Annotated in this window: 40 protein-coding genes and 3 pseudogenes; 22 read left to right on the plus strand and 21 right to left on the minus strand. The window is 71.2% G+C overall.

Features of this window, described 5'->3' with window-relative positions; genetic code table 11:
- Positions 1-89 precede the first annotated feature (89 nt).
- Entirely contained in the window at positions 90-1,388 is a 1,299-nt protein-coding gene (locus EES42_RS18560; protein WP_124719301.1) for a DUF6986 family protein, read from the plus strand.
- A gap of 498 nt (positions 1,389-1,886) precedes the next feature.
- Here the strand turns inward: EES42_RS18560 and EES42_RS18570 are convergent, their stop codons facing one another.
- Complete coding sequence (locus EES42_RS18570) at positions 1,887-2,915, minus strand: LacI family DNA-binding transcriptional regulator (RefSeq protein ID WP_124719302.1); 1,029 nt, start codon at positions 2,913-2,915, stop codon at positions 1,887-1,889.
- A 180-nt stretch (positions 2,916-3,095) separates the two neighbouring features.
- Between EES42_RS18570 and EES42_RS18575 the strand changes: the two genes are divergently transcribed.
- Positions 3,096-4,052, plus strand: a complete 957-nt coding sequence (locus EES42_RS18575; protein ID WP_124719303.1) for an ROK family protein — start codon at positions 3,096-3,098, stop codon at positions 4,050-4,052.
- Between the two features lie 79 nt (positions 4,053-4,131).
- Here EES42_RS18575 and EES42_RS18580 read toward each other — a convergent pair whose 3' ends face one another.
- On the minus strand, positions 4,132-6,177 hold the full coding sequence (locus tag EES42_RS18580; RefSeq protein WP_124719304.1) for an NPCBM/NEW2 domain-containing protein: 2,046 nt from the start codon (positions 6,175-6,177) through the stop codon (positions 4,132-4,134).
- 267 nt (positions 6,178-6,444) lie between these two features.
- Between EES42_RS18580 and EES42_RS18585 the strand changes: the two genes are divergently transcribed.
- Genes EES42_RS18585 through EES42_RS18595 form a run of 3 tightly spaced genes read left to right on the plus strand, consistent with a single transcriptional unit; the run spans position 6,445 to position 9,588 of the window.
- Positions 6,445-7,734 carry an ABC transporter substrate-binding protein gene (locus tag EES42_RS18585; RefSeq protein ID WP_124719305.1) on the plus strand — a complete coding sequence of 430 codons (1,290 nt, stop codon included), beginning with the start codon at positions 6,445-6,447 and terminating at the stop codon, positions 7,732-7,734.
- A gap of 46 nt (positions 7,735-7,780) precedes the next feature.
- Positions 7,781-8,695: a carbohydrate ABC transporter permease gene (locus EES42_RS18590; RefSeq protein WP_124719306.1), complete on the plus strand. Its 915-nt coding sequence runs from the start codon at positions 7,781-7,783 to the stop codon at positions 8,693-8,695.
- Complete coding sequence (locus tag EES42_RS18595; RefSeq protein ID WP_124719307.1) at positions 8,692-9,588, plus strand: carbohydrate ABC transporter permease; 897 nt, start codon at positions 8,692-8,694, stop codon at positions 9,586-9,588. The genes EES42_RS18590 and EES42_RS18595 overlap by 4 nt, the downstream gene beginning before the upstream one ends.
- Positions 9,589-9,624: 36 nt before the next feature.
- On the opposite strand, the gene EES42_RS18600 is transcribed toward EES42_RS18595, so the two are convergent.
- Positions 9,625-10,146 carry an excalibur calcium-binding domain-containing protein gene (locus tag EES42_RS18600; RefSeq protein WP_124719308.1) on the minus strand — a complete coding sequence of 174 codons (522 nt, stop codon included), beginning with the start codon at positions 10,144-10,146 and terminating at the stop codon, positions 9,625-9,627.
- A gap of 267 nt (positions 10,147-10,413) precedes the next feature.
- On the opposite strand from EES42_RS18600, the gene EES42_RS18605 reads away from it, so the two are divergent.
- Entirely contained in the window at positions 10,414-11,451 is a 1,038-nt protein-coding gene (locus EES42_RS18605; RefSeq protein ID WP_124719309.1) for an NUDIX hydrolase, read from the plus strand.
- Here the strand turns inward: EES42_RS18605 and EES42_RS18610 are convergent.
- Both EES42_RS18610 and EES42_RS18615 read right to left on the minus strand, forming a co-directional pair.
- Positions 11,410-11,836 (minus strand): annotated as a pseudogene (locus tag EES42_RS18610) (MBL fold metallo-hydrolase); the annotation flags it as partial. The gene EES42_RS18605 and the pseudogene EES42_RS18610 sit on opposite strands and share 42 nt — an antisense overlap.
- Positions 11,837-11,982: 146 nt before the next feature.
- Complete coding sequence (locus EES42_RS18615; protein WP_124719310.1) at positions 11,983-13,347, minus strand: dipeptidase; 1,365 nt, start codon at positions 13,345-13,347, stop codon at positions 11,983-11,985.
- 183 nt (positions 13,348-13,530) lie between these two features.
- Here EES42_RS18615 and EES42_RS18620 point away from each other — a divergent pair, with 183 nt between their 5' ends.
- Positions 13,531-14,745 carry a geranylgeranyl reductase family protein gene (locus tag EES42_RS18620; protein ID WP_206433500.1) on the plus strand — a complete coding sequence of 405 codons (1,215 nt, stop codon included), beginning with the start codon at positions 13,531-13,533 and terminating at the stop codon, positions 14,743-14,745.
- A 74-nt stretch (positions 14,746-14,819) separates the two neighbouring features.
- Here EES42_RS18620 and EES42_RS18625 read toward each other — a convergent pair whose 3' ends face one another.
- Positions 14,820-15,272, minus strand: coding sequence for a nitroreductase family deazaflavin-dependent oxidoreductase (locus EES42_RS18625; protein ID WP_124719311.1), 453 nt, complete (start codon positions 15,270-15,272; stop codon positions 14,820-14,822).
- A 128-nt stretch (positions 15,273-15,400) separates the two neighbouring features.
- Here EES42_RS18625 and EES42_RS18630 point away from each other — a divergent pair, with 128 nt between their 5' ends.
- From EES42_RS18630 to EES42_RS18640, 3 genes are all read left to right on the plus strand, one after another.
- Positions 15,401-16,108 carry a TetR/AcrR family transcriptional regulator gene (locus tag EES42_RS18630; protein WP_124719312.1) on the plus strand — a complete coding sequence of 236 codons (708 nt, stop codon included), beginning with the start codon at positions 15,401-15,403 and terminating at the stop codon, positions 16,106-16,108.
- A gap of 85 nt (positions 16,109-16,193) precedes the next feature.
- Positions 16,194-17,465, plus strand: coding sequence for a sensor histidine kinase (locus EES42_RS18635; protein ID WP_241196446.1), 1,272 nt, complete (start codon positions 16,194-16,196; stop codon positions 17,463-17,465).
- Positions 17,462-18,127: a response regulator gene (locus EES42_RS18640; RefSeq protein WP_124719314.1), complete on the plus strand. Its 666-nt coding sequence runs from the start codon at positions 17,462-17,464 to the stop codon at positions 18,125-18,127. Before EES42_RS18635 ends, EES42_RS18640 begins: the two co-directional genes overlap by 4 nt.
- 99 nt (positions 18,128-18,226) lie before the next feature.
- Here EES42_RS18640 and EES42_RS18645 read toward each other — a convergent pair whose 3' ends face one another.
- The gene (locus tag EES42_RS18645) at positions 18,227-19,732 is read right to left on the minus strand and encodes an MFS transporter (protein ID WP_124719315.1); all 1,506 of its coding nucleotides are present in this window, start codon (positions 19,730-19,732) and stop codon (positions 18,227-18,229) included.
- An 87-nt stretch (positions 19,733-19,819) separates the two neighbouring features.
- Here EES42_RS18645 and EES42_RS18650 point away from each other — a divergent pair, with 87 nt between their 5' ends.
- Entirely contained in the window at positions 19,820-20,221 is a 402-nt protein-coding gene (locus tag EES42_RS18650; RefSeq protein WP_124719316.1) for a MarR family winged helix-turn-helix transcriptional regulator, read from the plus strand.
- Between the two features lie 48 nt (positions 20,222-20,269).
- On the opposite strand, the gene EES42_RS18655 is transcribed toward EES42_RS18650, so the two are convergent.
- Both EES42_RS18655 and EES42_RS18660 read right to left on the minus strand, forming a co-directional pair.
- Positions 20,270-21,025 (minus strand): maleylpyruvate isomerase family mycothiol-dependent enzyme, encoded by a 756-nt coding sequence (locus EES42_RS18655; protein ID WP_124719317.1) that lies wholly within the window; start codon positions 21,023-21,025, stop codon positions 20,270-20,272.
- Between the two features lie 43 nt (positions 21,026-21,068).
- Positions 21,069-22,298: an MFS transporter gene (locus EES42_RS18660; RefSeq protein WP_124719318.1), complete on the minus strand. Its 1,230-nt coding sequence runs from the start codon at positions 22,296-22,298 to the stop codon at positions 21,069-21,071.
- A 298-nt stretch (positions 22,299-22,596) separates the two neighbouring features.
- Here EES42_RS18660 and EES42_RS18665 point away from each other — a divergent pair, with 298 nt between their 5' ends.
- Complete coding sequence (locus EES42_RS18665) at positions 22,597-23,811, plus strand: ROK family protein (RefSeq protein ID WP_124719319.1); 1,215 nt, start codon at positions 22,597-22,599, stop codon at positions 23,809-23,811.
- Positions 23,812-23,954: 143 nt separating this feature from the next.
- Here the strand turns inward: EES42_RS18665 and EES42_RS18670 are convergent, their stop codons facing one another.
- Complete coding sequence (locus EES42_RS18670) at positions 23,955-24,344, minus strand: TIR domain-containing protein (RefSeq protein ID WP_164495263.1); 390 nt, start codon at positions 24,342-24,344, stop codon at positions 23,955-23,957.
- A 70-nt stretch (positions 24,345-24,414) separates the two neighbouring features.
- Between EES42_RS18670 and EES42_RS18675 the strand changes: the two are divergent.
- Positions 24,415-25,119: pseudogene (locus tag EES42_RS18675) on the plus strand (transposase).
- Between the two features lie 14 nt (positions 25,120-25,133).
- Here the strand turns inward: EES42_RS18675 and EES42_RS18680 are convergent.
- A complete protein-coding gene (locus EES42_RS18680; RefSeq protein WP_124719320.1) occupies positions 25,134-25,556 on the minus strand; it encodes a hypothetical protein in 423 nt (140 codons plus the stop codon).
- A gap of 286 nt (positions 25,557-25,842) precedes the next feature.
- On the opposite strand from EES42_RS18680, the pseudogene EES42_RS46195 reads away from it, so the two are divergent.
- From EES42_RS46195 to EES42_RS18695, 3 genes and pseudogenes are all read left to right on the plus strand, one after another.
- A pseudogene (locus tag EES42_RS46195) lies at positions 25,843-26,132 on the plus strand (SHOCT domain-containing protein).
- Positions 26,129-26,917 carry an ABC transporter ATP-binding protein gene (locus tag EES42_RS18690; RefSeq protein ID WP_124719321.1) on the plus strand — a complete coding sequence of 263 codons (789 nt, stop codon included), beginning with the start codon at positions 26,129-26,131 and terminating at the stop codon, positions 26,915-26,917. The pseudogene EES42_RS46195 and the gene EES42_RS18690 overlap by 4 nt, the downstream one beginning before the upstream one ends.
- A gap of 4 nt (positions 26,918-26,921) precedes the next feature.
- On the plus strand, positions 26,922-29,483 hold the full coding sequence (locus tag EES42_RS18695) for an ABC transporter permease (RefSeq protein WP_124719322.1): 2,562 nt from the start codon (positions 26,922-26,924) through the stop codon (positions 29,481-29,483).
- An 80-nt stretch (positions 29,484-29,563) separates the two neighbouring features.
- On the opposite strand, the gene EES42_RS18700 is transcribed toward EES42_RS18695, so the two are convergent.
- Both EES42_RS18700 and EES42_RS18705 read right to left on the minus strand, forming a co-directional pair.
- Positions 29,564-30,085, minus strand: a complete 522-nt coding sequence (locus EES42_RS18700) for an ATP-binding protein (protein WP_241196447.1) — start codon at positions 30,083-30,085, stop codon at positions 29,564-29,566.
- 187 nt (positions 30,086-30,272) lie between these two features.
- The gene (locus EES42_RS18705; RefSeq protein ID WP_124719323.1) at positions 30,273-30,590 is read right to left on the minus strand and encodes a hypothetical protein; all 318 of its coding nucleotides are present in this window, start codon (positions 30,588-30,590) and stop codon (positions 30,273-30,275) included.
- 205 nt (positions 30,591-30,795) lie between these two features.
- Here EES42_RS18705 and EES42_RS18710 point away from each other — a divergent pair, with 205 nt between their 5' ends.
- A complete protein-coding gene (locus tag EES42_RS18710; protein WP_124719324.1) occupies positions 30,796-31,926 on the plus strand; it encodes an L-cysteine desulfhydrase Cds1 in 1,131 nt (376 codons plus the stop codon).
- Between the two features lie 30 nt (positions 31,927-31,956).
- On the opposite strand, the gene EES42_RS18715 is transcribed toward EES42_RS18710, so the two are convergent.
- From EES42_RS18715 to EES42_RS18725, 3 genes are all read right to left on the minus strand, one after another.
- Entirely contained in the window at positions 31,957-32,436 is a 480-nt protein-coding gene (locus EES42_RS18715) for an SRPBCC family protein (RefSeq protein WP_124719325.1), read from the minus strand.
- Between the two features lie 127 nt (positions 32,437-32,563).
- A complete protein-coding gene (locus tag EES42_RS18720) occupies positions 32,564-33,016 on the minus strand; it encodes an SRPBCC family protein (RefSeq protein WP_124719326.1) in 453 nt (150 codons plus the stop codon).
- Between the two features lie 68 nt (positions 33,017-33,084).
- Positions 33,085-33,921: a DeoR/GlpR family DNA-binding transcription regulator gene (locus EES42_RS18725; RefSeq protein ID WP_124719327.1), complete on the minus strand. Its 837-nt coding sequence runs from the start codon at positions 33,919-33,921 to the stop codon at positions 33,085-33,087.
- A 185-nt stretch (positions 33,922-34,106) separates the two neighbouring features.
- Here EES42_RS18725 and EES42_RS18730 point away from each other — a divergent pair, with 185 nt between their 5' ends.
- Positions 34,107-36,500: a hypothetical protein gene (locus EES42_RS18730; protein WP_124719328.1), complete on the plus strand. Its 2,394-nt coding sequence runs from the start codon at positions 34,107-34,109 to the stop codon at positions 36,498-36,500.
- Here the strand turns inward: EES42_RS18730 and EES42_RS18735 are convergent.
- The 5 genes from EES42_RS18735 to EES42_RS18755 form a co-directional block, all read right to left on the minus strand.
- Positions 36,470-38,914 (minus strand): right-handed parallel beta-helix repeat-containing protein, encoded by a 2,445-nt coding sequence (locus EES42_RS18735; protein WP_124719329.1) that lies wholly within the window; start codon positions 38,912-38,914, stop codon positions 36,470-36,472. The genes EES42_RS18730 and EES42_RS18735 overlap by 31 nt on opposite strands.
- Before the next feature lie 152 nt (positions 38,915-39,066).
- On the minus strand, positions 39,067-39,600 hold the full coding sequence (locus tag EES42_RS18740; RefSeq protein ID WP_241196448.1) for an Rv1733c family protein: 534 nt from the start codon (positions 39,598-39,600) through the stop codon (positions 39,067-39,069).
- 298 nt (positions 39,601-39,898) lie between these two features.
- A complete protein-coding gene (locus EES42_RS18745; protein ID WP_124719331.1) occupies positions 39,899-40,405 on the minus strand; it encodes a DUF6643 family protein in 507 nt (168 codons plus the stop codon).
- A gap of 353 nt (positions 40,406-40,758) precedes the next feature.
- Positions 40,759-41,235 (minus strand): DUF6630 family protein, encoded by a 477-nt coding sequence (locus tag EES42_RS18750; RefSeq protein WP_241196449.1) that lies wholly within the window; start codon positions 41,233-41,235, stop codon positions 40,759-40,761.
- Positions 41,236-41,392: 157 nt separating this feature from the next.
- Positions 41,393-44,743: an AfsR/SARP family transcriptional regulator gene (locus EES42_RS18755; protein WP_241196450.1), complete on the minus strand. Its 3,351-nt coding sequence runs from the start codon at positions 44,741-44,743 to the stop codon at positions 41,393-41,395.
- 112 nt (positions 44,744-44,855) lie between these two features.
- Here EES42_RS18755 and EES42_RS18760 point away from each other — a divergent pair, with 112 nt between their 5' ends.
- The 4 genes from EES42_RS18760 to EES42_RS18775 all read left to right on the plus strand — a co-directional run.
- Positions 44,856-45,929: an ACP S-malonyltransferase gene (locus tag EES42_RS18760; protein ID WP_241196451.1), complete on the plus strand. Its 1,074-nt coding sequence runs from the start codon at positions 44,856-44,858 to the stop codon at positions 45,927-45,929.
- A 3-nt stretch (positions 45,930-45,932) separates the two neighbouring features.
- Positions 45,933-46,190, plus strand: coding sequence for an acyl carrier protein (locus EES42_RS18765; RefSeq protein ID WP_124719333.1), 258 nt, complete (start codon positions 45,933-45,935; stop codon positions 46,188-46,190).
- Between the two features lie 33 nt (positions 46,191-46,223).
- On the plus strand, positions 46,224-48,266 hold the full coding sequence (gene asnB / locus EES42_RS18770) for an asparagine synthase (glutamine-hydrolyzing) (RefSeq protein ID WP_124719334.1): 2,043 nt from the start codon (positions 46,224-46,226) through the stop codon (positions 48,264-48,266).
- Positions 48,266-52,744: SDR family NAD(P)-dependent oxidoreductase (locus EES42_RS18775; RefSeq protein ID WP_124719442.1), on the plus strand; the 4,479-nt coding region annotated here is incomplete at its 3' end. The genes asnB and EES42_RS18775, both read left to right, overlap by 1 nt.

Raw genomic sequence — 52,744 nt, forward strand, 5'->3', positions numbered from 1 at the left:
ATTGACGCAGGTTCGAGGGCCTTATAGCTTCACTATACGGATTGTTGATTCCGGGAAGCGGAAACAGCGTGACTGTGGAGGGTGTGGAAATGGGTCAGCAGGAGAAGGTGGCAACGAGCCTCGCCGGTGCGGTCAGCGAGGAGATCAGCGCCTCCCTCACCGCGGTCGACGCCGAGCTCGCACGCCGCTACCCGGGAGACCCGGGCACGCGCCAGCCGGTCCACACGGTCTACGTACCCGGCGACACGTTCGCCGAGGGGACCATTCGCTCCTGGGGTGACCAGGCCCTGAAGGCCCTCGACGAGCACGCTCCCGACGCCGCCTCGTTCGCCGCGGTCCTCGGCATCCCGGACGAGCTCGCAGGGCCCGTCCACGACCGGGTGCGCGCCAAGCTGGAGCGCGAGCCGGTCGAGGACCTCCGCATCGACTTCGAGGACGGCTACGGCCCGCGCCCCGACGCGGAGGAGGACGAGGCCGCCGCCCGCGCCGCCCGGCTGGTCTCACAGGCGTACGCGAACGGCACGGCGGCCCCGTACATGGGCATCCGGATGAAGTGCATGGAGGCTGCCGTACGCGACCGCGGCATCCGTACCACGGACATCTTCCTCACCGGCCTGATGCAGGCCGGGCGCCTGCCCGACGGGCTGGTCCTCACGCTGCCCAAGGTGACGTACCCGGAGCAGGTCACCGCCTTCGTCCGGCTGCTCGAAGCGTTCGAGGAGGCGCACGGGCTGCCCGCCGGGCGACTCGGCTTCGAGATCCAGATCGAGACGAGCCAGTCCATCCTCGCCGCCGACGGCACCGCCGCCGTCGCCCGCATGATCGACGCGGCGCGGGGCCGGGCCACCGGTCTGCACTACGGCACCTTCGACTACAGCGCCTGCGTCGGCGTCAGCGCCGCCTACCAGGCCAGCGACCATCCGGCCGCCGACCACGCCAAGGCCGTCATGCAGGTCGCCGCCGCCGGCACCGGCGTGCGGGTCTCGGACGGCTCCACCAACGTTCTCCCGGTCGGCCCCACGCCCCAGGTCCACGAGGCCTGGCGGCTCCACTACGGCCTCACCCGCCGCGCGCTGGCCCGCGCCTACTACCAGGGCTGGGACATGCACCCGGGCCACCTGCCGACCCGGTACGCGGCCGTCTACACCTTCTACCGCGAGGGCCTGGAGCAGGCCGCCGCCCGCCTCGCCGCGTACGTGGCCAAGGCCGGTGGCGATGTCATGGACGAGCCCGCCACCGCCAAGGCCCTCAGCGGCTACCTGCTGCGCGGCATCGACTGCGGCGCCCTGGACACCGCCGAGGTCGCCCGGCTGACCGGGCTGACGCGGGACGACCTGGACGCCTTCGCCTCGCCGCGGCGCGGGGGACTGACGGTGACGGCGCCGTAGGGCGCGGGCCCCGGCCCACGGGTCGCGGCAGGGTCGAAGAATCCGGGGGCCGCATAGCGGTCGGCGGCCCCGTAGTTGCTCTGTCCGGCGTCGGCCGCGGGGTGTGCCCGAGCGGCGCCGTCCCAACGGCCGTAGAAGAACGGCGCGACGGCGTCCCAGCCGTCGTCGGTGACCTCGCCGGTCCAGACGGCTTCGTAGGCCCTGTAGGCGGCCGGGAACCACGGTTCCCCCGCGCGCAGGGCCACGGCTTCGCGGTGGTGCTCCTCGGTGAGGTCGACACCCAGGGCGCGCGCACGGGCGGCGATCGGCGCGAGGCTGCGGACACGTCGCGGGTGCCGGGCCGCGTGGAGGAGTGCGAGATCGCCACCCGCCGAATGCGCGAGAGGGAGTTCGGTTCCGTCGGGTGCGGTGAAAGTGGGCACGGCGTCATCCCGGTGACCGGACGGCGGAGTCGGCAATCGCGTCACTTGCTGCCTCCGGGCCGTCGGCCCGCCCCGCTCAGGCGGGCGGCAGTTCGCCGGAGCCGCGGGGGATGAGGGACGTCGGCAGCTCCACCCGCACCGGGGCGTGGTCCGCGCCGTCCAGGCGGCGGAAGAGGTGCTCGGCCGCGGTCCGGCCCACCGCCGCGGCGTCCTGGGAGATGACGGTGATGCCGAGGAGATCGGCGAGCTCGATGTCGTCGAAGCCGACCAGGGCGACCCGGCGGTCCTGCTCGGCAAGCACGCGGACCACGGTGACCGTCACGCGGTTGTTCCCCGCGAAGAGGGCCGTCACCGGCTCCGGGCCCGTGAGCATCGCCTCGGCGGCCGCCCTGACCCGGGCGGGCTCGGTGGAGCCCAGCGAGACCCAGGAGTTCTCGACGCCGATCCCGGCGTCCGACATCGCCGCGTGATAGCCGCGCAGGCGCTCCGTCGCGGTGTGGATACGCGGCTGGTCACCGATGAAGCCGATCCGGCGATGGCCGTGCGCGATCAGATGGGCGACACCCTCGCGCGCGCCGCCGAAGCTGTCGGAGAGCACCATGTCGGCGTCGATCCGGCCCGCCGGGCGGTCCACGAAGACGGTGGCGACGCCCGCCTTTATCTCCGGCTCCAGATAGCGGTGGTCGTCGCCGGCGGGGATCACGATCAGCCCGTCCACCCGGCGCGCGCACAGCGCGAGCACCAGCTCCTGCTCGCGCTCCGGGTCCTCGGCGCTCGACCCGTTGATGAGCAGGGCGCCGTGCGCGCGGGCGACCTCCTCCACGGCGCGGCTCAGCGGCCCGTAGAACGGGTCCGCGAGATCCTCCAGGACCAGGCCGATCGAGGCAGTGCGGCCCTTGCGCAGGACGCGCGCGCTGTCGTTGCGCCGGAAGCCGAGCGCCTCGATCGCCTCCTGGACCCGGCGCTCGGTGTCGGGCGTGACCCCCGGTTCACTGTTCACCACGCGCGAGACCGTCTTGAGCCCGACTCCGGCGCGGGCGGCCACGTCCTTCATGGTCGGCCGGTTGCCGTAACGGGTCTCGGAGTGACGGGCGGTCTCGGCCACGGTGCGCTGTCCTGTCTTCGGGTGCGGGCGGGTCCGGCGGATCCGTGGGCGGTGCCACGGGGCGGCCGGAGGTCGTGCCGACGAGCATAGGCCCTGGACAACGTTGTCAGCTGAATGGAGACTGGGCAGACTGTTTCCTGAAGCCGCAGGTCCCCGCCCTCTACTCACGGAGCCACACCGATGCATACCGACCTCGTCGCCGCGCTGGACATCGGCGGCACCAAGATCGCCGCCGCGTTGGTGGACGGCGGCGGCTCGCTCCTCGTACGGGCGCAGCGGCCGACGCCCGCCCGCGAGGGTGCCGAGACGGTGATGGGTGCGGTGACGGAGGTGCTCGCCGAACTGTCCGGCTCTCCGCTGTGGGGGCGGGCGACGGCGGTCGGTATCGGCAGCGCGGGGCCGGTGGATGCCTCGGCCGGGACGGTGAGCCCGGTCAACGTTCCCGGCTGGCGGGACTTCCCGTTGGTGGAGAGGGTCGGCAAGGCGGTGGGCGGGCTGCCCGTCGAGCTGGTCGGCGACGGGGTCGCGATGACGGCCGCCGAGCACTGGCTGGGCGCCGCCCGCGGCTACGACAACGCACTCTGCATGGTGGTGTCGACCGGTGTCGGCGGCGGGCTCGTCCTCGGCGGCAAGCTCCACCCCGGCCCCACGGGCAACGCCGGGCACATCGGCCATGTCTGTGTGGACCTGGACGGCGACCCCTGCCCGTGCGGTTCGCGCGGCTGTGTCGAGCGCATCGCCAGCGGCCCGAACATCGCCCGCCGGGCGCTGGAGGCAGGCTGGCGGCCCGGACCGGACGGCGATGCCTCGGCCGCCGCGGTGGCCGCCGCGGCACGCGCCGGGGACCGGATCGCCGTCGCCTCGTTCGAACGCGCCGCTCAGGCGCTGGCCGCCGGGATCGCGGCCACCGCCACGCTCGTCGAGATCGACATCGCGGTGATCGGCGGGGGAGTGGCCGGTGCGGGCGACATCCTCTTCACGCCGCTGCGCCGGGCCCTGCGCCAGTACGCGACGCTCTCCTTCGTCCGGCGGATCGAGGTGGCCCCGGCGGTGATGGGCACCGACGCGGGACTGGTCGGCGCGGCCGCCGCGGCGGCGCGGGTGGGGCCGGGCGGAGTGGTGGCCGCGCAGGGCTGACCGGGCGCGGCCGGCGAATCGCGCGCCGGACGGGTTCCCGGGGGCAACGCCCCGGGAACCCGCCGCCGAGCTCTCCGCGTCAGCAGGTGATCCGCAGGTCCGCCCAGTCCGCGTGGTCGGAGTCGACGCCGTCCCCGCCGTCGCTGACCACCAGACGTACCACCTGCGCACCGCTCACATCGGCGGTGAGCGGCCGGGCGGGCATCGCGTTGGTCAGCACACCGGTCGACGCCGCCTTCGTACCGTCGGCCCAGACCTCGAAGGCGACCGTCCCCTTCGCGCCGCTCTCGTCGTCGACACCGACCTGCGCCGCAACGGCCTCGCATGCCCCGCCGGTGTAGAACTCGACGGTGCTGTCGGCGTGCACGCCGAGGCCCTTGGTGAACACCTCGCCGCCGATCGTCAGCGGATTCCCGTCGCCCGCGCCGCTCTCACCGTTGCTGGTGTCCTTCTCGACCGGGCCCCAGCCGTTGGCCGCCGAGAGCCGCGGCAGATCGCTCAGGTAGCCGCCGCCCGCCGGTGGCGCGACCACCACATGGGCCCGGAGCGGGACCGTGGAGCTCACCCGTGTCCCGGCCAGCGAGCGGTACCGGACGGCGAGTGTCAGGTCGGACGCACCGGTGGCGTCCGCGGGGGCCGTCACCTGCCAGCGGGTGGTGAGCGACCGGCCGGTCGGCAGGGCCGGCGAACCGGTCGGCGACAGCGCCTTCACCCGCCAGCCGGAGGGGCCGGTGAGCAGCGCCGAGACATTCCTGGCGGGGGTACGGCCCAGGCCGGTGACCTTCGTGGTCAGCGTGGCGGTGCGTCCCGCCTCGATCAACGGGCGGGCATCCAGGCCGAGTTCCACGGCGGGCGGCTGAGCGGCCCACTTGCCGTCGGCGGCGACCCGCAGCAGCACCGTTCCGTGCGCCGGGACGGTCGCCGCCAGGGTGCCCGCCGTGTTGTACGACCTGTGTTCCCACAGGTCGCGCATCGTGTACCCGTCGGCCTTCGGCAGCCCGACCTCCTCGGCTGTCGTCGCGATGCGCTGGGCGCTGCCGGTCTCGTTGAACAGGGCGACGGCGCGGCTGCCGTCCTCCATCTCCTTGGCGACCACCCAGCGTCCGCCGTCGGAGGAGAGCACGGTGCCCTGCTTGCCGAGCGGGTCCTGATCGACCGCGACGACCTCGTGGTTGGAGAGGATCTCGAAGGTCTCCGCGCTCGCCTTTCGCAGGTCGGATCCGATGAGCAGCGGTGCCGCCATCACGGACCACATGGAGAAGTGGGTGCGGTACTCCGTGTCCGTCATGCCGCCGTTGCCGACCTCCAGCATGTCGGGGTCGTTCCAGTGACCCGGCCCGGCAGCGGCCGCGAGCGGCAGGTTCTGCTTCATGATCGACAGCATGCTGCCCCAGCTGTCGTTGATGTCGCCGGTCGTGCGCCAGAGGTTGCCGAGCTCGCCGGCCCACTCCCAGGGCTTGTTCTCGCCCCATTCGCAGATGCTGTAGACGATCGGGCGGCCGGTCGCCGCCAGCGCGTCCCGCATCGTCGTATAGCGCTTCTTCGCGTCGACACCCTGGTTGTTGCAGTTGTCGTACTTCAGATAGTCGATGCCCCAGTCAGCGAACTGCTGCGCGTCGCTGAACTCATGGCCCAGCGCGCCCGGGAGGCCCACACTGTCGCAGGTCTTGGTGCCCGCACTGGTGTAGATGCCGATTTTGAGGCCCTTGGAGTGGACATAGTCCGCGACGGCCTTGATCCCGTTCGGGAAGCGCTTCGGATCGGCCTCCAGTTTTCCGTCCGCATCGCGCTGCGGTTTCGCCCAGCAGTCGTCGAGATTGACGTACCTGTAGCCCGCCTCCTTGAGGCCCTTCTCGACGAAGATGTCGGCGATCCCCTTGACCATCGACTCGTCGAACTCGGCTCGGCAGTGCGTCGAGTTCCAATTGTTGAACCCCATCGGCGGGGTGAGCGCAAGGCCGTTTCCGGACTGCGGATTCGCGGCGGGGGCGGATACCGGCGCGGGCACGGGCGAGTGCGCGACGGCGGGAACGGTCGTCCCCGCGGCGCACAACAGCCCGGCCGTCAGGGCTCCGACGACTCCACGACGGCTGGTTCGGGTTGTACGGGTTGGAAGATGACGCATCGTTACGTTCCTCCATACTCGTCCATGATCGGATGACTGCATGTGCACGCCAAGGCGTGCGATTACGTTAGGGCGTGTTGAAGTCTGTTGGAAGAGGAGTGGCGGCGGTTGCCCGACATCTCGTCAAAACCCTTGACGACGCCATCACTTGGGGGTGAGATCCAATCGCACGTTCGGTTGTGTTGGGTTGCATCTCCGGAGGAGTGGGGCATGACGCAGTCTGATTACGACAGGTCAGGTGTGCCGGGCAGTGTCGCAGGACATCGGATGTCCCGGCGAAGTCTGCTGCGTGGTGCGGCCGTCGGCGCCGGAGCGGTGGCGCTCCCCGCGCTGCTCACCGCCTGCGGGAGCGGCCCCGGCGGCGACGGGAAGACGATCACTCTGGGGTCCAATTCCTCCGACCCGGTTCCGAAGAAGGCCTTCGCCGACGCCTTCGCCGCGTACGAGGCGCAGTCGGACGGGCGGAAGGTGAAGGTCAACACCGTCGACCACAACACCTTTCAGGAGAACATCAACCGGTATCTGCAGGGCAAGCCCGACGACGTCTTCATGTGGTTCGCCGGCAACCGGATGCAATTCTTCGCGGAAAAGGGACTGCTGCACGACATCAGCGACAACTGGGAGGGCTACAAAGGCTTCTCGGCCGCGCTGAAGGCCCAGTCCACCGGAGCGGACGGCAAGCAGTACCTCACCCCGTACTACTACTATCCATGGGCCGTCTTCCACCGTAAGAGCCTGTTCACCGACCGCGGCTATCAGGCACCGAAGACGCTCGACGAATACGTGGCGCTCGCCAAGCGGATGAAGAAGGACAAGCTCGATCCCATCGCGTTCTGCGACAAGGACGGCTGGCCCGCCATGGGCACCTTCGACTACATCGACATGCGGACCAACGGCTACGAATTCCACAAGAGCCTGATGGCGGGCGAGGTGGCCTGGACCGACAAGCGGGTCAGGGAGGTGTTCGACACCTGGCGACGGCTCCTGCCGTACTGCCAGCAGGGGGCCAACGGCCGTACCTGGCAGGAGGCCGCCAACAGCCTTCAGAAGAAGGAGGCCGGCATGGCCGTCCTCGGGCTGCCGCATCCCGGCGCCCAGTTCCCCAAGGGCGAACAGGGCGACATCGACTTCTTCCCCTTCCCCGTGATCAACCCGGAGCACGGGCAGGACGCGGTCGAGGCCCCCATCGACGGCTTCCTGCTGGCCAAGAAGTCCAAGAACCTCAAGAACGCCAAGAGCCTGGAGAGCGCCAAGGACCTGCTCAAGTGGCTGGCCACCGGGAAGGCCGAGGACATCTACCTGAAGAGCGACCCGAACAACGTCGCGGTCAGCGACCAGGCCGACATCTCCGCGTACTCACCGCTCCAGAAGAAGGCCGTGGAACTGGTCTCCGGGGCGAAGCAGATCTCCCAGTTCCTGGACCGGGACACCAGGCCGGACTTCTCCTCCACGGTCATGATCCCCGCGATCCAGAAGTTCATCAGCGACCCGGACGACGTGGACGGCCTGGTCAACGACATCGAGCGGCAGAAGAAGACCATCTTCGCCGCCGACTGACCCCGGACGACCCGATGGCAATCCGACCGAACCTGGAGTACCGACCGTGTCGTTCATCCCGGCCCGGCGCACCGGACGGCGGGTCTCGCGGCGGTTCACCGGCCGCGACCTCGCCGTACTCGGTGTGCTGCTCGGCATACCCGTACTGCTCGACATCGCCATCGTCTGGGGACCGACCCTCGCCTCCGTGGTGCTCTCCTTCACCGGCTGGGACGGCATCGGTGACATCAAGTGGGTCGGTACGCAGAACTACGAGAACCTCTTCACCAACTACCCGCAGTTCTGGCCGGCGGCCCGGCACAATCTGCTCTGGCTCGCCTTCCTCGGCCTGGTCGCCACCCCCTTCGGACTGCTGCTGGCCGTACTGATCGACCGGGGAGTGCGCTTCAGCCGCTTCTACCAGTCGACGCTGTACATGCCCGTCGTACTGTCGCTCGCCGTGGTCGGATTCATCGCCCAGCTGGTCTTCTCCCGCGACCAGGGCGCCCTCAACGCGGTCATCGGCGACACGGCTTCACCGACGGACTGGCTCGGCGACCCGGACCTCAACATCTGGATGGTCCTGCTCGCCGCCGCCTGGCGGCACACCGGCTATGTGATGATCCTCTACCTCGCCGGGCTGAAGGCCGTCGACCCCTCGCTGAAGGAGGCCGCGGCGATCGACGGGGCGGGCGAGGCCCAGACCTTCTTCCGCATCGTCCTGCCCACCCTGCGGCCGGTCAACGTCATCGTCGGCGTCATCACCGTCATCGAGGCCCTGCGCGCGTTCGACATCGTGTACGCGGTCAACCACGGCCGCAACGGACTCGAACTGCTCTCGGTGCTCGTCACCGACAACATCATCGGCGAGGCCAGCCGGATCGGCTTCGGCTCCGCCATCGCCGTCGTCCTGCTGGTCGTCTCCCTGGGATTCGTCGTGACGTACCTGGTCCAGGAGCTCCGAGGGGAGAAAGACCGTTGACCGTGCAAGCCGCCCCCGCCCGCCGCACCGCCCGGCGCCGGATCCGTCCCGGCCGGATCGGCGTCCACGCCTTCCTGATGGCGGTCTCCCTCGCCTTCCTCGCCCCGCTCCTGCTCGCGGTGTACGCGTCGCTGCGGCCGTACGACGAGACCGCCGAGCACGGCTACTTCTCGCTGCCGCGCCATCTCTCCCTGGACTACTACCGCCAGGCGTTCTCCGACTCAGGCATGACGAAGTACTTCGTCAACACCATGATCATCGCGGTCCCGGGGGTGCTCGTCACCCTCTTCCTCGCCTCGTTCGTGGCCTTCGCGCTGGCGCGCCTGAAGATGCGCGGCGGGCTCGTCCTGCTGATGCTCTTCACCGCCGGGAACCTGCTGCCGCAGCAGGTGATCGTGACGCCCCTGTACGTGGTGTTCAACCGGATCCCGCTGCCCTACTGGATGTCCGACTCGATGACGATGTACGACTCGTACTGGGCCGTCGTCGCCGTCCAGGTCGGATTCCAGCTCGGCTTCTGCGTCTTCGTCCTGGCCAACTTCATGCGCACCCTGCCGCAGGAGATCCTGGAGGCGGCCGTCGTCGACGGCGCGGGCGTCTGGACCCGGTACTGGCGGATCACCCTGCCGCTGTGCCGACCGGCCCTGGCCGCGCTCGGCACGCTCCAGTTCACCTGGATGTACAACGACTTCCTGTGGGCGCTGGTCTTCATCTCCGACGGCGACAAGCTCCCCATCACCTCGGCGCTGAACAACCTCAGGGGCCAGTTCTTCACGGACTACAACCTGCTCGCCGCGGGCTCGGTGATCGTCGCCCTGCCCACGATCGTGGTCTTCCTGCTGCTCCAGCGCCACTTCATCGCGGGCCTCACCCTCGGGTCCAGCAAGGGGTAGCCGCCGGACCCGGGGGAGCGGGACCGCTTCGGGCGGCTATTCGCAGGCCACCCCGTCCCCGTCCCGGTCGAGGTGGCGACCGTAGCCGGGCTCGCCCGCGTGGATGGGCGCGGCGCCCGCCGCGCGCACGGCGGTGCAGTTGGCGTAGTACGTGCTGGAGCTGCCCCCGCCCGAACCGGATCCGCCGGAGGAGCCGTCGTCCTCGGCCGCGGGCGGGACGGTCACCCTGACGGTGCGGGTCTTCGTGACGGTCGGCGCCGGCTCCGGGCTCGCGGTCACCGTCTCGGTGACCGACGGCGCCGGGGTGGCCGTCACCGTGGCCGTCGCGGTCACCGTCGCGGACGGCGCGGCCTTCGCTGCCGCGGTCTTCTGTGTCGCGGCGGGATCGTCCGCGGCCCCGATGCCCACGCCCACGAGGAACAGGACGACTGCGGCCGGGATCACTATCCGCTTCCGCGCCCACTTCGGACGGCGGTCCGGCAGCGCGGGCGGTCCGTACGGGGTGCTGCCGGGCGGCGGTGGCGGCGGTCCCCACGGCGGTTGCTGGCTTTGAGACATATGTCCCCCTGGTGCGGCTCATGGAGAGATGACCGTAACGGGCCCGGCGAGTGCCCAGGATTCGAATATTCCGGTGGTGATGAAATTGTGATGGTGGGGTGGAAGGGCTGTGGCCGTCCGGCGGTCGTCCGGAGATCGCGGCAGCTCGCGGTGGCACCGGCGGCGCACGGCCGCCGGTTCCGCCCGGGAAGCAGGCATCGCCACAACCGGGTTTTCGCGGCAGGGTGTTGCGGGCAAGCCACAGGGGGCTACGGAAGAGGGGGAACCGTGATCGTCTGGATCAACGGTGCGTTCGGCGTGGGCAAGACGAGCGCCGCGCGTGAACTGATCGATCTGATCCCGAACAGCACCTTCTACGACCCCGAACTGATCGGCGCGGGGCTGCGGCAGCTGCTGCCCCAGAAGAGACTCGCCGAGGTGGCGGACTTCCAGGACCTGCCGATCTGGCGGCGGCTGGTGGTGGACACCGCGGCGGCCCTGCTCGCCGAGGTGTCCGGTGTGCTGGTGGTGCCGATGACTCTGCTGAGGCAGGAGTACCGCGACGAGATCTTCGGAGGGCTGGCCTCCCGGCGCATCGCGGTGCGTCATGTCCTGCTCTCGTCGGAGGAAACGATCCTGCGCAAACGGATCGCCGACCGCGTGGAGTATCCCGACGACCCGGCGCACAGCGACCGGGTACGGCAGTGGGCCCGCCAGCACATCGAGCCGTACCGCGCGGCCCTCGGCTGGCTCACCCGGGACGCCTACGCCATCGACACCGGCGCGCTCACCCCGTACGGGACGGCCGAGCGCATCGCCGAGGCGGTCGGCAGCGGCGCCGCCACCCCGTGCGAGATCGTGCAGACACCCGAGCCGACCGCGGAGACCGTGGCGGCCGGCGTCCTGCTCTTCGACGAGCACGACAGGGTGCTGCTCGTCGACCCGACGTACAAGCCCGGCTGGGAATTCCCCGGCGGAGTCGTCGAGTCCGGTGAGGCACCTGCCCAGGCCGGCATCCGTGAGGTGGCCGAGGAGATAGGCATCCGTCTCGACCGGGTGCCGAAGCTCCTCGTCGTCGACTGGGAGGCACCCCGGCCGCCCGGCTACGGAGGCCTGCGGCTGCTCTTCGACGGCGGCCTGCTGACCGGCGCGGACGCGCAGCGGCTGCTGCTGCCCGGCTCCGAACTGCGCGGCTGGCGGTTCGTCACCGAGGCGGAAGCGGCCACCCTGCTGCCTCCGACCCGGTACGAACGCCTTCGCTGGGCGCTGCGTGCCCGGGAGCGGTCAGCCGTGCTCAATCTGGAGGCGGGCGTCCCGGTCGGCTGAGGCGCGCATCAGCACGGCGGCGTCCGCGGTGAGCGGTTCGCCGTGCCCGAAGCAGACCGTGGCCGGCTCCAGCGCGGCCAGCCGCCGGAAGGAGGCCACGGTCTGTGGCCCGGTCGATGTTCAGGACGCCGAGCATCACCCGGTCGACCCTGGCCACGGTGTCCCCGGTGAACAGCACGCCGTGCCGGGAAGATGGATCCCGATGCGGGACAGGAGCGGCGACGGCCTCCTCGCCCCGGATCACCGCGGCGTCCAGGCCATGGGCGAGGATCTCGGCACCGTGCCGGTCGGCGAGCTCCTGCGCCGCGCCGTAGTGGTCGCAGTGCCCATGGGTGATCACGATCCGGCCGATGCGGGCCGGGTCCAGGCCGAGACCGCGCACCGCACGGCGAACGTACGGGGACGGGCCCGCCCGCCGGGCGGATCTACGCTCTGGGCGAGCTTCGCCGAGCGCGCAGCTGGCCCGTACCCGCCCCGGCACCCCGCGGACCGGAAGGCCGCGGGGCGCCCGGGGGAGCGGGTGACGCTCGGTCAGGCCCGCTTCGATTCCGCGTAGTTGCGCAGGAACAGGGCCTCGGCGATCGACAGCCGCTCCAGCTCCTGGGGCGACACGCTCTCGTTCACCGCGTGGATCTGCGCCTCCGGCTCGCTCAGGCCGATCAGCAGGATCTCGGCCTGCGGGTACAGCGCGGCGAGGGTGTTGCAGAGCGGGATCGAGCCACCCATGCCGGACGTCTGCATCTTCTCGCCCGGGTACGCGGCCTCCATCGCCCGTGCCATCGACGTGTACGCCGGGCTGGAGGTGTCCGCGCGGAACGGCTGGCCCTGGCCGACCTGTTCCACCGCGACCCTGGCGCCCCACGGGGCGTGCGCCTTCAGGTGGGTGGTCAGCAGCGCGGTCGCCTCGGCGGTGTCCTGGCCCGGCGGGACCCGAAGGCTGATCTGCGCCCGCGCGCTCGCCTGGAGCGACGGCGTCGCGCCGACCACCGGCGGGCAGTCGATGCCGATGACGGTGACCGCGGGCCGGGCCCAGATGCGGTCGGCGACCGTGCCCGAGCCGATCAGCCCGACACCGTCGAGGACCTTCGCGTCCTTGCGGAACTCGGCCTCCGGGTACTGCAGTCCGTCCCACTCGGTGTCCGTGGCGAGCCCGTCGACGGTCGTGGTGCCGTCCTCGGCGCGCAGCGACGCCAGCAGCTGGATCAGTGCGGCCAGCGCGTCCGGGGCGGCGCCGCCGAACTGCCCGGAGTGCAGGTTGCCTTCGAGGGTGTCCACGCGGACCCGCAGCATCGTCATGCCGCGCAGCGTCGCGGTGACCGTCGGCAGACCGACCCGGAAGTTGCCGGTGTCACCGATGACGATGGTGTCGGCCGCCAGCAGCTCGGGGTGCGCCTCCGCGTACCGCTCCAGACCGCCGGTGCCCTGCTCCTCGGAACCCTCGGCGATCACCTTCACGGAGACCGGGACGCCTCCGTCGGCCTTGAGGGCACGCAGGGCGAGCAGGTGCATGATGAACCCGCCCTTGCAGTCGGCCGAGCCGCGGCCGTACCAGCGGCCGTCCCGCTCCGTCAGCTCGAACGGGGGCGAGAGCCAGGCGGACTCGTCGAGCGGCGGCTGCACGTCGTAGTGCGCGTAGAGCAGTACGGTCGGGGCGCCGGCCGGGCCGGGCAGAAAGCCGTAGACCGACTGGGTGCCGTCGGGGGTGTCGAGAAGGGCGACATCCTGGAAGTCCTCGGCGCGCAGCGCGTCGGCGACCCAGCTGGCCGCCGCCTCGCACTCGCTCTTCGGGAACTGCGCGGGATCCGCCACCGACTGGAAGGCCACCAGCTCGGCCAGCTCCGCCTTGGCACGGGGCATCAGCGAGGCGATGGTCTCGGAAATCGGACGGGCGGTCATGGGCACGCTCCTCGTGGGTGCGACGTTATGTGTACGAATCCGGCCACATGTGCACCGAGTGTGCGGCATCGCATGCGGGACGAACGTACGGTCGATCCTCCCACAGCGGGGGCCGGGAGCAACGCGCCGTAGGATGCCGTGAGCAGCATGGGCCACTGGTGGGATCGGGAGCAGAAGCACATCGTGAGCAGCGAGAACGCAGACGCCGTACAGGAGCACGAAGAGTCGTCCGTGTGGGATGTCGTCGTAGTCGGCGGCGGACCGGCCGGAGCCTCGGCGGCATACGCGGCGGCGGTCGCCGGCCGACGGGTGCTGCTCCTTGAGAAGGCGGAGCTTCCCCGGTACAAGACATGCGGCGGCGGCATCATCGGGTTTTCACGTGATTCGCTGCCGCCCGGGTTCGAACTGCCGTTGCGGGACCGGATCCACGCGGTCACGTTCTCGCTCAACGGCAGGCTGGCACGGACCCGCCGCTCCAAGCGGATGCTCTTCGGGCTCATCAACCGCCCGGAGTTCGACGCGGGTCTGGTCGAGGAGGCGCAGAAGGCGGGCGCCGAACTGCGCACCGGTGCGACGGTGACGAGGGTTGAGCAGCACGGTGCCTCGGTGCCCGACCGGCGCACGGTCGCCGTGGTGCTCTCCGGCGGCGAGACGGTCCTGGCCCGCGCGGTCGTCGGTGCCGACGGCAGCGCGGGGCGCATAGGGGCTCATGTCGGGGTGAAGCTCGACCAGGTGGACCTCGGCCTGGAGGCGGAGATCCCGGTTCCGGCCACGGTCGCGGAGGACTGGGCGGGGCGGGTGCTGATCGACTGGGGCCCCATGCCCGGCAGTTACGGCTGGGTCTTCCCCAAGGGCGACGTCCTGACGGTCGGTGTGATCTCGGCGCGGGGCGACGGCGCGGGAACCAAGCGGTACCTGGAGGACTTCATCGCCCGGCTCGGCCTGGCGGGTTTCGAGCCGAAGATCTCCTCCGGCCATCTGACGCGCTGCCGCAGCGACGACTCGCCGCTGTCGCGCGGGCGGGTGCTGGTGTGCGGTGACGCGGCGGGCCTGCTGGAGCCGTGGACCCGCGAGGGGATCTCCTTCGCGCTGCGGTCGGGGCGGCTGGCCGGTGAGTGGGCGGTCCGGATCGCGGAGTCGCACGATGCGGTGGACGCCCGCCGTCAGGCGCTGAACTACGCGTTCGCCATCAAGGCGGGCCTCGGCGTCGAGATGGGTGTCGGACGGCGCATGCTGAAGCTGTTCGAGCGTCGGCCGGGGGTGCTGCACGCGGTGCTGACGGGATTCCGCCCGGCCTGGAACGCGTTCGCCGGAATCACCCGCGGCACGACCTCGCTCGGCGAACTGGTCCGTACGCATCCGCTGGCGCAGCGGGCACTCAACGCCATGGACCGCTAGTGCCGTGACCGGCGATGTTTGCCGGGAGGGGTACTGGAGGTTCCTGCCGGACCGTCGACTGCCGGGCCGCCCGGTCAGCTCTCCACGGAGATGCGGAAGACCGGGTGGTCCGGGCAGGCCGCCAGCAGTTCGGCGTCCGAGGACTCCGCGGTGACGCCCTGGAAGTAGTCGTTGACCTGCCAGCCCCACCGCTCCAGGTAGGCGCGGATGACCAGCGACTTCTGCTCGTCGTCCGGGATCTCCACGGCGATGAACTCGCGGACCTTGCGGCCCACCCGCAGCTCGCCGCCGCCTGCCGCCCGCATGTTGCGCACCCACTGGGAGTGGCCGCGGGCGGAGACGAGGTACTGCGCGCCCTCATGGGTGTGGGGGTTCACGGGCACCCGCTGCATCTGCCCGCTCTTGCGGCCGCGCACCGACATCTCGGCCGAGCCGAACATGCTGAGGCCATGACGGGCGAGGCGGCCGACGATGCCGTTCATCCGGACGTTGAGGGCGCTGCCGCGAAGGTAGTACGGCTGAGACATGGTGACTCCCCACGTTTTTGAGAGCGGTGCTCTCGCTTGAGATCAGTGTGCACGGGATGGGTGCTCAAAAGCAAGAGCACTGCTCTCGTTGTTGGTCGGTGCTCTGCTTTCGTGGCAGACTGCCGGCCATGAGCACTGTCCGAGGAGCCAGGGAACGGGCCCGTATCGAGGTCACCGCCGCCATCAAGGACGAGGCGAGGAAACAGCTCGCGGCCGAGGGCGCCGCGAAGCTGTCGCTGCGCGCCGTCGCCCGGGAGCTCGGCATGGCGTCCTCCGCCGTCTACCGCTACTTCCCCAGCCGGGACGAGCTGCTCACCGCTCTGATCGTCGACGCGTACGACTCCGTGGGCGAGGCCGCCGAGGCCGCCCACCGGGCCGCTGCGGCCGGGACCGCCGGCCACCTCGCCCGCTGGATCGCCGTCACCCGCGCCGTGCGCGACTGGGCCCTCGCCCGCCCCCACGAGTACGCTCTGATCTACGGCTCGCCGGTGCCCGGCTACACCGCGCCGCAGGCGACGGTCGGCCCCGCCTCCCGCGTCGGCCTCGTCCTGATCGCCGTGGTCGCGGACGCCCACCGCACGGACGGCCTGGCCCTGCCGCCGCTCGCCGACGATCTGCGCGCGGAGGCCGTGCGGATGGTCACCGAATTCGCCCCCGGCCTCCCGCCGGAGGCCGCCCCCCCGCTGATCGCCGCCTGGGCGAAGCTGTTCGGGCTGATCTCCTTCGAGATCTTCGGCCAGTTCCACCGGGTGGTGGAGGCCCGGGAGGCATTCTTCCGGGAGGCGGTCACCGAGATGGCCCGCACGGTCGGCCTGCCCGCCGACGAGAAGGGCTGAGGGCTCTCCCGTACGACGTACTCCCCAGGGAGTACGGGTGATGACCACGCCCGGCTGACGCCCGGGGCGCGGCCCGCGGTCTAGCGTGGCCGGCATGGAAGAGCAGCGCTCACACGGAAACGGCGGCGGTCCCCCCTGGGCGCACGGCGAGCCGCCGCGGTGGCTGACCGGGGCACCGGGACGGTTCGCCACCCGGCTGCCCTGGCCGTCGACGATCCTGATCGGCGCCGTCGTCATGATCGGCTCCACCATCGCGGCCCGGGGGCAGATGGACGAGCGGGCCCCGCTGGACCTGTTCGCGCGGCTGCTGCTCTTCCTGGCCGTCGCCGTGCTCCTGGTGCGTCACCGGCACCCCGTGGTGGCCGTCTTCGGCAGCTCGACCGCGGCGATGATCTATCTGGCGGCCGGCTATCCGTACGGTCCGGTCTTCCTGGCCGTCGCCGTGGGCTGCTTCAGCGCCGTCGTCGCCGGACACCGGCGGGCCGCCTGGTCGGCCGTGGGCATGGTGTGGCTGGGGCACGTCCTGGTGGCGCACTGGCTCTACCGGTGGCTGCCGCCCTCCGACGACCACCCCGCCGCCTGGGGGCAGGAACTGGGCATCGCCGCCTGGGTCGTCGCCATCATCGCGGCTGCCGAGCTCGTACGCGTACGCCGTGAGCAGTGGGCGGACCGGCGGGCGGAGCGGGAGGCCGCGGAGCAGCGCCGGGCCGACGAGGAAAGGCTGCGGATGGCGCGTGAACTCCATGACGTACTGGCCCACAGCATCTCCGTCATCAACGTCCAGTCGAGTGTGGGGCTGGCGCTGCTGGATTCCGACCCCGAGCAGGCGCGTGCGGCGCTGACCACCATCAAGGCCGCCAGCAAGGAGGCGCTGGGCGAGGTCCGCCAGGTCCTCGACACCCTGCGCACCCCCGGCGACGCCCCGAGGGCCCCGGCCCCGGGGCTCGGCCGGCTCCCCGAACTGGTCGAACAGGCGGCGCGCACCGGACTGACCGTCACCGTCGAGACCGAGGGCGAACGGCCGGCCGTGCCGCCCGGCGCGGATCTCGCCGCCTTCCGCATCGTGCAGGAGGCGCTGACCAATGTGGTCCGGCACTCCGGATCGCGTACCGCGCGGGTCCGGATCGGCTACGGGCCCGGCCGCATCCGGCTCCGTGTCGACGACGAAGGACCCGCCACCGACGGAGACGCCGGAGGCAGCGGCAACGGGCTGGCGGGGATGCGGGAGCGGGCCGCCGCGCTGGGTGGCACGATCGAGGCGGGCCCCCGGCCCGACGGCGGCTTCCGGGTGCGCGCCGAGCTTCCGCTGCCGTCCGGTTCGTCCGGCGCGGCGGCACACGAGGAGGAGACACCGTGATCCGCGTACTGCTCGCCGACGACCAGTCGCTGGTCCGGGCGGGCTTCCGGGCCCTGCTGGACGCCCAGCCCGACATCGAGGTGGCCGGGGAGGCCGCCGACGGCGCGGAGGCCGTGCGCCTGGTGGGTGAACTGCGGCCCGACATCGTGCTGATGGACATCCGGATGCCGCATCTCGACGGCCTCGCCGCCACCCGTGCCATCACCGAGGACGCCCGGCTGGACGACGTCAGGGTGGTCATGCTCACCACCTTCGAGCTCGACGAGTACGTCTTCGAGGCGATCCGCTCCGGGGCCTCCGGCTTCTTGGTCAAGGACACCGAACCCGATGAACTGCTGCGCGCCGTACGGGCGGTGGTGGGCGGTGACGCCCTGCTGTCGCCGGGGGTCACCCGGCGCCTGATCGCCGAGTTCGCGGCCCGCTCCAAGGAGCCTGCGGCGGCGACCGGGCTGCGCGAGCTGACCGAACGGGAGCGGGAGGTGATGGCGCTGGTGGGCATAGGGCTCTCCAACGAGGAGATCGCCCGGCGCCTCGTCGTCAGCCCGCTCACCGCCAAGACCCACGTCAGCCGCACCATGGTGAAGCTGGGCGCCCGCGACCGCGCCCAACTCGTCGTGCTGGCCTACGAGTCGGGGCTGGTGCGGCCCGGCTGGCTCGGCTGACCCGGGAGTCGGCGGAGCTCGCGGCAGCGTACCGGTGCGGTGTCCGGCCGATGGGCAAGTACCCCGGCCGGACACCGCACCGTCCCCCTCGCCCGTCGGTCAGTCCCGCACGGACACCTTCTGTGCGGTCGTCGTCGGCGCGGCCTCTGCCGCGCGGTCCGTCTCGGACGACGCGACCAGCACGGTGCGCTGGACGGGCCGGCGGGGCCGCAGCCCGGTGAGCGTGATCAGCAGTCCGGCGAACGCGACCACGGTCACCACGACCAGGCCGGGCCGGTAACTGTCCAGGACCGCCTGACGCGATCCGTCGCCGCTGCCGTGCGCGGTGATCACCGCGGTCACGACCGCCAGGAAGATCGCCCCGCCGACCTGGATCGAGGTGTTCAGCAGGCCCGAGACCATGCCCTGCTCGTCGTCGTCCACCCCGTTGGTGGCCTGGATGTTGAGCGAGGGGAAGGTCAGCGCGCAGGCCGCGCCGAGCAGCAGCATGGACGGCAGGATCACCACGGCGTACGAAGGCGTGAGGGTGATCCGCAGGAAGAGCGCGTAGCCGACGACGAGGGACGTGAACCCGGCCGCGATGACGCGCGGTGTCCCGAACCGGTCCACCACATCACCGATCTTCGTGGAGGACAGGGCGACCAGCACCCCCGCGGGCAGGAAGGCCAGCGCGGTCTCCAGCGCGGACCAGCCGAGCAGCGACTGCATGTACTGGGTGACCAGGAACTGGAAGCCCACATAGCTGCCGAAGAACGCCGCGGCCCCCAGCTGCGCCCTGACCTGGCTCCCGGAACGCAGCACACCGAGGCGGATCAGCGGGTTCGCGGTGCGCCGCTCGATGGTGACGAAGACGGTGAGCAGTACGGCGACGGCGAGGAACGACAGCAGCGTGCGGGCGGAGGTCCAGCCGGCCTCCGGCGCCTGCACGACCGTGAACACCAGCAGCAGCATGGCGCCCGTGCCGGTGACGGCGCCCGGCAGGTCGTAGCCGCGGTGGGTGTCCTCACGGTCGCTGTGCGGGATCAGCTTGAGGCCCGCGATCAGGGCGATCAGGGCGATCGGGGCGGGCAGCAGCATCGTCCACCGCCACGACAGCTGGGTGAGCAGGCCGGAGAGGACCAGGCCCATGGAGAAACCGGTGGCCGCGCAGGTGGTGTAGATGGACAGGGCGCGATTGCGCTGCGGGCCCTCCTTGAACGTGGTGGTGATGATCGAGAGCCCGGCGGGCGCGGTGAACGCCGCGCTCAGTCCCTTGATGAAGCGGCTGGCGATCAGCAGCGGTCCGGAGTCGACGAATCCGCCGAGCAGCGAGGCGAGGGCGAAGACACCGAGCGCGATGAGGAAGACCCGGCGCCTGCCCAGCAGATCGGCCGCCCGGCCACCGAGGAGCAGCAGCCCGCCGTAGCCGAGGATGTAGCCGCTGACGATCCACTGGAGGGTCGAGGTGGTCAGTCCGAGATCGTCGGCGATGGACGGCAGCGCGACGCCGACCATGGAGACGTCGAGGGCGTCCAGGAACATCGCGGCGCAGAGCACGAGGAGCGTGCCCCACAGGCGCGGGCTCCAACGCGCATGGGAATCGGGGACGTTGAGCGGAGTGGTCATGCGGAGCACAGTACATGCACGTGCATTGAATGCAAGTGCATTTAATGCCGGTGCAACAATCGGTGTCATCTCTGCTAACGTGCGGTCATGGCAGCGAACAAGTCCGAGCGGGTGCTCGTCGACGAGTGGCGGGACATCCTCGCGCTGCACGCCAGGACGCTCTGTGAGCTCGACCGCGAGCTGCACCGGCACGGCCTCGGCGCCAGCGACTTCGAGGTGCTCGATGTGCTGGCGGAGGGCACGTCCGAGGACGGCGGCTGCGCCTATCGCGTACAGGAGCTGGCCTCCAGGGTCCACCTCAGCCAGAGCGCGCTGTCCCGTCTGGTGGCGCGGCTGGAGAAGGACGACCTGGTGCGCCGGGGAATGTGCAGCGAGGACCGGCGGGGCGTCCAGGTGGAGCTGACGGCGAAGGGCCGGGCACGCCATGCCGAGGTGAAGCCGCTGCAGAGGTCGGTGCTCGCCCGGATGCTCGACGGCGCGGCGGAGTGAGCGCGGCGCGGGTCGCCGGCACGCTCCGGTGGCCTCCGGCCCCGGCGGTCAGGACCAGGTGACTCCGGAGTTCTCGCGCCAGATCCTGGCGGGCTCCGCGTCGCCCGTCACCGTGATCGCGGCGAGCGGCAGCCGGTTCCAGAGCGTCAGGTAGAGGTCCTCGGCCGATGTGGTCAACTCGCAGTCCACGAGCCCCTCTTCGGGTGCCCCGTCCGCCCTTGCGGCCCGTGGCGGCTCCGGCGAGAGGTGTACGGTCCAGCAGGCGTCCACGTCCGTGGCGCGCACCCGGAGGGAGCGCGGCGCCGAGGTGCGCACCCGGCTCTCCGGCCGGGCGTGGAACCCGCACAGCAGCTCGTCGATCCCGTCCACCGCGTGAGCGGCCGGGACCGGTGACGGCCGCCCGCCCCGGGCCGACTCCGCGTCCACCCGGTGGATCGTGGTCTCGTGCGCCTGACGCCGGGCCCAGAAGGCCAGGGGTGACGGCGCGGGCAGGAAGCTCCAGCACGCCAGCCCGGCCGGTGCGCTGTTCAGGGCGTCCACCAGGAGGCCGTGGCCCTCGCGGAACCAGCCGATCAGCGCCGGCCCGTCCAGATCCGGCTCCCCGCCGCCGGGGTGGTACGAGGTGCGGCCCTCGACGACGAACGCGGTCGCCCAGCGGTGCACCATCCCGGTGTGCCGCAGCAGATCGCGCACCCGCCACTCCGGACACGTCGGCACCGGGGCGTCCGTCCCCGCCTCATGCGCGGCGGCCGCCAGCAACTGGCCCTCGGCGGCCAGGGACTTGATGTGGCCCGTGATCTCCATGGCTCCGATTGTGCCAGCGGGACGAGCGTCCGGGCCCGGTGATTCAGGCCACCGGCGGATGGGTCGCGTTGCGTGCTCCGTACCCCAGCGCGGCGGCCGCGGTGGCCAGCAGTGCCACCGTGGTGAGGGCCACCGGGAGCGAGAACCAGTCGGTCAGGAAGCCGATCGCGGGCGGCCCGAGCAGCATCCCGCCGTAGCCGAGCGTCGACGCGGCCGCCACTCCGCCGGGCCCGGCCAGCTCACCGGCCCGGCCGACCGCGACCGGGAAGATGTTGGCCAGGCCGAGACCGGTGACGGCGAAGCCGATGAGGGCCGGCCAGGTGGTGGGGGCGAGCGAGCCGAGCAGCATCCCGACCGCGGCCGTCGCACCGCCCACGACGAGGGTGCGGGTCTGGCCGAGCCGTTCGAGCAGCGCCGTACCGCTGAGCCGGCCCGCCGTCATGGCCAGCGCGAACAAGGAGTAGCCGGCCGCCGCGACGCCGGGGTGGGCGTGCAGGTCCTGCTCCAGGTGGAGTGCGCCCCAGTCGGCCAGCGCGCCTTCGCCGTAGGCGGTGCAGAGCGCGATCAGGCCGAACAGGAGCACCAGCCGGCGGGCCCTTCCGCTCAGCCGTCGCGGCGCCTCGGCGGCACCGGCACCGGCCTCGACCGGGGGCCGGGGCGCCGGGTGACGCAGCAGCGCCGGCCCCGCCGCCGCCGTGACCAGGAGCCCGACCCCGGTGAGGATCAGGAGATGAGTGGCGGGGGAGAGGCCGCCCGCGACCAGTCCGCCGAGCCCGGCGCCGATCATGCCGCCGAGGCTGAAGGCGGCATGGAAGCCCGGCATCACGGGGCGCCTGAGCGCGGCGACCAGATCGACCGCGGCGCTGTTCATCGCCACGTTCATCCCGCCGTACGCGGCGCCGAAGACCAGCAGAACCAGGCCGAGCGCGAGCGCCGAACGGGTCTGCGCGGGCAGGGCGATGGAGAGGGAGAGCAGAACGCCGCAGACCACGGTCACCGGATGGCTGCCGAAGCGTCGGCACAGCCGGCCGGTGAGCATCATGGTCACCACGGCCCCGGCGGACACTCCGAGCAGGGCCAGGCCCAGGGTGGCGGCGGAGGCACCGGTCTGGTGCTTGATGGCCGGGATGCGGACCACCCAGCCGGCGAAGAGGAAGCCGTCGAGGGCGAAGAACACGGTCAGGGCGGTACGGAGGCGGGCCGACGGAGGTGCGGCGGTGTCTCCGCCCGGTCCCCCCGGTAGGGCCGTCCGCAGTTTGTTTAGTTGCGGCACAAACTCAGCATAGGGGTGCCGGGACAACCGACGCAAGACGGTCGTCCGCCGCTTCGGCGAAGCTTTCTCTCCGGCTCCGGCTCGGCCCGGACGGGCGGTTTCCGGTGCGTTTCCGCCAAGTCCCGCCGTACGTCCGCCGGGTGTGGCCCGCGGCGCCGGGCGGGTGCCGGGCATCGCGGGGAGCGCGGGCCGGGCGTCGAGGGAGCGCGGGCCGGGCGGGCCCCCGGCCGTGCCCCCGGGGCGCAGCCGCGCCACCGGGGCGTCGGCCGTACCCTCGGACCGTGGGAGACTCGCCCCCATGAACGGCAAGGTGTCCACCACCCGGACAAAGTTGGAGAGAGGCCGCAGCGCGCTCGGACCCGCGCTGGAACTGGTCCACACCGGACGTGCGCCCACCCGCGCCGTCCTCACCTCCGAGCTCGGAGTCACCCGGGCGACGGCCGGTGCGGTCGCCGCGGAGCTGGAGGCGCTCGGCCTGATCCGGGTCGACTCCCGGCCCGGCTCCGCCGCCGGATCACAGGGCCGCCCCTCGCACCGGCTGTCCGTCCGGGAGTCGGGCCCCGTCGCCATCGCCGCCCAGGTGCACGCCGACGGGTTCCGGGCCGCGCTCGTCGGGCTCGGCGGGCGGCTGGTGGCCACCGCTCCCGGCTGTGTCACCGTCACGGCGGACCCGGCGCAGGTCATCGGTGAAGTGGTCGACGACTGCGCGCGGTTGCTGCGGGACAGCGGGCTGCGCTGCGTCGGAGCGGGCCTCGCGGTGCCCTCGGCGGTCGCCGAACCGGAGGGCAACGCGCTCAACCCGCTGCACATCGCCTGGCCGGCCGGTGCGCCGGTGAGTGAGATCTTCGCCGACTGCGTACGCGGAGCGGGCATCCCTGGACCCGCGTTCACCGGGAACGACGTCAACCTCGCCGCGCTCGCCGAACACCGGCACGGCGCCGGCCGGGGCGCCCAGCATCTGCTCTGCGTGGCCACCGGACACCGGGGAGTGGGCGGCGCCCTGGTCCTCGACGGCCGCCTGCACACCGGGAGTTCGGGGCTGGCGCTGGAGGTGGGTCATCTCACGGTGAACCCCGAGGGGCGCCCCTGCCACTGCGGCGGCCGCGGCTGCCTGGATGTCGAGACCGACCCGCTGGCCTTCCTCGTCGCCGCCCGACGCGAACCCGGCCCGGAGGAATCGCTGCTCAAGCAGGCCGGCGACCTGCTGCGCACGGAGTACGGGGACGCGGCGGTACGGGGCGCGGCCGAGGAGCTGATCGACCGGCTCGGGCTCGGGCTCGCCGGCCTGGTCAACATCCTCAACCCGGACCGCATCATCCTCGGCGGACTGCACCGCGCCCTGCTCGACGCGGACCCGGAGCGGCTGCGTGCGGTGGTCGCCGACCGCAGCCTGTGGGGGCGGAGCGGCAGCGTCCCGATCCTCCCGTGCACGCTCGACCACAACAGCCTGGTCGGCGCGGCGGAACTGGCCTGGCAGCCGGTGCTGGACGACCCGCTGGCCGCGCTGGCCTGATGGAGCCGGGCGGTACGGGTCTCAGCCCCAGGTGATCAATTCCAAGGGATGCCTGCGGAGGGTGCGGGGTGGGCGGCGGCCGAAGCCACCGCGAGACGGTCGGGCGGCGGGCTGCCGGTCCTGGTCGAGGTGGCAGCGGGCGGTCAGGCGGCAGGGTCGACTTCGGGGTGCGTGAACCGCACGGGCTTGCCCAGCGACCGGGCGTAGGCGATTTCGGCTCGGGTGCTGTCTCCGATGTGGTCGCCGACCACGAGCACCTCATCAGCGAGGCGGATCTTCGCCCGGTGCAGATCGTCGAGTCGAACCTTCAGCGCCTCGGCCTCGACAGGATCGGACCAGAGTTCATGCGGTGACTTCATGTCACAGCCCGGTTTGACGACGATCTTTCCGGCTTTGGTCTCCCGCAGATCGGCCTCGTTCATCTCGGTCATGAAGCGGGTGGAGCCGCAGATCACGACGATACGCGGGAGGCTCAACAGCTTCTTCGCGTCGGCGAGCTTCTCCTCGGGGGTGAGCTGTTGCGGGTATGACACTGGTTCCTCCTGGTGGTGTGGTCCAAGGGAGGCCTGCGGAGACAAGAACGAGGGTGTCCAAAATCGTTTTGTGACGAACGACGTGGACACCCTCGGGACAGCACTCTATGCGACGACCGACGACATGCTGAAGGAACATCCAGACCTGGCGCCGTGGCGCCCGCCGGCCGGCATTACGCCCCGCCTGAGCGATGCCGGACTGGTCACCCCCGCCACGATGCAGGCCATACTCGGCTACACCTCCGAGGCCAGATGGCTCCGCCATCCCCGTGCCCACCTGCGCCACCTCTTCCAGCCACAGCCGCTTCTTCTGGGCCCGCGCCTGCACCTGGTCTGCACACCCTTCAGGGACTGCCCATCGCCTTCGCCCTGACCGGGGCCAAGGCCGACGCACGCGAGACCCTCCTTGACCTCCTGGCAGCCGAGTGCGAGCTTCTGCGAGAGCGCCCCGACAGACTCTCATCGGCGACAAGAACTGCTTCGGCCGTGGTTTCGAACGCGAACTGTCCGGGCGTGGAGTGCAGTTGCTGCGGCCTGCCCGTGGAGGTGAACGGGAACGGCCTGGCGCAGCCCTGTTCAAGCCGCTGCGACAGGCATCGAATCGATCAACGAGACCTTCAAGGGACAGCTTGACCTCGAACGGCACCGAGGGTGCACACCCAGAGGTGTCATAGCCCGCGTCATGCAACGCATCCTCGCGCTGACCGCCGCGATCTGGCACAACGACGCCACCGGACAAACCGTCCTGCGCTCACTGATCGCCTACGATCACTGACTCCTTGGAATGGATCATCCAGGCCGGGTCCGAGTGGGTCCGCCGGGCGGATCCTCGCGGAGGCCGTACGGGTCCCGGCCTCCGGCCGCGTCCGAAGGTGCCCGCCGGGCGAACGCCCGTGCCGGGTTGTCCACCGGGACCGCATCCAACGCCCTTTTTCCCAGGGCCTGTTCGAGGCAGGGGTGCAGTCGGCGCGACAGGAACGGCACGCCCGGGGTGCCGGGCACGGTCGTGTCGCCGCCCAGCAGCAACTGTCCGCCGAAACCGGCCTCGGCGAGCACGGCCGGCCGCGCGGGCAGCCGCCGGCCCGCCGCGTGGCCGGACCATGACGGCCCGTCGAACGCCAGGAACGTACCCGCCCCCGTCGTCCAGCGCCGCACGGTGATGTCCGGCCGAGCGGGAGGGCCGAGGATTGCTGCCTGCGGGGTGTCCGCCAATTTTCGGGTTCCTTCGCCGGTCTCCGGTGCCCGTCGAACGCCGCCTCGGCCGCCTCGATCGGACGGTCGGCGGCGCTCACGGTCCGACTGCACCTTCCAGTAGGAACAGACTCCGGCGGTCCCGGTCCCGGTCGTCGACGGGAGCAGCCGCGGCGGCGCCACGTACTCCCGAGGGGGTACGCGCACGGCCGCTGGCCGTACGACGACGCGGAAGCCTCTCTCGGCGAGGCTCGAAAGCGTCAGGAAAACCTGAACTCCAACCCCTGAACCGAGGGAGCCGACCGAGATGAACACCCTGGCGTACAGCGGTGGCCCCGGGCCCTGGATCATCCTCTTCCCGCTCTTCTGGGCGGCCGTCGTCATCGGCGGTGTCACTCTGCTGCGCTGTACCGTCCGGCGCGGCCGACGAGGACCCTGGCAGGCCCGTACCACCGGGGAAAACCCGCCGAGCCGTCACCGATCCCCCTGCTCGGCCGGCGCTTCGCGGCCGGCGAGATCGACGAGGACGAGTACTGGCGCCGGCTCTCCGTCCTGGACGAACAGTTCGGCCGCGGCAGCAAGGGAGGCCTGGCATGACCACCACCGTCCCCATCTCCGAACCCGCCCCCGCCGCCACCCCCGCCCCCGCCGCCCGGGTCGTCGACGCAGTGAAGCTCTACGGCGCGGGCGACACCAGGGTCAGGGCATTGGACGGGGTGAGCGTCGACTTCCCGGCCGGGCGCTTCACCGCGATCATGGGGCCCTCCGGATCCGGCAAGTCCACCCTGATGCACTGCGCCGCCGGGCTCGACACGCTCACCTCGGGCTCCGCCTTCATCGGCGACACCGACATCAGCGCGCTCGACGACCGCAGGCTCACCCTGCTGCGCCGGAGCCGGATCGGCTTCGTCTTCCAGTCCTTCAACCTGCTGCCGACGCTCACCGTCGCCGAGAACATCACCCTCCCCCTGGACCTCGCGGGGGAGCGGCCCGACCGCGAGTGGCTCGATACCCTCGTCGATACCGTCGGGCTCCGGGACCGGCTGCACCACCGGCCCGGCGAACTGTCCGGTGGACAGCAGCAGCGGGTGGCGGTGGCACGGGCCTTCGCCGGCAGCCCCGACGTCGTCTTCGCCGACGAACCGACCGGCAACCTCGACTCCCGCTCCGGCCAGGAAGTACTCCGGCTGCTCGGCCGCACCGTCCGGCAGACCGCCCGTACGGTCGTCATGGTCACCCACGACCCGGTCGCCGCCGCCCACGCCGACGAGGTGGTCTTCCTCGCCGACGGCCGGCTCGTCGACCGGATGCCCGACCCCACGGCGGAGCGCGTGCTGGACCGCTTCAAGTCCTTCGCCCCCCACCCCTCGCGCAGGCGGTGACGGCATGAACGGCACCCGTGCCTCCGTACGCCTGAGCATCTCCTCGCTCCGCGCCCACAAGCGCCGCTTCGCCGGTACGTTCGTCGCCGTCCTGCTCGGCGTCGCGTTCCTCACCGGGACGCTCGTCATGGGCGACACCCTGCGCGCGAGCTTCGACACCATGTTCACCAACGCCAACGCCGGTACCGACGCCGTCGTGCGCGGCGCCGACGTGATCACCGTCGCCGGTGAGACCCGTGGCACCCGGCAGCCGGTGAGCACCGCGCTGGTGAAGCGGATCGAACGGACCCCCGGCGTCGCCGCGGCCGCGCCCGACATCCAGGGCGCCGGCCAGCTCATCGGCGCCGACGGCAAACCCATCGGCGGCCAGGGCCCGCCCACCCTCGCGGGCAACTGGATCGACGACCCGGAACTCAACCCGTACCGGCTCGCCGCCGGACGTGCACCCGCCGCCCCCGGCGAGGTCGTCATCAACCGGGGCGCCGCCGACCGGGGCGGGCTCAGGATCGGCGACACGACCGTGCTGCGCACCCCCGACCCCGTACACGTCAGGATCGTCGGGCTGGCCACCTTCGGCGGCCAGGACGGCATGGGGCAGGTCACCTACACGGCCATGACGCAGGCCGACGCCGAGAAGTACCTGACGCCGAAGCCCGGCGAGGCATCGGCCATCCAGGTCCGGGCCGGACCCGGCACCGGCCAGCGGGAACTCGTCGACGCGCTGCGGCCCGTGCTGCCCAAGGGCGTCGAGGCCGTCACCGGGCAGGCGGCGGCCGCCGAGAACCGGGACATGATCTCCGGCGCCTTCCTCGGCCTGTTCACCACACTGCTGCTGGTGTTCTCCGGGATCGTGCTGCTCGTCGCCACCTTCTCCATCCACAACACCTTCGCCATCGTCGTAGCCCAGCGCACCCGGGAGAACGCGCTGCTGCGCGCCCTCGGCGCCGCACGCCGTCAGGTCGTCGTCGCGACCCTCGTCGAGGCGACCGCGGTCGCGGTGATCGCTTCCGCCGCGGGTCTGGCCGGCGGCATCGGCATCGCCGCCGGACTGCAAGCCCTCTTCCCCGCCGTGGGATTCCCGTTCCCGGACGGTTCGCTGGTGATCGGCGCCGTCTCTCTGCTGCTGCCGCTCGCCGTGGGTGTCCTGGTCTGCCTCGGCTCCGCCCTGCTGCCCGCCGTCCGGGCCGGACGCACCGCGCCGCTCGCCGTCCTGCGCGAGAGCGCCGTCGACGACTCCGGGGCGTCCCGGCCCCGGGCCGTCACCGGGCTGGTGCTGCTGGTGGCCTCCGTCGGCGCCGCCCTGGGCGGCACCCTGGCCCCTTCGGTCTGGCTGTCGGCCGCCGGCGCGGTGGCGGCACTCGCCGCGTTCGTGATCCTCGGCCCGGTCGCCGCCACGTACGCGGTACGGACCCTCGGCGCCCCGCTCGGCCGGCTGCGCGGCGTCACCGGCGGGCTGGCCCGGCGCAACGCCCTGCGCAGCCCCCGGCGGACCGCGTCCACCGCGACCGCGCTGATGATCGGCGTCGCAGTGGTCTCGCTCTTCACCGTCTTCGGTGCCTCGCTGAAGGCGACCATGAACCGGACCGTCGACCGGTCCTTCGCGGGCGATGTCGCCATCAGCGCGCCCGCCTTCGGCGCGGGCGGCAGCGGACTGAGCCCCCGCCTCGCCCCGGCCGTCGGCCGGCTGCCACAGGTCGCCACCGCGGTCGGCCTGGGCAAGGGGGTCGCGGAGGTCGACGGCGCGGGACGCGCCCTGACCGTCACCGACCCGGCCGCGCTCGGCAGGGTCTTCGACCTCGGCCGGGTCGACGGCTCGCTGACCGGGTTCGGTACGAACGGGATCGCCGTCTCCGCCGCCGAGGCCGCCGAGCGCGGTCTGCGCCCCGGATCCCCGGTCCGGCTCACCTTCACCGACGGCGCACGGCAGGACTTCACCGTCCGCGCCGTCTACGACCGGCCGGAACTGGCGGGGGACTACGTCATCACCCGCCGGGCCTGGGCCCCGCACCGCGCACAGGACTCCGACTCGCTGATCGCCGTCTCCTTCGCACCGGGGGTGTCCACCGCCGACGGGCGGGCGGCGGTCGCGAAGACCGCGGCGGCCTACGGCAACCCGGACGTACAGACCCGCGGCGAGTACGCGGAGTCCTCGGCCGGCGCCATCGACATGATGCTCACCCTGGTCTACGCCCTGCTGGCACTCGCCGTACTCATCGCCCTGCTGGGCATCGCCAACACGCTCACCCTGGCCCTGCACGAACGCACCAGGGAGCTGGGCCTGCTGCGCGCCGTGGGACAGACCAGGAGCCAGCTGCGCTCGATGGTCCGCTGGGAGTCCGTCCTGGTGGCCGCGTTCGGCACGGCGGGCGGACTGCTGCTCGGCGGCTTCCTCGGCTGGGTGCTGGTCGAGGCGTCCGCGGGCGACACCGCCGTCGCCTTCGACCTGCCGCCGCTGCGGCTCCTGGCGGTCGCCCTCGTGGGGATCGCCGCCGGAGCGCTGGCGGGCCTGCGCCCGGCCCGCCGGGCCGCACGGCTCGACGTGCTCCGCGCGATCGCCGCCCAGTAGCGCACGACGGGGAGGGGCGAGCCGCCGTCCGGCGGCTCGCCCCTCCCCGTCGTGTCACGGTCCGTACGAGGCCCGGCAGATCAGCCGACCACCGCCGACCGTGCGGCGGAGGGCGTACCGCTCTCCAGGTACGTGACTGAGTCCAGCTCGAACGGCCCGTCGGTGGTGGCCCCGTACACCGGATGCGGTGGCAGCACGAAGCATCGCGGGGGCGCCGGAAGGGTGAACCAGACGACCTTCCCCGCCCCGCCCGCCGGACGGACCCCCCAGCTCTCGCTGACCGCGGCGATCAGTGCGAGCCCGCGCCCCGACGTGCTGGACGCGCTGGGCTCACGCACGGTCGGCAGCCGTGGGTCGTGGTCGTGGACGGACACCGTCAGGCGTTCGAGCAGCAACTCGATCTCGACGGTGCATGACTTGTCCGGCTGGGCATGCCGGTGGACGTTGGTCAGCAGTTCGGTGACGCCGAGCGCGGCCTGGTCGATCAGAGGATCGAGATGCCAGTAGCGCAACTGCGCCGAGATGATTCTGCGGACCTGACCGATCCGCGACGGCAGGGCCTGGAGCTCCACCGTGCAGTGCCTGCTTGGCTCGCTGATCACGGCTGCGACTCCCCGAAATAGGTCCGGAAGAAGACGAAGGAACGGATCGCGCGGCCGACCGGCCGCTGATCCGGTCTCCGACGGTGTGGATCTCAGTGTCACCGCCGGTGAACCATGAGTGACGTGTCCAATGTCGCCCAGGGGTCACAGCTCCGCAACTCGCGATGGGCCGGTACGGCCGTCGGTGTCAGGTCATGCGTCCGCCCGCGCTGCGCAGCGTTTCGAGGAATCGGTGGGTCGGGCCGCCCCGGTCCGGACCGTGGTTGCGCTGCCCCATCGTCAGCCGGTACCGCGTCCCGTTCAGGCGGGCCACGGCCGCCCCGGCTCCGGCGAACCAGGGCCTGCCCGCGCTGACCGACACCACCGGGGCGCTGTCGATCTCCCGCCCGTTGCTCGTCAGCAGGGCCAGTCTGCCGTCCTTGACGATCACCTGCCCGGCCCTCGTGAGCGAGCGGGCCCACCGCTCGATCCGTACCCCCGTCGCACTGAACTCCGTTTCCGGCATGGCTGCTTCGCCCCCTTCGTGACACTTCTGATGGGAAGTCTGCACAAACCGGGACCGCCGCGCCAGGCCGCGTCACGGTCCGGTTTCGAAGATGCGGGCCCGTCGACGCCAAGGCAGGGCTATGGAGCATCAAAGTGAACGTTTGTGCAGGTGGGGGGAATAACGTTGTCGATGGAGTGACGGTGACACGAGGAGGAACGCGCTGATGGGCAACGAAAAGCACGGCGGCGACGGCCGGGCCGCGGCGACGATCGACATCGACCGCTCCGACGCCGGGTACCGGGCCTGGCTGAAGGAGGCGGTACGCAAGGTCCAGGCCGACGCCAACCGCTCGGCCGACACCCATCTGCTGCGCTTCCCGCTCCCCGAGGCATGGGGCATCGACCTCTACCTCAAGGACGAGTCGACGCACCCCACCGGCAGTCTCAAGCACCGGCTGGCCCGTTCGCTCTTCCTCTACGGGCTCTGCAACGGCTGGATCCGGCCGGGCAAGCCGGTGATCGAGGCGTCCAGCGGATCGACGGCCGTCTCGGAGGCGTACTTCGCCAAGCTGATCGGTGTGCCGTTCATCGCCGTGATGCCGCGCACCACCAGCCCCGAGAAGTGCCGGCTGATCGAATTCCACGGCGGCCGATGTCATTTCGTCGACGACTCGCGGAAGATGTACGAGGAGTCCGCCACGCTCGCCGCGGAGACCGGCGGCCACTACATGGACCAGTTCACCTACGCCGAGCGGGCCACCGACTGGCGCGGCAACAACAACATCGCCGAGTCGATCTACCAGCAGCTGAAGCTGGAGCGCTATCCGGAGCCGACCTGGATCGTCGCCACGGCGGGCACCGGCGGCACCTCGGCGACCATCGCCCGCTATGTGCACTACATGCAGTTCGACACCCGGATCTGCGTGCCCGACCCGGAGAACTCCTGCTTCTTCGACGGCTGGACCCAGCACAACCCCCTGGCCACCAGCGACTGCGGCTCCCGGATCGAGGGCATCGGCAGGCCCCGGATGGAGCCGAGCTTCGTACCCGGGGCCATCGACCGGATGATGAAGGTGCCGGACGCGGCCAGCGTCGCTGCCGTGCGCGCCCTGGAGCACGCCATCGGCCGCAAGGCCGGCGGTTCCACCGGCACCGGGCTGTGGAGCGCGTTCAAACTGGTCGCGGAAATGGTCGAGCAGGGCAGCACGGGCAGCATCGTCACCCTGATCTGCGACCCGGGCGACCGCTACCTCGACAAGTACTACTCCGACAGCTGGCTCGCCGCACAGGGCCTGGACATCGCCCCGTACACGGCTACCATCGACTCCTTCCTGGCCGACGGCAACTGGCCCTGATCGCAGGGCCGGGGCGGGGCGCGCGACGGCTCAGGCCGCGGATCCGGTCAGCCGCCGGTCGAGCTTGCGCACCGCGTCCCGGAAGGACCGGCCCATTCCCGACCGGGCCAGTCGCAGGGCGAACCGGAAGGGCGCGGAACCGTCGGCGGCGAACGTCCACCGGACCCGCGTCCCGGTCCCGGCCGGGGTGAGCCGCCACTCCTCCAGCAGGGCCCGCATCCCCGGGGCGTTGGTCCGGTCGGCCCGGTAGGCGTACCGCTTGCCGGGCTCCGCCGCCATGATCGTCTCGTGGATCACGAAGCCGCCCCTGAGCCGGACCTCGCGGCCCGCGCCGTCCTCGGTGGGCCGGGCCGACGTCACCGCCGTGAACCAGTCCGGCCAGCCCGGCACATCGTCGGCGAGCGCCCGGTAGACGTCCTCTGGGGCCGCGGACACCTCGGCGGCGAACACCAGTCGCAGCGGAGCGGATTCGACGAAATCGAGTTCCACGGAACGGAGTCGGCGTGGCATGGAACGCACCTCCCGTGCGATCGGCGGCGGACGGGGCCGTGCCACACCATAGCTGACGCACCATCAGATGTCGTGGCCGGTGGAGTCGCCGTACCTCTGCATGTACGGGCGAGGTCCCGGCGTCACCTCACGGACGGCGGCCCGCCGGGCGGTCCAGCATGCTGTCGAGCACCCGGCCGAAGACCCGGCGGCCCGCCCCGGCGATCAGCGGATCGCACCAGCGCGGCAGCAGCCGCACGCCCAGTTCCTCCACCCACACCACATGCGAACCGGAATCCGTCGGATACACATCGATCGACGCCCGGCCCCGCACCAGCGAACCGCGCTTCTCCAGCCGGCAGAGCCCCGCGCGCCCGGCCGCGGGCGGCGTCCACCGCACCACTTCCATCGGGTCGTCGAACGCCAGCGGCCCCACGCCCGTGCGCGCCACGAAAACGGTTCCGACGCCGGTCGGCACCCCCATGGGGACGGTGATCGTGGTCAGCGGTACCTGAGCGGCGTGCCGTTCCCAGTCCGTCACCCGGCGCCAGGACTCGGCGGCGGGCAAGGAGGTGAAGCGCTCGATCCGGAAGACGGCCACAGCACGATCCTAAGGGCCCGGGCACCGACCGTCGCGAGCCGAGCGGAATCCGTGCTATGGCCGAGGGCTCAGAAGTCGCCCTCCGCGACCGCGCCGGTCACCACCAGCCCCGGCAGATGCTCCTCGATCTCCTCACGGGCGGCGGCCGACAGCCCCGCGTCCGTCACGAAGGTGTCCACCTGATCCAGCGAGGCGAACGAACTCAGGCCCACCGTGCCCCACTTGGTGTGGTCCGCGACGACCACCACCCGCCGCGCCGACTGGACGAAACGGCGGTTGGTCTCGGCCTCCGCCAGATTCGGCGTCGAGAGCCCGGCCTCCACCGAGATTCCGTGCACCCCGAGGAACAGCACATCGAAATGGAGGGAGGCGATCGCCTGATCGGCGACCGGACCCACCAGCGAGTCCGAAGGGGTCCGCACCCCGCCGGTCAGCACCACCGTGGCGGCACCGGGCCGCGGCCCGCCCGCACCGCCCGGACGCTGCGCGGCGTGGAAGACATCGGCGACCCGCACCGAGTTGGTCACCACCGTCAGATCCGGAACGTCCAGCAACTGCTGGGCGAGCGCGTACGTCGTCGTGCCGCCGGAGAGCGCGATCGCGCTGCCGGGCACCGCCATGGCCGCCGCCGCCCGCGCGATGTCCTCCTTGGCGCTCAGCTCCAGCGCCGACTTGGCCTCGAAACCGGGCTCGTGGGTACTGGCCTCGACCACCGGCACGGCCCCGCCGTGCACCTTCTCGACGACCCCCTGACGGGACAGCGCGTCCAGGTCCCGGCGCACCGTCATGTCGGAGACGTTCAGCTTGCGGGTCAGCTCATTGACCCGGACCCCGCCGCGCCTGCGTACCTCGTCGAGGATCAGGGCGCGCCGCTGCTCCGCGAGCAGGTTCTGATTGTCGCTCAACGCCGGGTCCGGTCCTTCCCTCTGGCCGTGCAGCAGTCTCTTCGAACGGGGTCATCCTGCCACGCGGTGTCGCCGGGCGCCGCACTGGGGAGATTCCGTGAGAGCGGTGCGGCCACCGGCCCCCTTCCGCGATTCTGGTGACCGCGCACCGACGCCCCCCACGACCCAGAGAGTGAGCCACTCCCGTGCCACCTGCCACCCAGGCCCCACAGAGTCCCGGGCCCGCGCTGGAACTGCTGGTCCACGGCGTGGGCGGCACCACCCCCCAGGAAATGCTCGACGATCCGCGTACGGTCCGGATCACCGGCGACGCGACCGCCGCGATCTACCGGCGGGCCGAGGACACGGACGCCGAACAGCACCCGGAGCGCTACCGCGACCGCCCCATCCCCGAGGCCTACTGCTGGTCCAACCTGACCTCCGGCAACGGCTCCCGCGCCCTGTGGCTGCTGCTGCTCCCGTTCATGGTGGTCAACCTCGCCCACTGGATGCGCCCCACCGCCCGCTCCCGCACCCGCACGGTGCGGCTGTACGGCGTCCTCGTCCGGCTGGTCGCGCTCAGCCTCACCGTGCTGCTGACGGCGGCGGCCTGCGAGGTCGCGCTCGACCTGGCGGCCTGGCAGTGCGCGGGTGTGCCGGACTGCTCGAACCAGCGGTCCTGGCTCGGCTTCCTGTCGACCGCGCAGGGCGGCTGGTGGTCCCAGCCGGGCCGCAGGCTGGCCCTCGCTGCACTGGTGCCCACCGCCCTGGTGGCGCTCCTCTGGTTCCTGTCCAACCGGACCTGGAGCGCATACGAATCACAGCGCCCGCTCACCGGAACCGAACCGGACGAGGACCTCGACCCCGCACCCGCCCCGGCCACCACCGGCACCGGGCCCGTCGTCCGCCCCGCCCTCGGCCGGCCCGGATTCTGGTACGGCCGCCGGCTCGTCGCCCGGCTGCGCGCCGCCCACACCGCCGCCGGCTTCCTGACCGTCGCCGCCTCGGTCGCGGGCGCCGCGGCCCGCCACGACCGCGCCGTCACCGGCCCCGTACCCGGCATCATCGGCCGGCTGATCGAGGCGGCCCTGGTCCTCGGCGGGCTCGTCGTGCTCTGGGTGGTCTGCCGCCGGGGCCGCAGCGAACGGCGCCTCGACAACCGGCTCGACCGCGCCCTCATCACCTACCTGCCCGGCGCGGCCCTGGCCCTGCTGGTCCTCGCCGCGGCGTACGCCGCCTGGTCCCGCCCCGGCTGGGCCTCGTCCGGCGCCCTCCCCGGAGACCTCGCCTTCAGTGTCATCACTCTCGGCCAGGGGACACTCGTCGTCGTGCTCGCCGTGGTGTCACTGAGCCTGTACCGCCGCACCCCCGAGCCCCGCACCGTCATGTACGGACTCGGCGGGCCCGTCGTCGCGATGCTCGCCTGCGCCCTCGGCGGCGTCATGAGCGGCGGGGTCTCCCAGCGCGTCGCCGACTGGCTCGACGGACCCGGCACCCCCGGCATGGGCCGCAGCTCCGTCATCGAGGGCCCGCCGGTGCTGCTCAGCTGGCAGGCGTCGGTCATCCCCGTGCTCCTGGTGCTGCTGGCCGTCCCGGCCCTGCTGCTGCTCGTACGGACCTGGCTCGCCGCCCGCGCCCTGGAGCCGGAGATCGACCGGGCGTACGAGGACGAACGGCCGGACCCGGCCCGTACCCGGCAGATCGCCCGGATCCAGGCCGCGGCCGCCCTCACCGACTCCGCTCCCTGGATCCTCGGGCCGGTCTGCGGCGCCACCCTGCTGCTCGGCGCGGCGGCGGTCTGCGGGGCCTGGGTGAGCGGCCAGGTGCCCGGGCTCGCGATGAAGGGCAGCGGCCCGTTCATCGAGTCCGTCGCCCAGGCCGCCCAGTCCACCGGCTCCTGGATGGTCGGCCTCGGCTTCATACTCTTCGTGACCTGGGGACGGCGCGCCTACCGCGACGCCTCGGCCCGGCGCACCATCGGCATCCTCTGGGACGTCGGCACGTTCTGGCCGCGCGCCGCCCACCCCTTCGCACCGCCCTGCTACGCCGAACGGGCCGTCCCCGACCTGGCGTCCCGGATGTCCGCCTGGACCGCGCTCACCCGGGGCAGGCTCGTCATCTCCGGGCACTCCCAGGGCAGCGTCCTCGCCGCGTCCGCGGTCTGGCAGCTGCCCGCCGAGACCCGCAGCAGGGTCGCCCTGCTCACCTACGGCTCGCCGATCGAGCGACTGTACGGACGCTGGTTCCCGGCCTACTTCGGCCCCGGACCGCTGCACGCGATGCACCGCTCCGTGCACTGCTGGCGCAACCTGTGGCGCGCCACCGACCCGATCGGCGGCCGGGTCCGGCTCGACGAGGCCCCCGGACCCGAGGTCGACCGCGGGCCGCTGAAGGACCCCCTGGTCTACGGCCGGACCCGGGAACACCCGCTGCCCGAAGCCGTCCTGGGCCACTCGGACTACCAGGCGGACCCGGTCTTCGCCCAGGAACGGGCCGCGCTCCTGGAACGGCTGGACCCGGTCCTGCCCCGCCAGGCCGACGGGGAGGACACCGCCAAGGCCCCGCGGGCTCAGGGCAGTTCGGGCAAGTCCTCCGGGTAGAGCAGGGTGAGGTCGTCCGTGCTCGGCTCGGCGAGCTGGGCGACCCGGCCCGCATGCCGCTCCACCATCGACTCGAAGGTCTGGCGCGCGGTACGGCCGTTGCCGAACGCCGGACCCTTGGGAAGCTCGGTGAAGTACTTCGACAGCGCCTCCCCGGTCCCGGGGGCCAGGCTGTACTCGTGCTCGTCGGCCTGCTGCTCCACGATGTGCAGCAGCTCGGCGGGCTCGTAGTCGCTGAAGGTGATGGTCCGTGAGAAACGGGACGCCACACCGGGGTTCACGGTGAGGAACCGCTCCATCTCGTGGGTGTAGCCGGCGACGATGACGACCACCGCGTCCCGGTGGTCCTCCATCAGCTTCACCAGCGTGTCGATCGCCTCCCGGCCGAAGTCCCGGCCGGAGTCCTCGGGCGACAGGGCGTACGCCTCGTCGACGAAGAGCACCCCGCCGCGCGCCCGGTCGAAGGCCTCCTGGGTGCGGATGGCGGTCGAGCCGATGTGCTCGCCGACCAGATCGACCCGGGACACCTCGACCAGGTGGCCCCGCTCCAGCACCCCGAGCGAGGCGAGGATCTCGCCGTACAGCCGGGCCACGGTGGTCTTGCCGGTGCCGGGGGAGCCGGTGAAGACGAGGTGGCGGCGGACCGAAGCGGCCTTCAGCCCGGCCTCCTGACGCCGGCGGCCCACCTCGATCATGTCCGTGAGGGCCCGCACCTCCCGCTTGACGCTGTCCAGGCCCACCAGCGCGTCCAACTCCCCGAGCACCGCGTCCGAGCCGCGCGCCGGCGCGGTGGCGGGCACCTCCGCAGGGGCGGGCTCGACGGCGTGCTGTCCTGGGACCCCGCCGAGCAGTCCGGGGGCCGACTGGGTCGCCGTCAGCACGGTGGACGCCGGGGGAGCGGGGGAGGGGGAGCGCAGCGCGCTCTCGTCGCTGGTGCAGTCCTCCACGACGGGGCCGGTTCCCTGGCCGTCCCCGTGCGCGACGGGGGGCTCGGCGAACTCGTATCCGCCGCGGGCGCATCGCTCGGTCCGGCAGCGGGTCAGCGTCGTACGGCAACCGTCCATCACATGGAAGCCGTAGCCGTCGCTGCCGGTGACCCGGCAGCCGTGGAATGTGCCGCGGCCCTCGGCGGAGACGTAGAAACCTGCCTCGGCGGGCGAGGTGACCGTGCAGCGCTCGATCGTCGGGTCGGCGCCCTTGGTGACGATCACTCCGGTCTGCGCCGTGTCGATGGTGCAGTTGTTCAGCGTGCCCCCGCTGCCGTGGTCGCGGAACCAGGCGCCGGTGGAGGCCTCACGGATGCGGCAGTCGTCCAGCTGCGCGGTCGCCCCGTCGCTCACCGAGACCGCGGTGTTGCGGACCTGGGACAGATCGCTGTCGACGACATCGGCGCGCGAGCCCCGGTCCAGCACGAAAATGGCGTCCGGCACGTCATGGACCCGGCAGGAGTCCAGTATCACGGTCGCCCCGTCGCTCACCCAGACCGCCGGGTAGTCGCCCGTACTGTCGTGGATCTCGCACTGGTTGGCGTCGACCCGGGTACCGGGATCCCAGACGGAGAGGCCGTTGCGGCCGAAGCGGCGCACCGTGGAGCGGGTCAGGGTGAGCACCGAACGGGAACGCAGGTCCACCGCGTTCTCCGGGATGTCGTGGATGTCGCAGTCGGCGAGGGTCAGAACCGCGTCGGTGTCGAGCGTGACGCCGTCCGCCGAAGTGCGGTGCACCGTGCAGTCGGTGAGATGGGCGGCGGCACGCGCGGTCACCTGTATTCCGCTGCCCTTGATCTCGTACACCTCGCAGCCGACGCCCTCCAGGGCGCTGCCCTCGCCGGTGACGCTCAGGCCCGCGCCCGACGCGTGGTGGACCCGGCAGCGCTCCAGCCGCGGGTGCGCGCCGTCGCGCACCGAGACTCCGGACTGCCCGGCGGAGACGACCTCGCACTCCTCGAACACTCCGCCCGCGCCGTCGAGTACGGCGATGCCGACCCCGGCGGGATTGTCGACCGTGCAGCGGCGCACGGTCGGCCGTGCCGTGCCGCGCACCTCGATCCCGGCGGCGGAACGGGTGACGATCCGCAGGTCCGCGATCTCCGGTGCGCCGTCCTCGACCAGCAGCGCGGGGGCCGTCGAGTCCTGGCCCTCCACATGCAGGTCCGAGACGACGGCGGAGGCGCGGACGGTCAGCGGCACCCCGTCGGCCGGTGCGATCCGTACCGAGCCCACGGAGCCCTCGGGCCCGCGCAGGGTCACCGCCCGGTGCAGGACCAGATTCTCCCGGTAGGTGCCCGGGGCGATGGTGAGGACATCGCCGTCGGCCGCGGCCTCCAGGGCTGCGGTGAGGGAGGCGTATTCGCCTGTGCGGCGCCGCCACCGCGATGTGCCGGTGTGCGTCACCTGGACCGTGCCCTGTGCCATGGCGCTGTTGTGCCCCCACCTCGTGCGTGTGTGATGCCCGGTTCACCGGCCTTGCGGCAACGGCGAATCCCGGGACCGCCCACCGGGAAAGCGGGCGGGCCGGTCCACCGTAGCGCGCGCGGCGGGCGGGAGTTGCCCCGATCAGCAGCTGATCAGCTGCCGGCTCCGGTCCTGCCCCAGTCCGGACCGGTCCTGGCCCAGTCCTGGTCGATCCGGGTGTACCTCGACCGCATCATGTGCCGGACGATCAGCTGCCGTACGCCCTCGACCAGTCCGACGGCGAGCATCGTCGTGCCGAGCCCGGCCAGCACCGCGTGCGTACGGGCCGTCGGAGCGTCCATCGGACGCGAGGCGGGGCGGCCGTCGAGGTCCGTCCAGATCTCCACCTTCGTGCCGGGGGCGGTCCTCCGGGAGGAGGTCGTCACCGTGCCCCGGCGGGCGGTGCCGTCCGGGGCCTTCCAGCGGGCCACCACCGGGATCTGCGAGGTGTGCTCCGAGGAGACCTCGGGATCGGTGACGAAACGCGGCGGCCGCGGTGCCCGGCGCAGCACGACCGCGATGGTGGCACGGCGCCCGGCCTGCTGGGCCCGCACCGATTTCTGCAGGGCGTCGTCCGTGTACGATCCGCACACCCAGCCCAGGGCCGGCGCCGCCAGCACCATCAGGAGCAACGCGACAAGAGCCACCCACGCTTCGCGCCGGTCGGTGGCGCGGCGCAGGGGATTGTGCCGCCAACGCCATACACCCGTAACCGCTCGCACAGTCCTGCACCCCCTTCCGTATCCGTCTTAGCCTGATACGGCACGCTTCGCGTGCTGAAGGAGCGAAGAGAGAGCAACCTCACGCCGTCCAACGCGCGGACCACCCACGTGAGTTCCCGCCCGCCGGACCGGGCTGACGGGCCGTCCGGTGCGAGAACGCCGAAGTCGTCGTCGAGTCCCCATGGCTCGACGACGACTCCGTACGACTGCGCGTGAGGTCGGCTCAGTACCCCCGGCCCTGGTACGGGCGGTTGTAGGGGTCCTCGTAGGGCGAGGGCGCCGGGGCCGGGCGCTGCGGCGCCGGACGCGGCGCCGCGGGACGCATCGCCTCGTAGCCGGTGCCCGGCGCGGGCCGCTGCTGTTGCTGCGGGTGGGGCGGCTGGTATCCGCCGCGGGCCGCGGTCGGCTGCTGCGGGATGTACGGCGCCGGGGCGTGCTGCAACTGCGCGTGTTGCAACTGCGCGGGCTGCATCGGCGCGTAACCCTGCTGAGCCGCCGGCTGCTGGTAGCCGTACGACGGACCGGGCTGGGAAGGTGCCGCGGGAAGAGCCGGCAGCGCCGCCGGGAGAGCCGGCAGATAGCTGTTGCCGGTGTCATAGGCGGCAGGCACTCGGATCGGAGCGATCTGAGGGGTGCCCCGCTCCGCGACCAGGGAGTCGTAGATCGGAGTGTCGGGGAACGACGGTGCGGCGTAGTAGCCGCCGCCGTAGGTGGAGCGGGGGGAGGTCATGACACCTAAGTTAAGCCCACGATGTGCTGGTTGGGGAGTCCCAATCTTGGGGTCATCCGTTTTACGCTGATTCTGTCGGCCCGGCCCGCTAAGAGATCCATAAAACTTTCGTCGGTCGCGGGGGCTTTTCCGTCCGAGGGCCCTATGCGCAACGCCCATGGAGAATTTCTTGGAACGGCGGTGGCGTGTTCCCTCACGTCCTCCTCCTGTTCAGTGAGTACGGCGAGTTCCGGGAGTACATCCGCGCCCGACACGGGCCCGTCGCAGGGTATGGCGGGGTCCGGCGTGATCCCCCGAAGAGCGCCCGCACTTCATGGTCCGGGGCTCCACCACGCCGTGGTCACCGCACCCCCTCAGTTCCCCAGGCCCCGGGCGGTGTACCCCGCACGGCCGGCGAGCTCCGTCAGCTCATCGACCTGCGCCGCGCGCAGACACACCACCGGGTAGCAGTCGGATTCGATGTCGAGGACGGCGAGTGCCGCGCCGACATCGCGGTAGTGCCGACCGCAGGCCGTCAGGAACTCGTGGGCCGGCAGGGACATCTCGTCGGCTTCGAACAACACCCAGGGGTCCACGGCCGGCCTGGAGGCGAGCATCCTCAACTGGGCCCGGATCTCCTGCGGATCCTCCTTCCAGTCGAATTCCGCGAGCAGTTGGTGATCGAAGAGCGCGTCCACGAGCGCTATCCACGCGAGTTCCGCGACGGGCTCGTGGATGCAGCGCTCACCCAGCTGATCCGCGTGCGTCCGCACATAGCCCTCGGGATCGTCGTGGGCGTGCAACACCTGCTCGACCACATCGGGATGAGCCGGGGCGAGAAGCGATGCCATGGCTTCCAACGACATTCGGACTGTTTCGGTGCCGGACATGGTGCGTGCTCCTCGGGCGATCGTGATGCGGTGTTGTCGGGACGGGGGCGGGTGCCCTCCGGGCGTTCACGGGATACACCTACACCCTGAGCGGCTCACCGGGGCCGCGGGGGCACGCTCACTCCGGCAGCACCGTTTCTGCCGATTCCGGGCCCAGCAGCTCGTGCAGGAGGTGGGTGGCAGGCAGTGCGGAGTTGAGGTACACGTACTCGCGCCGGTGCTCGACGACCGCGACCATGGTGCGCAGGGTGTCCACGGCGTCCTCCCGCTGCCCGGCGTGGTGCTGGGCCTGGGCCAGCAGCCCCAGATGGAGCGGGAGGCGTATGTTCGTTCTGGACTGCCGCAGCTCGGCCAGCGAGTTCTTCATGTCGGATATCCCCTCGCGGCGGCCGGTGTACGTGAGGGCCCAGCCCAGCGGCAGACGGAGCATCGCCTTCCAGTAGTGCAGCCCGTGCTCGACGGCCAGCCCGACGCCCTCGGTGCCGGAGGCTCGCGCTGTCTCCACGTCGCCCTCCCAGGCGGCCACGATCGCGTCGACGTAGAGGGCCTGGACCCGGTCCCACGGCTTGCTCCCGTGCCGCGTGAGCCGCAGCAGGCGGCGGCGCTGTTCCGCGGCCGTCGCACAGTCCTTCAGGAGCCAGTGGGCGAGGATGCAGTAGCAGCGGAAGGAGACACGTGGGTCGGACCGGTACGTTCCGTCGGGTAATCGGCCCTCACAGGCGAGGCGCTCCGCCAGCTCCGCGCCGGGCTCCAGCTCTTTGAGCGCATCGGACAGGTGCCCGCGGACGAACAGCGCCATGCCCTCGCCGTACGCCGCGCCGAGCCGGGCCGTCGGGCCGTCGGTGCGCTCCGCGATGTTCCGCAGCAGGACGGACAACTGCTGTGACTCGTCGTAGCGGCCGCGGACGAGAAGCGACGTGGCCAGCAACGACAGGACCGCCGGGTCGTCCGGCGTATGAGGCGTCGTGTGCGGGGTGTGTCCCCGGGTGATCTCCGCCTCCGCCTCCGCGTCACCGAATCCGTGCACCTGGCCCAGTACATGACCCAGCTCCAGGTGGAGCCGCTGCTCCAGGTCGCGGGCGGTCGTCGCGTCGGGCAGTGAGCCGGCCATGCCGACCGCACGGCGCAGCCACAGCTCGCGCTCCTCGGAGGCCAGGCGCAGTTCCGCGTTCTCCGCCGCGCGCAGCAGCCAGGGCAGCACCCGCTCCGAGGGCATGACGTCCTTGGCGAGCCAGGCATGGCGGGCGACGCGATCGGTCTCCTGCGGATCGCCGCCGATCTGGACGTGCGCGGACAGCGCGTCGGCATACCGGGCGTGCAGCCGTTGGCACTCCTCTTCCGTCATCTCGCCGGCCAGCACCTCCTGAGCCTGGGGAGGGGCGAGGCGGAGCCGTCCGGTGCGTTGCCGGTCCGGAGCGAGCAGGCCGTACCGGACGGCCGACTCCACGATGGCGATGGCCGAATTGCCGCCGACGGCACGGCAGACCGCGTCCAGGTCGAAATCGGGTGCGACGACCGCGCACAGCCGGAGCAGCCGCAGGACGGGTTCCGGCAGCATGGCGAACTCCTGGCGCAGCACGGTGCGCGCGCACGTCACGATCAGGCCGAGGATTTCGTCCGTGGCACCCGGTTCGCGCAGGTCCCTGGCGTCGCAGAGCAGGGAGAGCATCTGGATGACGAAATACGGACTGCCCGTGCTCTGGCGGTGCAGCGCGTCGATGATCCGCTCGTCCACGCCCGGCCCCGCGTGCGCGTCGACCAGCGTGGCGACATCCGGACGGGCCAGGCCGGCCAGTCGCAGGATCTCTGCGGCCGGGCCCTTGAGCACCTCGGTCATCAACCGGAACCGCGAGGCATCGGGCCAGGCCTCCAGGTCCCAGCTGGTCAGTACGATGCTGAGGGGATGCCCCTGGCGACGGGTGGTCAGCAATCGGAGCAGGTCCAGAGAGACCGCATCCGCCCAGTGCACGTCCTCCAGCAGCAGCACCAGGGGCCGCTGCGCGGCCAGCGAGAGCAGCACTTCGCAGAGCGCGTCGTGAATCCGGAAAGGGCTCGGCGAGCCGCCGGGGTCGGGGCCGCTCTCCGCGCCGGTTCCGGCCTGCGGACCGGGCAGCAGAGGGGCGAGCAGTGAGCCGAACGGCGCGGCGGCGGCCTCGAAGGCATCGGGCCGTGCCGCCGACAGCCGGCGCAGCACCTGCGTCCACAGCCAGTACGGCGGGACTCCCTCCCCGCAGAAGCAGCTGCTCCGGATCGTCTCTATGCCCTCGTCGATGCTCTGGAGACGCTGGACGAGCTCCATCATGAGGTGGGACTTGCCGAGCCCGGACGAGCCGAACACGCAGGCAAGATGTCCACGACCCGTCGCCGCACCGGCCGTTGCGGCGACCAGTCGCCGCAGCTCCCGTTCCCGGCCCGTCAACGGCGGGGGCGGCACGGACTCGAAGAGGGCGAGCCCGGGGGCCATGGACACGACCCTTGCCGTACGGTCCGGTTCCTGCGGCCTGCCCATACTGCGCATGGCGGTCTTCGCAGCCCCGGGGGACACCTCCGCCACCCGCTCCGCCGCGCCGGACAACACGGTCCGGAGGGGCCGGGGCAGCTCGGTGGCCCTGGCCGTCGGCAACTCGTCACTCAGCACGGCACGTGTCCGCTGCTCACCGAGTTCCTGCCGGAGCAGGGCGGTGTGCAGTTGCTGGAGTTCGGCCGTCGTGTCCACGCCGTACTCCTCGACCAGATAGCTGCGTGTCCACTCGTACACCTCCAGTGCCTCCGCCTGCCGGCCCGACCGGAACAGCGCGGTCATCAGATGGCCCACCAGGCGCTCCCGGGTGGGATGCTGACGCACCTCACGTTCCAGTTCCGTGACCACCTCCGCGGTCCTGCCCAGGACGAGACCGGCCTCCGCGGAGGCCTCCAGGGCGGTGAGCCGGACCTGCTCCAGCCGGGTGCTCTCGTCGGCGAGCGGCTGGTGAGTGACGAACTCCGCGTACGGGGAGCCGCGCCACAGTCCGAGCGCCCGGGTGAGCCGGTCGCGGGCCGCCACGGGATCCTGGCGGGCGAGGAAACGGCGCCCCGTGGAGAGCAGCTGCTCGAACCGGTGGACGTCCACCTGCTCCGGAGACAGCTCCAGGACGTATCCCGGCGCCCGGTAGCGGAGGACCGCCGGCCGGTCGGGGCCGGTCGCGGGGGCCAGCGCCCGGCGCAGATGCGAGATATGGCTCTGCAGGGTGGCGACGGCCCGCCGAGGCGGGTCCTCCCGCCACAGCTCCTCGATGAGCACGGTGGTGGGGACGACCCGGCCCAGCCTGATCACCAACAGGGCGAGCAGCGCTCTGCGACGTGGCGGGCCCAGCGGTACGTCATGCCCTTCGTACTGGGCCGCCATGGGCCCCAGGACCTGCAGAACCGGTCCGGAGTGGGCGGCCGACGGTGGAGGCAGCAGTGTGCTCTGAGCCTGACGTGCAGACATCTTCGGCCCCATTCGTTCCCACGCTTGAGACTTCTCCGGCTAATTGATCGTAGAACAGGGGGTGTTCCGTCATGAGATTCGGCCGACGAATGGCCAATAAACGATCACGCAATTGGCAATTTACTTCTCCTGTATACCGATGGACGCGGCAAGCGAACGGCAGTCGGCAGGCAAGGATCCGGACAAGGGATCGCGTCGGGTCATCAGTATTCCGGCCAGTGGACCGCAAGGGGGATGGCACAGCATGTGCGGAACCGACATCGCCGCGTGGTGTGGGCCAGCCACCGGCGCAGACCCTGGAGGCATCACGGTGTTCGCGATTTTCTTCCCCGGACAAGGAGCGCAGTGCCGGGGTATGGGCGCAGATGATTTCGGCCGCTATCCGGGCCTGACGCGATTCGCCTGCGAACTCTTGGGGTACGACCTTGTCTCGCGCTGCCGCGACAATCCGGACGACGTGCTCTCCCGGACGGAGTGCACACAGCCGGCCCTGTTCACCGTCAACGCGTTGCGCACGTTCGAGCGTGAACGCCGGGAGTGCCGGCCCGCCGACTACTGCCTCGGACACAGCGTGGGGGAGTACAACGCGCTCCTGGCCGCCGGGGTCTTCGACTTCGAGACGGGTCTGCGGCTCGTCGCCAAGCGCGGCGAACTCATGGCGGCCGCATCGGGCGGCGGGATGAGCGCGGTCATGAACACCCCTGCTCCGCGCCTGCTCGACGTGTTGCGGGAGGACGGCGTCGACGGGGTGGACGTGGCGGCCTACAACACCGACGCCCAGGTCGTGATCGCCGGCAGTGACAGTGTGCTGCGCGCCGCCCACGCCTCTTTGAAGGCCCGGGGCATCCGCTTCGCCCCCTTGCGGGTCAGCGCTGCCTTCCATTCGCGTCACATGGAGCCCGTCCGCTCCGAATTCGAGAGTTTCCTTGAGGGGTTCACCTTCGCGGAGCCCAGAACGACCGTGATCTGCAATGTGACGGGGCGGCCCTACGAGCGGGGCACGATACCGGAGATGCTGAGCAGACAGCTCGTGGAGCCGGTGCGATGGGTCGACAGCATTCGGTATCTCCTTTCCCTCGGCACCGGTCTCGATTACGAGGAGATAGGCGGGAAATCCCTGCTCCGCATGGTGAAAAGCATCGAGAAGACCGATGTCCGGAATGCACTCGTCAAGAGCGGGGTGTGAGGCATGGACAGGAAGCAGTACATACAGCGGCTCATCGAGGACCAGTTCCTCGTGGAGTTCGACGGTGAACTGACGCCCGAGACCGATCTGTTCAAGACGGGAGTGATGGACTCCTTCGGATACATTCAGCTCCTTACCGCTGTCGAAAGGGAATTCTCGCTCCAGCTGACGGACGAGGAATTCCTCAGGAACATCTTCTCTTCACTGGAGGCCATCGACGCCTTCGTAGCGAACAAGCTCGCTGAGCGCGACGGCCACTGAGGCCGCGACGACCACTGGAGAAGGAGACCCCGCATGTGCGGAATCGCAGGCTTCGTCGCGCCCTCGCTCCACGACGGAGAGACGCCGGAGGTGATGACCTCGATGCTGTCGCTCATCCGCCACCGCGGGCCGGACGAGGCGGGCTACTACCTGGACGACGGCATCGCCATGGGCACAGCACGACTGTCGATAGTCGACCTCGCCCTGGGCGCCCAGCCGATGGCCGACCCGACGGATCGCTACTGGATCTGCTTCAACGGCGAGTTGTACAACCACATCGAACTGCGCGAGGAACTGCGAGGGCTCGGCCGCCGGTTCCGTACTCGCTCCGACACGGAAGTATTTCTGCAGGCATGGGCCCAATGGGGGCCCGCGTGCCTGCCCCGATTCAACGGCGCGTTCGCGGCCGCGATCCGGGACGTGAGGTCGGGAGACCTGTTCCTGGCACGGGACAGATACGGCAAGAGGCCGCTCTTCTACGTCGACCGCGAGGGGTGCGGCGCCCAGGGAGCCGGGAACGGAGAATTCCTCTTCGCCTCCGAGATGAAGGCTTTCCGCGCGTTCCCGGGGTTCCGTTTCGAGCTCGATCCCCACGAACTTGCCTCCACCTTCGCGGTATGGACGCCGTTGCCCGACCGGACCCCCTTCAAGCACATCCACCAGCTCCCGATGGGGTGTTACCTGACCGTCCGCGACGGGCGGGCGGTTCCGGGCAACTACGCGGAGCTCGAACTCGACGTACCGCCGTTCACCGGTTCCGAACGGGAAGCGGCCGCATTGGTCCGCGATGCCCTACGTGAGAGCGTCGAGATGCGGCTGAGGAGCGATGTCGAGGTCGGTGTCTATCTGAGCGGCGGCCTCGACTCGTCGATCGTCACCAAGCTGACGACCGACCTCTCCCCGCACGAGGTCCGCACCTTCTCCGTGGAGTTCGACGACGCGGTCTTCGACGAGTCGAGCAGCCAGCAGGTCGTCGCCTCGCACCTCGGCACCCGCCACTCGTCCATTGCCGTGTCCGGTGCCGATATCGCGGCGAACTTCCGGCCCGCCGTGTACCACGCGGAGGTACCCGCCTTCCGCTCCGCGTTCGTCCCCATGTTTCTCCTGTCCCGCCACGCGCGGGACGCCGGAATCAAAGTGATCCTCAGCGGTGAGGGAGCAGATGAGGCGTTCCTCGGATATTCGCTCTTCCGTGAGACGCTGCTGCGCGCTTCATGGAGCGAACTGTCGGACGACGAGCGCATGGCCAGGCTCGGCAGCCTCCACCCGGAACTGAGCCATTTCGGCCCCGCGAACCGGGCGCGGATGAAGGGCCTCTTCGAGCAGTTCGCCGTCGAACGCCTGCCCGGTCTCTTCTCCCACGAACTCCGGTACCAGAACGGTCGTTTCGCCGCGCGCCTGCTGAAACGACATGACGAACCGTTCGCGGATCTCATGGCCCTGACGGACGCGACACCCGGATATGCCGCGCTGAGCCCGGTCCGAAAGGCACAGTGGCTCGAATTCAAGACGCTGCTGCCCGGCTATCTCCTCTCCACCCAGGGTGAGCGCATGAGCCTCGCCCACGGTGTCGAGAACCGGTGCCCGTTCCTGGACCCCGCGGTCGTCCGCGCGGCGGCCTCGATCAATCTGCGCTTCGACGACGGTCTCGACGAGAAGGCCATCCTCAAGAAGGCGTTCCGGGGTGAGCTGCCGGAATCGAGCCTCACTCGGCGGAAGCAGCCGTACCGCGCGCCCGGAGCGGCCGTCTTCAAGCAGCAGCAACCCGATTACCTGGAACTTCTCCTCTCGGCGACGGAGCTGGAGAAGATCGGCGGCATCGACCCGGTGTTCGCCCGGAAGCTCGTCAAGAAGATCATGGCCACGCCCACGGACGAGATCAGTACGAAGGAGGACCAGGCCTTCGTCTACCTGCTCTCGACCGCGGTCCTCAACCAGCAGTTCGTGCTCGGACAGGAAATTCCCGGGGAATCAACGGAACCGGCCGACTTCAAGGTGAACACCATCATCGATCAGCGGAATTCACGGGGCTCGACGCCGGCCGGTCGAGGCATCCCCTCTGCAGGAGGAATCTGATGAGTACGTTCGAACCGGCGCCCGCGACGGACGATATCGCGATCATCGGACTCGCTCTGCGATTCCCCGGCGCGGAAACCCTGCAAGAACTCGGCGGCCACCTCGTCGCGGGCCGGTCGCTCATCTCGGAAGTCCCGCCGGAACGCTGGTCGAAGGAACGGTACTTCGGTGACCCCAGGCTCGGGGCCCAGAAGACGAACAGCGTCTGGGGCGGCTTCATCGAGCATGCGGACTGCTTCGATGCCGAGTTCTTCAACATTTCGCCGCGCGAGGCCGAGAGCATGGATCCCCAGCAGCGCATGGCTCTCGAACTCGCCTGGCGGGCCATCGAGGACGCAGGCTGTGCGGCGAGTTCCCTCGCCGGTACGGAGACGGGCGTCTTCATGGGGGTCTGCCATGCGGACTACGCGGAAATGATGGAACGCGAAGGGGCAAGGACGGACGTCTATTTCCCCACCGGGACGGCCTACTCGATCATCGCGAACCGGATCTCCTACTATTTCGACTTCCAGGGCCCGAGCATCACCAACGACACGGCATGTTCGAGCTCGCTGGTATCGGTGTACGAAGCGGTACGCGCGCTGTGCAACGGCGAGTGCGGTGTCGCCCTGGCCGGCGGAGTCAATCTGGTCTGGTCGCCGAAGCACTTCGTCGCGTTCAGCCAGGCGAGCATGTTGTCCCGCACCGGTCGGGCGAGCGCCTTCGACCAGAGCGCCGACGGCTACGTCCGCGGTGAAGGCGGGGCGGTGCTCCTCCTGAAGCCTCTCGCGCGGGCGGTCGCGGACGGCGATCCCATCCACGCGGTCATCAAGGGTGTCGCCACGAACCATGGCGGCCGCACCAATTCCCTCACCGTCACCAACCCGACGGCACAGGCGAATCTGATCGAGGGGCTCTACACCCGCGCCGGAATCCGGCCGGAAACCGTTACCTACATCGAAGCGCACGGCCCCGGAACACCCGTCGGCGATCCGATCGAGATCATGGCTCTGAAGGAAGCCTTCCGGAACCTGCACGCGGCTCAGGGCACCGTCGCACGGCCCGAGAGCTGCGGAATCGGCTCTGTCAAAACCAATATCGGACATCTGGAAGGCGCCGCAGGGGTCGCCGGGATCGCCAAGGTGATCAGCTCGCTGGCACTGCGGACACTGCCCGCGAACGTCAACTTCCGGAATCAGAACCGGCTCATCAAGCTCGAAGACAGCCCGTTCCATGTCGTCCGCCACACCCGGCCCTGGGCAGCGACGGCCCCGGAGAGCGACGGAACGATCCGGCCACGGCGGGCCGGGGTGAGCTCGTTCGGATTCGGTGGCACGAACGCGCATGTCGTGCTTGAGGAACATCTTCCCGATGAAGCGGATGCGGGAGCGCTGGACGACTCCCTCCGGGGTCCGGAGCTCCTGCCGCTCTCCGCGAAGACGCCGGACCGACTGCGCGCGGTCGCGGTCAACCTGCACACCCACCTGCGCGAGCACCCGTCGCAGGCACTCGCCGACATCGCCCACACTCTGCGGGTCGGCCGCGATCCCATGCCCGCCAGGGTCGCGTTCGCCGTCCAGGACCGCAGCGAACTAGAACTGCTCCTACGGGAGTTCAGCGACGGTACCCGTGCAGCGGGCGAACTCCACCTGGGCGGGTCGGTGCGAGACACGGCAGAGGAATTCGCCGAGCTGAGGGCGGCAGGGACACGCTGGGTACAGGGCGAGGCGGTGGACTGCGCGGACCGGTTCGGGCACGGCGTACCCCGGCCGCGGCCACGACGTGTGCGGCTGCCCGGGTATCCCTTCGCCCGTGAGCGGCACTGGTTCAGCGCTCCCCACAAGGAGGCCGTGACCCCGCACAAGGAGGCCGTGACCCCGTACAAGGAGGCCGAGGCTCCGCGCACGGGCGTCGAGCCCCCGCGCACGGACGCCGAGGCAGGAGCGACGCCACCGGCAGCGAACGTCGCTGCCGCCGCACACCCACTCGTTCACGGCGGCACCTCCGGCCCCACAGGTCACCGCTACAGCTCGACGTTCACCGGAGCGGAGCCGTTCCTCGCCTCGCACGTGGTGGGCGGTGCCCGTGTGTTCCCGGCGGCCGCCCACGTCGAGATGGTCCGGGCCGCGGCCGTTCACGCGATCGGGCCCGACGCGGCGGAGCCGACGGTCGTCCGGCTCCGCAACGTCGCTTGGCCACGCCCGCTCGTCGTACGGGACGCGCCGGTCGAGGTCGGTGTCCGGCTCACCCCGCAGGACGGCGCCGCCCTCGCCTTCGAGGTCGCCACCGGCACGGACCCGGCCTCAGTCCACAGCTCGGGCATCGTCGAGGCCGGCGGGCCGCAGGAGCCGGATCGCGTCGATCTGGGCGTGCTGCTGGCAGCCTGTCCCGGGGAGCGCAGCCCGGTGGACGTGTACGCGGCGTTCCACGACCGCGGCCTGGAGTACGGACCGGCCATGCGCGGGCTCAAGGAGCTCCGGCTGGGGACGCGGGAACTGGTCGCGCGTATCGGGAAGCCCGCTGCTGGTGAGGCGGCGGACGTCGGATACGTCCTGCCTCCGAGCGTGCTCGACGCGGCACTCCAGTCCTCCCTGGTGCTCCTGGCGGAGACTTCGCAAGAGCCGGCCGACAGCCCTGCACTGCCGTTCGCGTTCGAGGAACTCACGGTCCACGGCGCCTGTGTGTCGGAGACATGGGCGTGGGTCCGGCGCCGCGAAGGACACAGCACGCTCGATGTGTTCGACATCGACCTCTGCGACCTTGAGGGCATGGTGCTGGTCACTCTGCGCGGACTGGTCCAGCGGACGAACGGGGCGAAGCCCGGACGCGGAACCGGCGCGGACGTCGTCACCGCCGCCGTTCCCTGGGTGCCGGCGCCCCTCGGCATACCGGAGGCGACGCCCCTCCCGTCCGTGCGCGGGTACCTGAATGGACGAGCCGCCGCCCACACCGCCGTCGTGGAGGACACGACGGGCTGCACCCTCGCCCGCCTTCCCGATGTCGAGCCCGGCCGTGTCGCCGATGGCGTCGGGGCCGTGGTGGACCTGGTCTTCCGGCACGCCGCGGAGCTGGTCAGGTCGAAGCCCGGGGGAGCGCACCGGTTCGTGGTCCTGGTGGACGACCGGTCGCCACGGCACTACCACGCGCCGCTGACCGGCCTGTTCAGGACCGTCGTCGTGGAGAACCCCCGTGTCACGGGCCGTGTCGTACGCGTCGCGGAACTCGACACCGCGTCGCCGGAGCGGATCGCGGACATCCTCCGCGCAGAGGCGGCCGACCGGTCGGCCGACTGCGAGATCCGCTACGCCGCCGACGGCACCCGTCACGCGGCACGTCCCGTGGAATTCCGCCTCGGCGAAGGAGCGGAGATCCCGCCGTTGAAGGAGGGCGGGGTCTACTGGATCACGGGCGGTCTCGGCGGTCTGGGGCTGCATGTCGCACGGTACTTCGGCCGGTGTGCGGGTGCCGTCGTCGTCCTGAGCGGCCGGTCGGCGTCCGGAGCCGCGAGCGGGACGGCCCTGCGCGGACTGCGGGAAGCGGGGATCGAGGCCCACTACCTCCCTGTCGACGTCGGCTCGAAGGACGACGTGGACCGTGCGGTACGCACCATCATCCGCGATCACGGCGCCATCGACGGCATCGTCCACGCGGCGGGCGTCCTCCGCGACGCGTACCTCTTCACGAAGGACGCCTCGGACGTCCGGGCGGTGCTGGCGCCGAAGGTCGACGGCGTGCTCAACCTCGACGCCGCCACTCGCGGCCTCGCGCTCGACTTCTTCGTCGCCTTCTCCTCCGTGGCGGGGGTGTTCGGCAGCTCCGGGCAGTCGGACTACGCGGCGGCCAACGCATTCCTGGACGCCTTCGTCCACCACCGCCGGGCACTGGCGGAGATCGGCGAGCGGAGCGGGAGCACGTCGGCCGTCAGCTGGCCGTTGTGGGCCGACGGCGGGATGTCCATGGATCCCGTGACCCGGGAGTCGATGCGCCGGGACCGGGGCTGGGAGCCCCTCCCGACGGAGGACGGCATCCGGGTTCTCGGCGCTGTGCTGCGCGATGCTCCCGCCCACACTGTGGTGGCGTACGGCGCCGCCGCGACGCTCACGGCCACCGCCCCGCTCCCGGCAGCGCCCCGCTCCGTACCCGTGGACACCACACCCGTGGACACCACACCCGCGGGGCCCTCGGCCGCCGGCGAGGAGGAAGACCTGACGGAGCGGACGACGGCTCTGCTGCGCCGCATCGTGGGAGGGGTGCTGCACCGCGACCCCCTGACGCTCGACGAGACGGCCAACCTCGTCGACTACGGGATCGACTCGCTCGCCATCCTGGAGACGACCGCGTCGCTCGAAGCGTTCTTCGGCCCGCTGTCCAAGACGATCTTCTTCGAGTACACGACCATCGAGGGCGTCGCAGGTCACCTCGTCGCGGAACACCGTGACAAGCTGCGCGCGATCATCAGCGCCGAAGCCCCGGCGCCGCCGCCCGCACCCGAAGCCCCG

Source organism: Streptomyces sp. ADI95-17 (assembly GCF_003846175.1).
GTDB lineage: Bacteria > Actinomycetota > Actinomycetes > Streptomycetales > Streptomycetaceae > Streptomyces > Streptomyces sanglieri.

Excerpts from the sequence above, each read along its gene's own strand:
- EES42_RS18615 (WP_124719310.1), bottom strand. The coding sequence starts at position 13,347 with ATGACCGCCCGTCCGATTTCCGAGACCATCGCCTCGCTGATGCCCCGT.
- EES42_RS18600 (WP_124719308.1), bottom strand. The coding sequence starts at position 10,146 with ATGTCTCAAAGCCAGCAACCGCCGTGGGGACCGCCGCCACCGCCGCCC.
- EES42_RS18585 (WP_124719305.1), top strand. The coding sequence starts at position 6,445 with ATGTCCCGGCGAAGTCTGCTGCGTGGTGCGGCCGTCGGCGCCGGAGCG.
- EES42_RS18655 (WP_124719317.1), bottom strand. The coding sequence starts at position 21,025 with ATGGAGATCACGGGCCACATCAAGTCCCTGGCCGCCGAGGGCCAGTTG.
- EES42_RS18580 (WP_124719304.1), bottom strand. The coding sequence starts at position 6,177 with ATGCGTCATCTTCCAACCCGTACAACCCGAACCAGCCGTCGTGGAGTC.
- EES42_RS18765 (WP_124719333.1), top strand. The coding sequence starts at position 45,933 with ATGGACAGGAAGCAGTACATACAGCGGCTCATCGAGGACCAGTTCCTC.
- EES42_RS18710 (WP_124719324.1), top strand. The coding sequence starts at position 30,796 with ATGGGCAACGAAAAGCACGGCGGCGACGGCCGGGCCGCGGCGACGATC.
- EES42_RS18755 (WP_241196450.1), bottom strand. The coding sequence starts at position 44,743 with ATGTCTGCACGTCAGGCTCAGAGCACACTGCTGCCTCCACCGTCGGCC.
- asnB (WP_124719334.1), top strand. The coding sequence starts at position 46,224 with ATGTGCGGAATCGCAGGCTTCGTCGCGCCCTCGCTCCACGACGGAGAG.
- EES42_RS18665 (WP_124719319.1), top strand. The coding sequence starts at position 22,597 with ATGAACGGCAAGGTGTCCACCACCCGGACAAAGTTGGAGAGAGGCCGC.
- EES42_RS18690 (WP_124719321.1), top strand. The coding sequence starts at position 26,129 with ATGACCACCACCGTCCCCATCTCCGAACCCGCCCCCGCCGCCACCCCC.
- EES42_RS18695 (WP_124719322.1), top strand. The coding sequence starts at position 26,922 with ATGAACGGCACCCGTGCCTCCGTACGCCTGAGCATCTCCTCGCTCCGC.
- EES42_RS18705 (WP_124719323.1), bottom strand. The coding sequence starts at position 30,590 with ATGCCGGAAACGGAGTTCAGTGCGACGGGGGTACGGATCGAGCGGTGG.
- EES42_RS18560 (WP_124719301.1), top strand. The coding sequence starts at position 90 with ATGGGTCAGCAGGAGAAGGTGGCAACGAGCCTCGCCGGTGCGGTCAGC.
- EES42_RS18575 (WP_124719303.1), top strand. The coding sequence starts at position 3,096 with ATGCATACCGACCTCGTCGCCGCGCTGGACATCGGCGGCACCAAGATC.
- EES42_RS18715 (WP_124719325.1), bottom strand. The coding sequence starts at position 32,436 with ATGCCACGCCGACTCCGTTCCGTGGAACTCGATTTCGTCGAATCCGCT.
- EES42_RS18625 (WP_124719311.1), bottom strand. The coding sequence starts at position 15,272 with ATGTCTCAGCCGTACTACCTTCGCGGCAGCGCCCTCAACGTCCGGATG.
- EES42_RS18745 (WP_124719331.1), bottom strand. The coding sequence starts at position 40,405 with ATGACCTCCCCCCGCTCCACCTACGGCGGCGGCTACTACGCCGCACCG.
- EES42_RS18645 (WP_124719315.1), bottom strand. The coding sequence starts at position 19,732 with ATGACCACTCCGCTCAACGTCCCCGATTCCCATGCGCGTTGGAGCCCG.
- EES42_RS18650 (WP_124719316.1), top strand. The coding sequence starts at position 19,820 with ATGGCAGCGAACAAGTCCGAGCGGGTGCTCGTCGACGAGTGGCGGGAC.
- EES42_RS18630 (WP_124719312.1), top strand. The coding sequence starts at position 15,401 with ATGAGCACTGTCCGAGGAGCCAGGGAACGGGCCCGTATCGAGGTCACC.
- EES42_RS18735 (WP_124719329.1), bottom strand. The coding sequence starts at position 38,914 with ATGGCACAGGGCACGGTCCAGGTGACGCACACCGGCACATCGCGGTGG.
- EES42_RS18750 (WP_241196449.1), bottom strand. The coding sequence starts at position 41,235 with ATGGCATCGCTTCTCGCCCCGGCTCATCCCGATGTGGTCGAGCAGGTG.